Here is a 56,172-nt window from a genome sequence, read left to right as displayed (position 1 = left end):
CGAGGATCGCGAAGGGCACGCCGACGTAGAGGCACCAGCGCCAGCCGAGCCAGCTGGTGTCGGTGATCACGCCGCCGAGCAGCGGGCCGCCGACGGTCGCGACGGCGAAGGTGGCGCCGATGTAGCCGGAGTACCGGCCGCGCTCGCGCGGGGAGATCATCGCGGCCATGATGATCTGCGCCAGGGCGGACAGACCGCCGGCGCCCAGGCCCTGGATGGCCCGAGCGGTGATCAGCATGCCCGGGTTCTGCGCCAGACCGGCCACGACGGAGCCGATGACGAAGACGACCAGGGCCGCCTGGACCAGGAGCTTCTTGCTGGTGAGGTCGGCGAGCTTGCCCCACAGGGGGGTGGAGGCGGTCATCGTCAGCAGCGAGGCGGTGACGACCCAGGTGTAGGCGCTCTGGCCGCCGCCGAGGTCGCCCACGATCTCGGGCAGGGCGTTGGTGACGATGGTCGACGACAGGATGGCGCAGAACATGCCGAGCAGCAGCCCGGACAGCGCCTCCATGATCTGCCGATGGGTCATCGGAGCGTCTGCGGAGGAGCCTCCCCCGTGCTTGGCATGAGCCCGCACACCGTTCGGTGTGGTCGTTGCCATGGACTTCCTTCTCTTACGTGCTTGCGGGTGTACGGGTGGTCTGTTCGGGAACGGGAGGTGCCGGGCGGGGCGCCGCCCGGCAGTCGCCGAAGCTGTCCCTGAGCCGGGTCATCAGCTGGGTGAGCCGGCTGACCTCGTCGTCGGACCAGTCGTCCAGGCGCTCCGCGAGGAGCTGGGTGGACCGCCGGAACAGCTCGTCGAGCTGGGTCCGGCCAGCGGGGGTGAGGTGCAGGATGCGGGACCGTTTGTCGGCGGGGTCGGGGAAGCGTTCGATCCAGCCGCGCTCGGCCAGATGGGCGACGTGGCGGCTGGTGACCGACATGTCCACGGACAGCAGCTCGGCGAGCCTGCTCATGCGCATGTCGCCGTGGCGGCCGAGCAGCGCCAGCACGGCGGCGGAGCCGCTGGGGCAGCCGGTCGGCATGATCCGGTTCATCTCCCGCTTGACGGCGCCGAAGGCGCTGAACTGTCGGACCAGTTCCTCGTACTGCGCCTGCTCGGCCATGGCACCTCCCGTTTTGATTGCTTAGGGCAACGATACGAATGGATGGTTGCTGAAGGCAAATAAAAACGGGCCCTCCGGCTCAAAAACTTGGCAAAGGCAAGTGATCGCGAAAGTAAACCCGCAGGTCCGGGGGTGTCGGCACCGGCGAAACCGCCCGCCACCCCCTGCCGGGGCCACCCGTCACTCCTCACCGGCACCGCTCGCCGGCCCTTGCCGGCGCCCCCGCTTGGGCGCCTCACCGGGCATTCGCTAGGGTCTCGGGGCATGGCTAACACCCAGGGCCCGCAGGGCAACCACGACCCCGCCGGCAGCACCCAGATGTTCCGCGCGTTCGTCGACGAGGAACCCCAGGGCCGGCAGGCCGCCGCGACCGGCGGCGGTCCGCGGATCGGTCTGATCGTCGGTATCGTCGTCGCCGTGGCGGTCGTCGCCGCGGTGGCCTGGCTCGCGCTGAAGTAACTCACGCCGAAGCAGCTCGCGCCGGAGCGGCTCGTACCGAAACGGTTCGCGCCGGAGCGGCCGGAAACGCGGCGGCCGCCGTTGCGCCCGTGCTGGGCGCCCCGGCGGCCACGCATCCGTCTCCGCGTACGGAGCGCCCCGTCGGCGCCCCGCGCTGTGCCGTGCCTCAGTCCGAGATGAGGCCCTCCCGCAGCTGGGCGAGGGTCCGGGTGAGCAGCCGCGAGACGTGCATCTGGGAGATGCCGACCTCCTCGCCGATCTGCGACTGGGTCATGTTGGCGAAGAAGCGCAGCATGATGATCCGCCGCTCCCGGGGCGGCAGCTTGGCCAGCAGCGGCTTGAGCGACTCCCGGTACTCCACGCCCTCCAGCGCCGTGTCCTCGTAGCCGAGGCGGTCCGCGAGCGAGCCCTCACCGCCGTCGTCCTCGGGGGCGGGGGAGTCCAGCGAGGACGCCGTGTACGCGTTGCCGACCGCGAGGCCGTCGACGACGTCCTCCTCCGACACGCCCAGCACGGCGGCGAGTTCGGTGACCGTCGGGGAGCGGTCCAGCTTCTGGGAGAGCTCGTCGCTGGCCTTCGTCAGCGCCAGCCGCAGCTCCTGCAGCCGGCGCGGCACCCGCACCGACCACGACGTGTCGCGGAAGAACCGCTTGATCTCGCCGACCACCGTCGGCATCGCGAACGTCGGGAACTCCACGCCCCGTTCGCAGTCGAAGCGGTCGATCGCCTTGATCAGCCCGATGGTGCCGACCTGGACGATGTCCTCCATCGGCTCGTTGCGCGAGCGGAACCGCGCCGCCGCGTACCGCACCAGCGGCAGGTTGAGCTCGATCAGGGTGTCCCGGACGTAGGCGCGCTCCGGGCTGTCCTCGTCCAGTACGGCGAGCCGCAGGAACAGGGAGCGGGACAGGGTGCGGGTGTCGAGGGCCGTCGTGTCCGGGAGTTCCGGAGCGGGTACGGCCGCGAGGGCCGGTCCTTCGTCGATGGGACCGAGTGCGTCGAGAGCATGGGGAGCTGTCTCGCTCTCCGCGAGCGTGAGCACCTTCGAGCTGCCCTGTTCTGCGGACATGCCACCCCCTTTGGGTCGCGGGACGGTCGCGGCGGACGCTCCCCGGTCGAGGAACGCAGCCATCACCTGGAATACCGGCGCCGAGGCTCCGGCAAACGCACTTCCCGCAGAATGTCACATGTCGGCAACGCGCTGTAGTGACATGTCGACATCCGAGATGTGAATCAGCCCTGGAAACAAGGGGTCTGACAGCCTTTCGGGTCAGAGAACCGCAGAACAACCCTGTTGGGTGATTCGCTCTTCCCGGTTACGCCTCGATCCTGTTTGCGGATCGCAGCCGCTGGAAGCTACGCGCCAGTAGGCGGGACACGTGCATCTGCGAGACGCCGAGTTCCGCACTGATCTGCGACTGGGTGAGGTTGCTGTAGTAACGCAGCAGCAGGATGCGCTGCTCCCGCTCGGGCAGCTGGACGAGCAGGTGCCGGACGAGGTCGCGGTGCTCGACGCCGTCCAGGGCGGGATCCTCGTACCCCAGCCGGTCCAGCAGCCCGGGCATCCCGTCGCCCTCCTGCGCGGCCTCCAGCGAAGTGGCGTGGTACGACCGTCCGGCCTCGATGCAGGACAGCACCTCCTCCTCGCTGATGCGCAGCCGCTGGGCGATCTCGGCGGTCGACGGGGAGCGCCCGAAGGCGGTCGTCAGGTCCTCGGTCGCGCTGTTGACCTGCACCCACAGCTCGTGCAGTCGGCGCGGTACGTGGACGGTGCGGACGTTGTCCCGGAAGTACCGCTTGATCTCGCCGACCACCGTCGGCATCGCGAACGTCGGGAACTGCACGCCCCGGTCGGGGTCGAAGCGGTCGATGGCGTTGATCAGTCCGATGGTGCCGACCTGGACGACGTCCTCCATCGGCTCGTTGCGGGAGCGGAAGCGGGCGGCGGCGTAGCGCACCAGGGGCAGGTTGGCCTCGATGAGCGCGGCGCGCACGCGGGCGTGTTCCGGCATGCCCGGCTGCAGCTCCTTGAGCTGGGCGAAGAGCAGCTGTGTCAGGGCCCGGGTGTCGGCGCCGCGACGCCTGGCGGGGCTCACCGGCAGGTCGGCGGCCGCGGGCGGGTCGGCGACGGACGGGTCGGCCGCGGGCGGGTCGGTCACCGACCGGGCGGAGGCCGGGGCCTGGACCGCGTCGGGGGACACCTCGTCCTGGGGCGGCGCAGTACTGGCCGGCACGGTCAACGCCACCTCTTCATCGCTCACATCGTCCGTCGACTCATCCGTCAAAAGCGGTCATAGCATCACAAGACTGACTCATCGTGCGCAAGCACCTGATATCCCGTGTTGAGTGGCATACAAGGGTGCAAGGAACAGCAAAACCCCCCGCCGTCATGGCGGGGGGTTCCGAGTACCGGAGTGTCAGAACTCGTAGTCGGCGATCACCCACGTGGCGAACTCGCGCCACAGTCCGACACCCGCCTGGTGCTCCGGGTGCTCCACGTACCGGCGCAGCGCCTCCGCGTCCTCGAACGCCGAGTTGATGGCGAAGTCGTAGGCGATGGGGCGGTCGCTGATGTTCCAGGCGCACTCCCAGAAGCGGATCTCCGGGATCTTGCCGTCCAGCGAACGGAAGGCCTCCACGCCCTCCACGACCCTCGGGTCGTCGCGCTCGACGCCCTCGTTCAGCCTGAAGAGCACCAGGTGGCGGATCATCACTTTCCTCCGTTGGCCAGCCAGGTCATGAAGTCGCCGACGGCCTTCGCGGCGTCCGATATGCCCTCGAACCCTATCTGGACGTAGTCGGCCGCCTTGGCCGGGTCCGTGATGATCAGATACAGCACGAAGACCACAAGGACGTAGACAGCGATCTTTTTCGCGTTCACCGCCATCGCGGCCCCCCTGTCACTGGTGTCACATCAGCATCGAGCGGGCCCATGATCGCACGAAGGGCCCCGTCTGACGACGGGGCCCTTCACCAGCGGTAGCGGAGGGATTTGAACCCTCGGTGACTTGCGCCACACTCGCTTTCGAGGCGAGCTCCTTCGGCCGCTCGGACACGCTACCGAGGGAGACCCTACAGCAAGGTGGGGCGTGGTTTGAAATCGGTATTCACCGGTTCCGGAAGAACTCCGTGAGCAGCCGGGCGCAGTCGTCGGCGAGCACGCCCCCGATCACTTCGGGGCGGTGGTTGAGCCGCCGGTCGCGGACGAGGTCCCACAGGGAGCCGGCCGCGCCCGCCTTCTCGTCCCGGGCGCCGTAGACCACCCGGTCCACCCGTGACTGCTGGACCGCCCCCGCGCACATCGTGCACGGCTCCAGCGTCACCACCAGGGTGCAGCCGGACAGCCGCCACTCCCCGAGCCGCGCGGCGGCCCGCCGGACGGCGAGGACCTCCGCGTGGGCCGTGGGGTCGCCGGCGGCCTCGCGCTCGTTGTGGGCGGCGGCCAGCACGGTGGTGCCGTCCGGGGACAGTACGACCGCGCCGACGGGGACGTCCCCGCCCCGGACGGCCCGTCCCGCCTCGTCCAGGGCGAGCCGCATCGCGGGCCGCCAGGGATCGCGTACCGGATCCGGCGGTTCCGGTGTGTTCGGCACGGTCAGCGGACGGTCTCCAGGACCTCCGAGGCGCCCAGGGCCTCGGCGATCTCGGTGACGGCGTCCTCGGTCATCGCACGCAACTCCTTCTCGCTCACTCCCAGGTCCTCCAGGACCTGCGCGTCACCGACCGGCCCGTGCGGCACGGCTTCGGCGGAGCCGGCGGGCGCGGCGCCGTCGTCGGCGCCGGTGTCCTCGTCGTCCGTTTCACCGTCCTCCGTGCCGTCGAGGTCGAGGGCGTCCAGGTCGGCGCCTTCGTTGCCGGGTTCCCGGCCGAGCAGCTCGTCGGTGAGCAGGATCTCGCCGTAGCTGCTGCGGGAGGCGGCGGCGGCGTCGGAGACGTAGACCCGAGGATCCTCCTCGCCGTCCACGCGGACGACGCCGAACCAGCCGTCCTCCTGCTCGATCAGCACGAGCACCGTGTCCTCGTCGGGAGAGGCCTCCCGGGCGAGGTCGGCCAGATCCGACAGGGTTTCCACATCGTCGAGCTCCGTGTCGCTCGCTTCCCACCCGTCTTCGGTGCGCGCGAGCAGTGCGGCGAAGTACACCGTGACTCTCCCACTGGTCATAGGTGTGCCGGTTGGGGGTCCCCCCGGCGGAGGTGTTGCGGGCGGGGCGACGATGCTCCGAGCCCCACCCACTCGGAATCGTGGCAGAAACAAGGCCGTCAGGGGACGTCTTCGGCTCCCTGTGTCCGGCATTTTGATCGCAGTCCGCCGGCGCGCCCACGAAGGACTCACCAGCGCACTCCTTGTCGCCACGTGCGGATCGTACGCGGACTCACGGGCCTTCCCCGCACGGGCACTTCGGCAAACGCGTGCGCGTGGCGCGATCTTCCCGCGGCCGGGTGGGATTTTTCCGTGACCGGGCGGGGGCATTCCGTGGCCGGGTGGGTCCACTCGTGGCCGGGCGGGGGCTTTCCGCGGCTGGGTGGGGTCCACCCGCGCGGCCGGACGGAGGCTTTCCGCGGCCGGACGGGGTCTGTCTGCGGCCGGACGGAGTCTGTCCGCGGCCGGGTGGGGTCTTTCCCGGTGTCGCCTACCAGCGGAAGGTGCGCATGCGCATCGCGTGGCGCAGTCGGGCGGCCTTGGCGCGGCGCGGCCGGACCCGGTCGCGCAGTGCCCGGGCCTCGGCGAGTTCGCGCAGGAACCGGGCGCGGCGCCGCCGCCGCTCGGCCTCCGTCTCCGCGGGATCGGGTGCCCCGCGCGGTGACGGATCATCTCGGTCGTCCTGATCAGGCATCGGTTCACCACCCCAGTCCGTCCCTCCCACCTTCCCCCGGACGAGCGGTTTGACGCCAGCGAACGAGTGACGGGCGCACGGGGGGCTTGCCGCGTGCGGGGACGCCGGGCCGGTCGGGCCCGGTTAATGTTGACGCCATGCGTCTCCACGTCGTCGACCACCCCCTGGTCGCCCACAAGCTCACCACGCTGCGCGACCAGCGCACCGATTCCGCGACCTTCCGCCGTCTCGCCGACGAGCTGGTCACCCTGCTCGCCTACGAGGCCACGCGCGACGTGCGCACCGAACAGGTCGACATCCAGACGCCGGTCGAGCGGACCACGGGTGTCAAGCTCTCCCACCCGCGCCCGCTGGTGGTGCCGATCCTGCGGGCCGGTCTCGGCATGCTGGACGGCATGGTCCGGCTGCTGCCGACCGCCGAGGTGGGTTTCCTCGGCATGATCCGCAACGAGGAGACGCTGCAGGCCTCGACGTACGCCACCCGGATGCCGGAGGACCTCTCCGGGCGCCAGGTCTACGTCCTGGACCCGATGCTCGCCACCGGCGGCACGCTGGTCGCGGCGATCAAGGAGCTGATCGGGCGCGGCGCGGACGACGTGACCGCCGTGGTGCTGCTGGCCGCGCCCGAGGGCGTCGAGGTCATGGAGCGCGAGCTGGCCGGCACCCCGGTGACGGTGGTGACGGCGTCGGTCGACGAGCGGCTCAACGAGCACGGCTACATCGTGCCGGGCCTCGGCGACGCGGGGGACCGGATGTACGGGGCGGCGGAGTAGGACCCGCGGCCTCGCGGCCCGGCAGCCCCACGGCCCCGCAGCTCAAGGGCTGAGGGGTTCAGGGGCTCGAGGGGGCGGCGGTTCTTCTTCGTCTCAGCAGTTCTTCTTCGGGGCGGGCGCCGCCTTGGGCTCGGTCAGTGCGGCCAGGGCCCGGTCGGCGTCCGCCTTCTTCGTCAGGGACTCGAAGCCGTCGCCGATGATCAGGTCGACCTCGGCGCCCTTGCGGGCGGGGTCGGTGCGGCGTTCGGCGTCGGCGAGCTGGGCGCCGAGCACCGGCAGTGAGGTGTCGCCGGCGGTGGCGGGCCCGAGGAACACGCCGGTGCCCTTGACCTTCTTGTCGTACTCCTTGGTCGCGTTGCCGACCTCGCCGATCCTGAAGCCGCGCTTCTCCAGCTCGTCGGCGGTCTTCTGGGCGAGTCCGCCGCGGGTCGTGGCGTTGAGTACGTTGACCGTGATGGTCCCGGGCGCGGGCAGCGCCTTCGGCGCGGGCGTGCGGCTCACCGTGTCGGCGCAGGCCGCCTTGGTGCCGCTCGTGGAGGCGGCGGCGTCGTCGCCGGTGAACACGTCGATGAGCTGGAGCGTGCCCCAGCCGCCCACTCCGAGTACGGCTGCGGAGGCGACGGACAGGACGACGAGCCTGCCGCGCCGCCTGGGCCGGCGCATCCGCGGGTACCTGTCACCCGTGATCCGGTACTGGCCGCCCATGCCGGGTGGAGTGAGCATGCTCATGAGCGCAGCGTAGTGCGCTTGGACGACAATGCATACCGGATGATCATCCGACCGTGTGCAGGGCAACCCCAAAGGGTCAAACCGGGTCCCGGAGGGGACGCCCGCCGGGTGTCAGTCCAGTTCGAGGACGCGGGCGTGCAGCACCTGGCGCTGCTGGAGCGCGGCCCGCACCGCGCGGTGCAGTCCGTCCTCCAGGTACAGGTCGCCCTGCCACTTCACGACGTGCGCGAAGAGGTCGCCGTAGAAGGTCGAGTCCTCGGCGAGGAGCGTCTCGAGGTCGAGCTGCTGCTTGGTCGTCACGAGCTGATCGAGGCGGACCGGGCGCGGCGCGACGTCCGCCCACTGCCGGGTGCTTTCCCGGCCGTGGTCGGGGTACGGCCGGCCGTTTCCGATGCGCTTGAAGATCACACGGAAAGCCTACCGGCCAACGCGTTCCGGGCGCAGCCATGGCGACGCAGTGCGACGCCGGAAAAGACACCCGAATACGGGACGAAGCGGAATGGTGATCTGATGTGATGATCGGGAGATCGGGGTGCCGGCCGTCGCTTCCGAGGTGCTCGCCCGTTCTTCCGTCCTCACCGGGGAGGCCTCCGTCCGCGTCCCGGTTCAGCCCGCGCGCCAGTACCCCAGCGCGTGCACCCGCTGCTTGGGCACGCCCAGTTCCTTGCGCGCGAACGCCGACAGCGCGCGGGTGGTCGCGGTGTCGCAGGCGATCCACACGTACGGGTCGGTCTCGTCCTTCAGCAGGTCCGGCAGCTGGGACCGCACCTCGGTGACGAGGCGCGCGCCCGCGCCGCCGCGCGGCACGCGCCGTACGTCGTGCAGGCCCGGTTCGGCGCGCAGGGGCAGCCCGTCCGTGTCACCCTCCAGCCAGATCGTCGCCGGAGTGGTGCCGAACGAGCCGAGGAGGGAGTTGATCGCCGGCAGGGACGCCGGGTCGCCGACGGCGACGACGCGCGACGGTTCGGGGTCCGGCCGTTCGAAGCCCGTGCCCTGCACGGTCGCCTCGATGGTGTCGCCGGGCCTCGCCGCCCTGGCCCAGTCGCTGGCGCACCCCTCGTGCAGCGCGAACTCCAGGCCGAAGGTGCCGGCCGCCGGGTCCGGGTCGACCAGGGTGTACGCCCGCTGGTGCGGCTTGCCCGCGTCGGTGAACCACAGCCGCACCCACATCGTCGGGTGGACGCCCGTCGCCGCCAGCATCCCGCCGTCGGTGAGGCGCAGCCGCCGGTAGTCGGCGGTGACGTCCTCCGCGCCGGTCACGGTGAACGTGAAGTCCTTCGCGCGGAACAGTTTGAGGACCGCGCCCTCCCAACCCCGCCCCTGTCCCATCGCGCTTCACCCTTCGCGTACGATTTCGCCACGATTCACTTAGGAGAGCCTAACCTAATGGGGAATGAGGGCGTGGTGGGCGGCGAGATCTTCCGGGACCCCTGGGGCGTCCCCCATCTGCGCGCGGAGAGCGTGAACGGGCTCGCGTACGCCCAGGGCCGGGTCACCGCCCTCGACCGGGCCTGGCAGCTCGAGGTCGAACGGCACCGCGCGCAGGGCACCTCGGCCTCGTTCCTCGGCCCCGAGGCGCTCCCCTGGGACCGTTTCGCCCGCCGCGCCCGCCTGGCCGACACGGCCCGCCGCTGCTGGGCCGAACTGCGGCGGACGGACCCGGAGACGGCGGAGTGGGTACGGGCGTACGTGTCCGGCGTGAACGACGGCCTGGCATCCGCCGGGGGCCCGGACTCCGGCCTGTCCGCAGACGGCGGGGACCCGGCGTCCGGGGCCGACTCCGCGTCTGCTGCCCCTGCCGCTCCTGCTGGGAACGCGGGTTCCGGTTCGTCGGCCGTCGGTTCCGGATCCCGGGCCGGCGCGTCGGCCGACGGACTCGCCGTGGGCGCGGCCGGTTCGACGGACCACTCCGACGGGGCCCCGGCCGGGCAGACCGACGGCGGGGACCCGGCGTCCGGGGCCGCTCCCGAGTTCGCCCGCGCGGGCCTGCGCCCCGGCCGCTGGGAGCCCTGGACCCCGCTCGCGGTCTGGCTCTCCACCCACATCCTGTTCGCCGGCTTCCCCGCCAAGCTCTGGCGCACGCACATCACCGCCCGCCTCGGCGCGGACGCCGTCGGCCTGTTCGCCTCCGACGGCCCCGGCACCGCCGGCAGCAACGGCTGGCTGGTCGCCGGGGACCGCACGGTCACCGGGCACGCGCTCATCGCCGGGGACCCGCACCGCTTCATCGAGGACCCCGGCGTCTACCAGCAGATCCGCCTGTCCTGCCCGGAGTTCGACGTCGTCGGCATCGCCGTGCCCGGCGTCCCCGGCATCGCCCACTTCGGCCACACCGGCACGGTCGCCTGGGCCATCACCAACGCCATGGCCGACTACCAGGACCTCTACCGCGAGCGGCTGCGGCGCACCGGCGCCGGAGTGGAGGCGCTCGGCCCGGACGGGACGTGGCACCGTGCCGTCCGGCACACCGAGACCGTCGAGGTGGCGGGCGAGGAACCGGTCGAGGTCGAGATCGTCGAGACCGACCGCGGCCCCGTCGTCATCGGCGGCCCCGAGGGCCTCGACGACGGCGTGCCCGAGCCCGGCGAACCCCCGCTCGCCGTCGCCCTGCGCTACCCGCCCCGCGTCACCGGCGACCTCGGCTTCGGCGCCCTGCTGCCACTGCTGCGGGCCCGCCGGACCGCCGACGTGGACCGGGCCGTCGACCGGTGGGCCGAACCGGTCAACGTGGTCATGGCCGCCGACACCGAGGGCGGCACCCTGCACCGGGTGGCCGGCCGGGTCCCGGTCCGCTCCGAGGCCAACCGGACCCGCCTGGTGCCGGCGTGGGAACCGGGCCACGAGTGGCGGGGCTGGCACGAGCCACCGCGCGCCGGACTGACCGACGGTGTCGCGGTCATGGCGAACCAGCGCGGCCCGGCGGCCCCGCTGGGCGTCGAGTTCGCCCCGTCGCACCGCGCCGACCGCATCACCGCGCTGCTGGGGCGGCGGACCCGCTGGTCCGCCGCCGACATGTCCGCCCTCCACATGGACACCCACCTCGCCTCCGCCGCCCCCCTGCTGGAGCTCCTCGCCGCCCTCGACGACCCCGCCCCTGCCGCGGCCGACGGTCCGGGCGGCCCTGTCGCCGGGAGCGACGCCCCGGACGCGAGCGCCCCCGCCGCCGCGCTCGGCGACCCGGTGCCGAGTGATTCCCCCGCCGATCTGGGCGCTCCTGCCGGCCCGGGCGCTCCTGCCGGCCCGGACGCCCCCGCCAGCCCGGGCGCCCCCGCCGGCCCGCCCGGTGGCCCGGCCCCGAGTGGCCCCCTCTCCGCCCCCGCCGCCGCCCTGCGCGACCGTCTCCTCCGGTGGGACCGCCGGATGGACGCGGACAGCGCCGACGCGGCCGTCTTCGCGGCGGTGCGGAGTGCGGTCGTACGCCGGCTCGCCGCGCAGCCCGCCTTCGCCACGGCGGCCGCACCACCCCCGTACCCCGAGGTCTTCCGCCCCTGGCTCGCCCTCGTCCCGCGCGTCGGCCACGCCCTCGAACACCTCCTCTCCGCCGAGGAACTGTTCGGCGTCGACCGCCCGGCGGTGGTCCGCGCGGCCCTGGAGGAGGTGGCCGCCCGGCCGCCCGCCGGCACCTGGGGTGACACCCACCGCCTGGCCCCCTGGCGGGCGCTGCCGCCGACGACGCCGTACGACGAACCCGGCCTCTCCGGCGACCACGACTGCGTGCTGTGCACCTCCCCGGTGCCCGGCCTCACCGACCTCGCGGCGCGCGGCCCGGCCGCCCGCTACGTCTGGGACCTGGCCGACCGGGAGAACAGCCGCTGGGTGGTGCCGCTGGGCGCGTCCGGCGTCCCCGGCTCCCCCCACCACCGCGACCAGCAGCCCCTGTGGCTCGCCGGAGACCTGGCCCCGGTCATCACCGACTGGGCCCGGCTGAAGAAGGAGACCGATGTCTGACCCGTACGCCTCCCGCACGGCCGTCCACGAGCAGGAGGTCGACGGCTTCGGCACCGTACGCGTCCTGCCGCTGGACCCGGCCGCCGACGCGCCCCTCCTGCACCGCTGGGTGAGCGAGGAACGCGCCGTCTTCTGGGGCATGAACGGCCTCACCGTCCAGCGGGTCGCCGAGATCTACGCCCACCTGGACACCCTCGACACCCACCACGCGTACCTCGTCCTCAAGGACGGCGAACCCGCCGCGCTGCTCCAGACGTACGAACCGGAGGCCGACCGCGTGGGCGACTGTTATCCCGTCGAGCCCGGCGACATCGGCGTCCACCTGCTGCTCGCCCCCGCCGCCGGGACCGGCGGTCCGCGCCCCGGCTGGACCGCCGCCCTGACGGGCGTGCTGGCCGCGTACGTCCTGATCGGCCTCGGCCGCGAGCGCATCGTGGTCGACCCGGACGTGGCCAACGAGAAGGCCGTCGCCCGCTTCCTCCGGCAGGGTTTCACCGCCGGCCCCGCGGTCGTCCTCCCGGAGATCGACCTCCCGGACGTGTACCTGCCCGAGAAGAAGGCGCGACTCGCCTTCCTCACCCGCGAGGTAGCCTTCGGCGGGTGACCCCCGACGATCTCGTCGCCCACTACGGACTGGAGCCGATCCCCCGCGAGGGCGGCCGGTTCCGGCGGACCTGGGCCGGTCCCGCACGCCCCGACGGCCGCCCCGAGGGGACCGCCGTCGTCGTCCTGCTCACCGACGCCCCCGGCGACTTCTCCGCGATGCACCGCCTCCCCACCGACGAGATCTGGCACTTCCACCTCGGCGACCCGCTCGACCTGCTCCTCCTCGCCCCCGACGGCACCGCCCGCACCCCCGTGCTCGGCCCGGACGTCCTCGGCGGCCAGCACGTCCAGCTCACCGTCCCGGCCGGCACCTGGATGGGCGCGCGGGTGGCGGCCGGCGGCGCCTGGACGCTGTTCGGCTGCACGATGGCACCCGGCTTCACCTACGAGGGTTACGAGCACGGCGACGCGGCGGAGCTGACGGCGCGCTACCCGGACCGGGCGGCGCTCATCACGGAACTCTGCCGTCCATGAGCCGAGAAGGTCTGCTCGACGGCCAGGTCGCCCTGGTCACCGGCGCGGGCGGCGGCATCGGCCGGGGCATCGCATGGCGGTTCGCCGAGGAGGGCGCGGCCGTCGCGCTGCACTGCCGCACCTCGACGGCCTCCGCGCGGGAGACCGCCGACCGCATCCGCGCGGCGGGCGGCGAGGCCGTCGTCCTCCGCGCGGACCTCACCGACGAGGACGCCTGCCGCCGCGTGGTGGCCGAGGCGGCCGACCGGTTCGGCGGCCGGCTGACCGCGCTCGTCAACAACGCCGGCGTCCAGCCGGTCCGGGAACTCGCCGGAATGACGGCGGCCGAGTGGCGGACGGTCGTGGACACCAACCTCACCACCGTCTTCGCCTGCACCCAGGCGGCCGCGGAGCTGATGCGGGACACCGGAGGGACCATCACCCACATCGCCTCCGTCGAGGCCCGCCTCCCGGCGCCCGGCCACGCCCACTACACCGCCTCCAAGGCTGCGGTCGTCATGCACGCCCGCGCGGCGGCCCAGGAGTACGGGCCGTGGGGCGTGCGCGTCAACACCGTCTCGCCCGGCCTGATCGACCGGGAGGGCCTGGCCGACGCCTGGCCGGAGGGCGTACGCCGCTGGCGGCGGGCGTCCGCCGTGGGCCGGCTCGGCCGCCCGGAGGACGTCGGCGACGCCTGCGTGTTCCTCGCCTCCCGGCTCGCGTCCTGGGTGACGGGCCACGACCTGGTGGTGGACGGAGGGGTCTCGGCCCGGCCGACCTGGTGAGCCGGTGAGCGCGGGGGCCGCCCGCCCGGCCCGGTGAGCACACCGGGCCCGCCGTCCGTACGTAACCCCGGAGCCGGAACGGCCGGGAGGCGGGTACGACGTGGAGCGACGGCGGAACGGGGCGGCGGGCGATGACGGACGGGACGGAACCCCGGGTGGCCGCGGAACCCGGCGACTTCGAGGGCTGGTGCTGCTGGGCACCGTGCTGGTCCTGCTCCTCCTCGGCAGCGCGGCCCCGGCGAGCGCCCACGCCGCCCTCCGCGGCAGCGACCCCGGGGACGGAAGCGTCGTCAAGTCGGCGCCCCGCCACCTCACCCTGACCTTCACGGAGTCCGTCGGCCTGCTCGAGGACTCCTTCCGCGTCTACGGCCCCGACAACCGCCGGGTCCCCCTCGGCGAACCGCGGCACGCGGACGGCGCCTCCGACACCGCCCGCGCGGACCTGCCCGGCGGCCTGGCCGACGGCACGTACACGGTGGCCTGGCGGGTCGTCTCCGCCGACAGCCACCCGGTCTCCGGCGCCTTCACCTTCTCCGTCGGCGCGCCCTCGCCCACCGCACCGGCGGCGCCCGCGGACCACGCCGAGCACCCGGTCACCAAGAGCCTCTACGACACCGGCCGCTACCTCGCCTACATCGCCGCCGCGCTGCTCATCGGCACGGCGGCGTTCGCGGCGCTGTGCCGGCCGCCGGACCCGGCCCCGCTGCGGCTGCCGCTGCTCACCGGCTGGTGGACCCTGCTGACGGCCACGGCCGCCTTGCTCGTCCTGCGCGCCCCGTACGAGAACGGCACCTCACCGGCGACCGCCCTCGACCCCTCGGCGTTCACCGGCACCCTCACCGGCCGCCCGGGCCTCGCCCTGCTGACGCGCCTCGCCCTGCTGTCGGCGGCGGCGCTCCTCCTGCCGCTCGTCCGGCGCCGCTCCCCCCGGACCCGCCTGGCGGCCGGCGCGGTGTTCTCCCTAGCCCTGGCGCTGACCTGGGCGGCGGCCGAACACGCCTCCGTCGGCATCCTGGTCCCCCTCGCCATGACGTCGTCCGTGCTCCACCTGCTGGCGACGGCGTGCTGGCTCGGCGGCCTGACCGCCCTCCTCCTCACCCTCCACCGGGCGAAGACCCCGCCGTCGGCCGCCGTGGTCACGCGCTTCTCCCGCCTGGCCTTCACCTCGGTGACCGTCCTCGTCGTCACCGGCGTCCACCAGTCCTGGCGCGGCCTCGGCTCCTGGTCCGCCCTCACGGAGACGTCGTACGGCCGGACCCTGACGGTCAAGCTCGCCGTGACGGTCTTCCTGCTGCCGGCGGCGGCACTCTCCCGCCGCTGGACGACCCTCCTTGCGCGACCGGCGCAGGCACCGGCGGCGGTCCAGGAACGCGTACCGGAACTGGTGGGGGCGTCCGGACCCGCTCCGGCGCCGGGCCCGGTGACCCCACCGGCGGACGGACCGGATGTGGGGGACGGACCGGACGGGCGGAGCGAACCGGGCGACCAGGGCGGACCGGACGGGCCGGAGGACCGCCTCCGCCGCGCACTGCGCCGCTCCGTACTGGCCGAGGTCGTCGTGGCCGTGGTCGTCCTGCTGGTCACCACGGTGCTGACCGGCACCCTCCCCGCCCGCGCGGAGGCGGAGGCGGCCAGGGCGCCCGAGCCTCAGGTGGCCGGCCTCCCCGGGGCGGAGGCGTTCACGATCCCCTACGACGTGGGCACCTCCGGCGGACGGGGCACGGTGCAGCTCACGATGGACCCGGGCCGGGTGGGCGAGAACGGCCTCCAGGCGGTGGTCTTCGGCCCCCGGGGCGCCCTGGCCTTCGTCCCCGAACTCCGCCTCTCCTTCACCCTCGCGGCGAAGGACATCGGCCCCATCGACGCGAAGCTGACCGACCGGGGCGGCTACTGGGCCACCAACGACCTCAACCTCCCCCTCGAAGGCACCTGGACGATGAGGCTGACGATCAGGGTCTCCGAGGTGGACCAGGTGAGCGAGACCCGCCAGGTGGAGATCACCCGCTGAACACGCGGCAGGCCGGCGACGGGGCGTGACACGTAAGGATTCCGTCATCCGCCACGCCGTTCCGGACGGCCGGTCCGCCCCGTTGGATGGGAGCCGGGACAAGTGATCACCGGGAGGGCGGACGCCATGGGGCGGGTGCGGAGCGCGTTGTTCGGGCCGTGGGCGGCCGGAGTGCTGGTGGCGGTGGTCGCCGGGGTCGGCTTCGGGCTGTACTGGTTCCAGCCGTGGAAGCTGTGGCAGGACGAGACGGTGCGGGAGGCGCTGCCCGAGGCCACGGCGGCCGCCCCGGCACCGCCTGCCGCGGCACCGTCCGGGACGACGGCCACCCCGCCGCCGGCCGGACCGACGACCCTGGCGAGCGGCGAGCTGATCAGCCACGAGCACGCGACGTCCGGCACGGTGACGTTCGTACGGCTGGCCGACGGCCGCCACGTGGTGCGCCTGGAAGGGCTCGACACCAGCAACGGACCCGACCTGCACGTGTGGCTGACCGACGCGCCGGTGAAGGAGGGACGCGCCGGCTGGCGCGTCTTCGACGACGGCCGGTACGTCGACCTCGGCGAGCTCAAGGGCAACAAGGGCAGCCAGAACTACACCGTCCCCGAGGACGTCGACCCGTCCCGCTACACCAGCGTCACCATCTGGTGCGACCGCTTCGACGTCTCCTTCGGCGCGGCGGAACTCGCCCGCGCCTGAGGGGGGCACGGCGGCGCGTCACGCCGTCCCGCAGCGGCTGCGGAGGATCTCCACACCGTCGCCCTCGAGATCGTCGCAGTACGCCGCACGCCCGGTCATCGCCATGACCAGGGCCACGGTGCCGCCGGAGACGAGGGGCCCGGAACCGGCCGTGAACGGTCCGTCGTCCGCGACGAGCTCCAGGCCGCCGATGCGTCCCTTGGCGACGACCACGAGGTCCGAGCCCCGGTAGTACTCGGCCACCCGGGTGACGACGTCGACCGGGCGGTCACGGCGGATGCCCAGCGGGCGCCGGATGTCCTCCCCGTGCACGATCGTCTCGCCCAGCAGGGCGACGGCGGGCAGGGGAGGCTTGGTCGTGCTCGGGACGACGCGCCGGAAACGTTCGAGGGTCTCGCCCGGCGTCGCGCCGAGCTGCTCGGCCAGCCGTACGGCCACCTGCTTGTCGAAGTCGAACCGGCAGCGGATCACGCCCGTCAGCCAGCGCACGGCGTTGAGGCTCGCGCCCGCGGTCAGGTGCGCCAGCACCTCCCGCACCGTCAGTCCGGCGCAGAGCGAGGGGGTTTCCCACTGTTCGTCCCTCAGATCCGCGAGATCGGCCGCCAGCGCCGCCCGCTCGGCACGGATCAACGGCCAGAGCCCGGTCTCGCGGTCGCGGTTCGCTGCCAGTGCTGGATCAGTCATTCGGGCTGGACTCCTGTCAGGGGGCGTGGTCCGCGGTGTCCCTGGACCGGACGGCGGACGTCCGGCGAGGGCGGTCCTGAAGGAGACTCCCGCTCCGGAGCGAATTCATCGCCGGTGAGCGGTCCTTGTCCACGCGTGCGCCAGGTGCCGAGCAGTTCCCCGGGGCCGTACACCGCCTGAAGGCGGAACGGGTGACCCCACTGCGGGAGACCGCCACGAGCGGTACCGGTTCATCGGTGATCGGGGCCCGGTGCTTCCGCGGCACTGCCAGGTCGTGCCCGTCGAACGCGGAATCCTCCGGCCACTTGACCGAACCGAGGAAGAGCGATTCCTCGGCCACCGGCCGGCGGTCGGCGCCCACCAGGTCGATCTCGACGTCGTCGCCGCGGGTCCAGTACCCGCCGATCGCCGGGGCGACGGGCAGGGACCCGTCAGTCAGCAGGCGGGCGAGGGATCCCCTGACCAGGGGCTCGATCGCGCGGCCCCGCCGGCTCGTCCCACGGCATCCGTCAGATTTGGCCGTAAAGGGTTGCCAGGTCGGTCAGTCGAACGCTGGGATCCGCCTCGGCGATGGCGTGATGGGGCAACTCACCGCGTACGCCGGGGCCCCGGTGCTGGAATAGCTCCATGGCCGACACACCGTCCCGCACCGGTTCGCCCGCCACCCACGACACGGACGTGATCATCATCGGTGGCGGCCCGGCGGGCTGCGCCGCCGCCCGGATGGCCGCCAGCGTCGGTATGCGCTCGATCCTGATCGAGCCGGACGCGCTGTGCCGCAACCTCTATCGCGTTCCGGCCCTGAACAACGTCCTCGGTGGTTACACGAGCGGCCCCGAGCTCGCCGACTCCATCACCACAGAACTGAAGAACACGGAGCTGTGCCGCCTCGAACTCGGCCGGTACGTCACCGAACTCCGTGCCGGTGATGTCCACGTGACCGTCACGCTCGACACCGGCGCCCGTCTCACCGCCCCGTACGCCATCGTCGCCACGGGCGTCGGCCCCCTCCAGCCCCGCGACGTCGCCTGGATCACCGCCCCCGACGGCCTGACCCTGCCCCCGCTCTGGAAGGCCGAGGCGGACGACGCCCAGGGCCGTACTCTCCTCGTCCTCGGCGGCGACCGCCCGATCGGCACCTTCCTGCGCGCCCACCCGGCCACCGACACCCGCCTGCTCGTGGCGTACCCGGCGGCCGACGAGTACAAGATCGAGGAGATCCACGAGGACCCCCGAGTCACCCTCCTCCCCGTCGAGCACCTGACGCTGGGGTCCGCGGAAGGCACCACGGTGTCAGCGGAAGCGGTGGGCGGGGACGGCGCACGGCAGACGGTCACGGCGGATGCCGCCTACCTCAGCATCGGGAACGCGCCGACCGCCCCGCCCGGCGACCTGAACCGTGGCGCGGACGGCTACTGTCCGCCCACCGGCCAGCACCCCCGCGTCATCGTGGCCGGCGACCTCCGCTCCGCCCGCTTCCAACGGATCATGACCGCCCTGGGCTCCGGCAGCGAGGCCGCCCTGCACGCCTACTACGCGGCCAGGGAACTGCTCACCAAGGACTGACGGTGACGCCCCATGCCCGGGACCCCGGGAAGAGCCCGGACTGACCGTGGCGGCCGTGAAGCTGCTCGGCGAGCGCGCCCACCCGAAGACGGACCGGCTGAGGTCGTACACCGCCTGCGAGGCTGGGCGACAGGTCCACATCATGGACGGAGCCGGAGCTCAAGTCGGAATTCTTCCGCACGATGAGCGCACCGGTTGCCGAACGCTGACGGGGCACGCTCCCGGGGCCGGCAGCCGAAGCCGTCCGCCGGGCTGCGGCCGGCACGGTCGCTGTGAAGCGGACGGCGGATTCGCCGTAACGGGTTCAGCGCCGATCCGACCACGGCACCTGTGACCTCACACGTCGAAGGGCCCCCTGTTTCCAGGGGGCCCTTCGACAACGTGCCCGGTGAGGCACTGGCGGAGGATACGAGATTCGAACTCGTGAGGGGTTGCCCCCAACACGCTTTCCAAGCGTGCGCCCTAGGCCTCTAGGCGAATCCTCCGGTGGGAACATTACATGACCGAGAGGGGTGCTTGCGAACTCGTTCCTCGCCCGCGACATGGGGTAACCTCTGCCGTAGCCCCTCACGCGGCGCTATCTGACTGAACTCCCCCAGGGCCGGAAGGCAGCAAGGGTAGGTCGGCTCTGGCGGGTGCGTGGGGGGCGCTTGCGTTTCCGGCCTCGGCGCCGTGGCCGGGGCCCGTTGTCGGTGGGCGCCTATAACCTCGTATGCGTGTCGTCTCTCGCGCTCTACCGCCGTTACCGCCCGGAGTCCTTCGCCGAGGTCATCGGGCAGGAGCATGTCACCGACCCGTTGCAGCAGGCGCTGCGGAACAACCGGGTCAATCACGCGTACCTGTTCAGCGGCCCGCGCGGATGCGGCAAGACGACCAGCGCGCGGATCCTGGCGCGGTGCCTGAACTGTGAGCAGGGTCCGACCCCGACGCCGTGCGGTGAGTGCCAGTCCTGCCGGGACCTCGCGCGCAACGGGCCCGGCTCGATCGACGTCATCGAGATCGACGCCGCTTCCCACGGTGGTGTGGACGACGCCCGTGACCTGCGCGAGAAGGCCTTCTTCGGGCCCGCGAGCAGCCGGTACAAGATCTACATCATCGACGAGGCCCACATGGTCACGCCGGCCGGTTTCAACGCGCTGCTCAAGGTCGTCGAGGAGCCCCCGGAGCATCTGAAGTTCATCTTCGCCACCACCGAGCCCGAGAAGGTCATCGGGACCATCCGGTCGCGTACGCACCATTACCCGTTCCGGCTGGTGCCGCCCGGCACCCTGCGGGACTACCTCGGCGAGGTGTGCGGCAAGGAGGACATCCCCGTCGAGGAGGGGGTGCTGCCGCTCGTCGTGCGGGCCGGCGCCGGGTCCGTGCGTGACTCGATGTCCGTCATGGACCAGCTCCTCGCCGGTGCGGGTGAGGACGGTGTGACGTACGCCATGGCCACCTCCCTGTTGGGGTACACGGACAGCTCGCTGCTCGACTCCGTCGTCGAGGCCTTCGCGACCGGTGACGGGGCCGCCGCCTTCGAGGTCGTCGACCGGGTGATCGAGGGCGGCAACGACCCGCGGCGGTTCGTCGCCGATCTGCTGGAGCGGCTGCGGGACCTCGTCATCCTCGCCGCCGTGCCCGACGCCGCCGAGAAGGGGCTCATCGACGCCCCCGCCGACGTGATCGAGCGGATGCAGGCACAGGCCGGCACCTTTGGGGCCGCCGAGCTGAGCCGCGCCGCCGACCTCGTCAACGAGGGGCTCACCGAGATGCGCGGCGCCGGCTCGCCGCGCCTCCAGCTCGAGCTGATCTGCGCGCGCGTGCTGCTGCCCGCCGCCTACGGTGACGAGCGCTCGGTCATGGCCCGGCTGGACCGGATCGAGCGCGGGGTGAACTTCTCCGCGGGCGGCGCCGGTACCGGTGTGCCCGCCGTGGGATACGTACCCGGGCCGGAGGCCCACGCGGGAGCGCCGGCGGGCCAGGCGGCTCAGGTGCCGGTCGCGCCGGGTGGGGGTCCCGCGGCCGCCCGGGCGGCGGTCCGGGGGACCGGTCCGGGCCCCGCTCCGGCACCGCCCGCTCCCGCTCCCGCGCCTGTTCCTCCCGCTCCGCAGGCGCAGCCTCCGGCGGCCGCCCCGGCCCCGGCCCCCGCGGCCCCCGGTGCCTGGCCCACCGCCGCCTCCGCGGGCAGCGGTGGCCGTCGGCCCGGTGGCTGGCCCACGGCTGCGGCCGCGGGTGGGGGACAGCCCCCGGCCGCGGCCGGCGCACCCGCGCCGGTGTCCGCGCCCGCCCCCCAGGCGGCCCCGGCGCCCTCGGGCGGCGGCGGCGGTGGTCTCGACCCCCGCATGCTCTGGCCGAACATCCTGGAGACGGTCAAGAACCGTCGTCGCTTCACCTGGATCCTGCTCAGCCAGAACGCCCAGGTGACCGGTTTCGACGGCACGACGCTCCAGATCGGCTTCGTGAACGCCGGCGCGCGGGACAACTTCCTCAGCAGCGGCAGCGAGGACGTACTGCGCCAGGCGCTGGCCGAGCAGTTCAACGTGCAGTGGAGGATCGAGGCGATCGTCGACGCGTCCGGTGGCGGGGGCATGGCGGCGCCCGCCCCGGCCGCACCGCCCGGCGGCCGCAACGACGGCGGGTACGGCGGTGGGTACGGCGGTGGCGGCACCGGTGCCGGGGGCGGTCAGCGCCCGCCCGCTCCCCAGGCGAGCGCCCCGCCCGCGCCGCCGGCGAGCCCTGCCCCGGCGGCGCCCGCCCCGGCACCCCGCCCGTCCGCCCCGGAGCCGCCGCCCCCCGTCTCGCCCGAGGACGACGTCCCCGAGGACGACGACCCCGACCTGGACGAGTCCGCCCTCTCCGGGCAGGAGCTGCTCGTCCGCGAGCTGGGCGCGACGGTCGTCGAGGAGCTCACGAACGACTAGGGACCTGGAGGAACGTACGAACGGCCGCCTTCCACTCCTTCGGAAGCCCGCACAAAGCGAACCCGCCGTCTCCCGTTAGGCTGACCCCGTGAAGGTCCTCGTCATCGGCGGCGGCGCCCGCGAACACGCCCTGTGCCGTTCCCTGTCCCTCGACCCCGACGTCACCGCGCTGCACTGCGCCCCCGGCAACGCCGGCATCGCCGAGGTCGCCGAGCTGCACCAGGTCGACGCCCTCGACGGCGCGGCCGTGTCCGCGCTGGCCACCCGGCTCGGCGCGGACCTCGTGGTGGTCGGCCCGGAGGCGCCCCTCGTCGCCGGTGTCGCCGACGCCGTGCGCGACGCGGGCATCCCGGTCTTCGGCCCCTCCAAGGAGGCGGCGCGGCTCGAGGGCTCCAAGGCCTTCGCGAAGGACGTGATGGCGGGGGCCGACGTGCCCACCGCCCGCAGCTACGTCTGCACGACGCCTGAGGAGGTCGACGCGGCCCTCAGCGCGTTCGGCGCCCCGTACGTCGTCAAGGACGATGGGCTCGCGGCGGGCAAGGGCGTCGTCGTCACCGACGACGTCGAGGCGGCCCGCGCGCACGCCGGCGGCTGTGAGCGGGTGGTCATCGAGGAGTTCCTCGACGGCCCCGAGGTCTCCCTCTTCGCGATCACCGACGGCGAGACGGTCGTACCGCTCCAGCCCGCCCAGGACTTCAAGCGCGCGCTGGACGGGGACGAGGGCCCGAACACCGGCGGCATGGGGGCGTACTCCCCGCTGCCGTGGGCCGACCCCAAGCTGGTCGACGAGGTCGTGGAGACGGTCCTCCAGCCGACCGTGGACGAGATGCGGCGCCGTGGCACCCCGTTCTCCGGGCTGCTCTACGCCGGTCTGGCGATCACCTCGCGCGGTGTCCGCGTGATCGAGTTCAACGCCCGCTTCGGCGACCCCGAGACCCAGGTGGTCCTGGCCCGGCTGAAGACCCCGCTGGGCGGCCTGCTGATGGCCGCCGCCACCGGGAACCTCGCCCACCTGGAGCCGACGCGCTGGAGCGACGAGGCCGCGGTCACCGTGGTCGTCGCCTCGCACAACTATCCCGGCACCCCGCGCACCGGTGACCCCATCACCGGCCTGGACGAGGTCGCCGCCCAGGACGCCCCGCACGCGTACGTGCTGCACGCGGGGACGAAGCGGGACGGCGACGCGGTCGTCAGCGCGGGCGGGCGCGTGCTGTCCGTCACGGCGACCGGCAAGGACCTCACCGAGGCCCGTGACCGTGCCTACCGCGCGGTGTCCCGCATCGGCCTCGACGGCTCCCAGCACCGCACGGACATCGCGGCGAAGGCGGCGCGGGAGGCGTAGGCCGGGCACTCGGCGCGGATGAACCCCGCAGGCCCCGGATCCTGAGGCTCAGGATCCGGGGCCTGATCCTTGCCGTCCGTCATCCACCTTTCCCCAAAGCCATTCCATCGAGTGAGCGATGTGCCATCCGGCTGACGAGGGGCGAGGCCCCAACTATGGTGCCGCGCAAGCGTTCCGGCACTTGGCCCATCGGCATTGCGATGTCAGTGACGGGTGCCACAGTGGGGGAGTGGACAACGCCGGGACAGCAGCAGGACCGCCGGGAGGGGGTGAGGTCGGGTCATGAGCGGAAGCGGAAGCGGAAGCGTAACGGGAGCGGAGGCGGGCGCGCAGACCGCGAGGTCGCACGCGCTGGCCGTGCTGCGCGTCCGGAGCCGGGCGCTGGCCGTCGCGCTGCTGCCGGCCGCCGTCGCCGTGATCCTGCTCGTCGGCGGGTCCACCGGTCACCTGCCGGGCGGCGGCTGGGACCTCGCCCGCCGGCTCCTCACACCGGTCGCGGTGCTGGTCCTGCTCGTGGCCGCCGGTGTCGCCCTGGTCGTCGCGCGGGCCCGGCCCGCCATGACCCCCACGGTCCCGATCGCCGAGGACGCGGCCCCGGACCTGTACCGGATGGTGCGCGACCTCGCCGACCGGCTCGACGTTCCCGCCCCCTCCGCGATAGCGCTCACCCCGGACTGCGACAGCTGGCTGGAGGACCGCACCCACCCGGCGCACGGCCTCCCGCCCGCCGAGGAGCCCGGCGGCATGGCCGGTGCGGGGCGCTCCGCCCGGGCCGGGTCCGCCGGCGCGCCCGTGCTGGTGATCGGCTCCCCGTTCCTGTGGTGGATGCGCGTGGGCGAGCTGCGCGCGGTCCTGGCCCCGGTCGTCGCCGGTACGGGACCGTCGGCGCACCCGGACATAGCCGCCGCCCGGCGCTTCGTGCGGGGGCTGGACGCCGCGGTGGCCGTGGCCTCGGCGCCCCGCAGGGGGCCGGTGGTCCGCGGGGCGCTCGCGGCCGTCGGCCGGGTCACCCGCCTGCTGCTGCGCGGCTGCCGGGGACACGCCGCCGAGATGGAGCGCGGGGTCGCCGCAGCGGCGGCCGAGCGTGCGCAGACCGTGGACTACGGGCTGCGGATCGTCGCCCAGGAGCAGGTGGGCCTGGCGTACGCGGGCTGGGACCGGCTGCTCACCCGGGTCGCGCTGCCGGCCTGGCGGATGGGCCGCTGGCCCTCGCGGCTCAACGCCGGGGTGGTGGCGGCGCTGACCGAGCTGTCCCGCCGGGACCGGCTGGCGGAGGGCTTCGCCTCCCGCCTCGGCGAGCGTCCCGCCTGCGACCTGCTGGAAGAGCCCGGCGCGGTGGACGAGGCCGCCTCGCTCCTCGCCGCCCGCCTCTTCCACGGCGGGCCCGCGGAAACCGGCCCGGACTGGTCCCCGGTCCACTGGGGCGACTATCCGGAGGAGGTCGTCGACCGCAAGTGGCGCAGCGACGCCGCCCGCCTCCACCGCGTCCTGGACGCCCTGCACGTCCCGCCCACTCCCGGCGAACCCCCCACCTCCGACGCCCCCACCCTCTCCCGGGTCCTGGCCCACCTGGCCACCCCGCCCCTTCACGGGGAAGCCCCCGCGCCCGCGCAGACCGACCCGTCCGCGCAGACCGACCCGTCCACGGAGCCCGCCCGGCCCACGACTCCCGGCCTCCTCGCGGCACCCGCCTCACCCGCGGACCGCGGTACGCCCACGGAGCCCCCAACGGCACCCACCCCGCCGACGGGCCCGGGCTCGTCCACGGAACCCGTCCAGCTCACGGCTGCCGATCCGCCCACGGCTGCCGCCGGGTCCACGGAGGTTGCCCCGTCCGCAGGCCCTGCCTCGTCCGGGCCCCGTTCGTCCAGCGTCTCCGCGACCCCGCCCACAGGACCCTCCCCGGCTGCGGAACCGTCCCCGGCCACGGCTGCCGATCCGCCCACGACTGTCGCCGGGGCCACAGGGGCTGCCCCGTCCGCGCGCCCCGCCTCGTCCAGCGCCTCCGCGACCCCGCCCACGGCACCGGGTTCACCTGCTGAGCCCGTTCCGCCCACGGTTGCAGCCGGGTCCACGGAGGTTGCCCCGTCCGCAGGCCCTGCCTCGTCCGGGCCCTGTTCGTCCAGCGTCTCCGCGACCCCGCCCACAGAACCCTCCCCGGTCACGGAACCGTCCCCGCCCACGCCCTCCGCCCGGCCCGCCGAGCCCACCCCGCCCGCGGATCCCGCCCCGTCCACGGCGTCGGCCCCCGACGACGAGGACCTGGCCGCCGTCACCCCCCGCAGTGCCGCTCTCGCCGCCCGGCTCAGCGCTGAGCTGGCCCGGGAGGGGGCGGCGGCGGCACCTTTCGCTTCCGGTGCCGGCACGGACGGAGCCCCGGACCCCCTCCCCCTCCGGGACGACCAGGCGCTTCCCCTCTTCCCCCTCCAGCCCCCGCGCACCGGCCGGGAGCTGCTCGCCGATCACATCACGGCGATGGTCTGCTGCGCGGCGATGGACACCGCGGGCGCCACCCCCGGACTCGACTGGCTCGACGGACCCACGCTGCTCCTCGGCGGTGTGCGGGCCACGGATCCGTCCCCCCAGATCCTCACCCTCATCGAGGACGGCGACCCCGCGGCCCTCCGGCTGTGGCTGACCCGGCAGGGCATACGCCCGGAGAAGCCCGTACGGCTCGTCTGAGCCGACGACCCGCCTCCGCTCCCCCCACCCCCACTCCCCCGGAGCCCGCCCTTCCGTTTTCGGTCAATTCAAGACGAACGGTGACGGAGCTCGCGCGTAATGTGATGTGCTTGGACCGTTCGCGCCCGCTGGCAAGAGCGCGCGACATACGACAAACACATAACTGGCGGCAGGCATCATCCGCCAGACGACTGCCGGACAGCACCACGCACCGCACCGCGACGGGGGCACGAGGGAGGGGAGCGATCATGGGTTCGGAGCAGGTCCGCCGCTGGGAGTCGGGAGCACTGGCGCACGCCGTGAACGATCCCTTCGGACAGGGCCCCCTCCCGTGGCTGCGCGGCAGCGAGACGTACTTCGGCGACAGCGGCCAGGTCGTCCCCTGGTACGTGGACCCGGAACCGTACGCGTCCCCGGGACGGACCGCCGCCCGTGTCCCGAAGCAGGGCGGGCCCACCATCCCCGCCCCCCGCTCCTCCGACTCGGTCGGGCCCCGGGCCGCCGACGACGTGCGCCGCCAGATCAAGGGCTTCGCCTCCACCGGCGCGGTCGCCCCCGGCGAGTCCATCGACTTCCACATCACCGTCGACCCGCCCCAGCCGTTCGACGTCGACGTCTACCGCATCGGCCACTACGGCGGCCACGGCGCCACCAAGATCACCTCCAGTCCCCGGCTCTCCGGCATCGTGCAGCCGCCGCCGCTCACCGCCGACCGCACCATCTCCTGCCACCACTGGTGGCTCTCCTGGCGGTTACCGGTCCCGTCGTACTGGAGCGTCGGCGCGTACGTCGCCGTCCTCACCACCGCCGACGGCTACCGCTCGCACATCCCGTTCACCGTCCGCGACAGCCGTCCCGCCGACCTCCTCCTGGTCCTGCCCGACGTCACCTGGCAGGCGTACAACCTCTACCCGGAGGACGGCCGCACCGGCGCGAGCCTCTACCACGCCTGGGACGAACAGGGCCGGCTGCTCGGTGAGGCCGACGCCGCCACCACCGTCTCCTTCGACCGCCCGTACGCGGGCGCCGGCCTCCCGCTGCATGTCGGCCACGCCTACGACGTCATCCGCTGGGCCGAGCACTACGGCTACGACCTCGCCTACGCCGACGCCCGCGACCTGCACGCCGGCCGGATCGACCCCACCGGCTACCGGGGCCTGATCTTCCCCGGCCACGACGAGTACTGGTCGATGCCCATGCGGACCGCCGTGGAACGCGCCCTCGAGCACGGCACGTCCCTCGTCTTCCTCTCCGCCAACACCATGTACTGGCAGGTGGAGCTCGCCCCCTCCCCGTCCGGCCCCGACCGCCTGCTGACCTGCCGCAAGCGCCAGGGCCCGGGCAAACCCACGCTGTGGCGGGAACAGGACCGCGCCGAACAGCAGCTGCTCGGCATCCAGTACGCCGGCCCCGTCCCGGAACCGCACCCGCTGATCGTCCGCAACGCCGGCCACTGGATGTGGGAGGCGACCGGCGCGCACGAGGGCGACGGCATCGAGGGCATGGTCGCCGCCGAGGCCGACCGCTACTACCCGCGCACCCCGCTGCCCGCGCACGAGGAACGCGTCCTGCTCGCCCACTCCCCGTACACCGACCGCCAGGGGGCACGCCGCCACCAGGAGACGTCCCTCTACCGGGCCCCCTCCGGCGCCTGGGTCTTCGCCTCCGGCACCTTCGCCTGGTCACCGGCCCTGGACCGCCCGGGCCACACCGACGCCCGCATCCAGCGCGCCACCGCCAACCTCCTGGACCGCATCTGCAAACGCGACTGACCCGCGGCCGCGCCCGTTCGCCCCGTACGGGAGAATCGAGTCACTTGGAAAGAACCACAAGGAGAAACCGTGTCCGGATTCGTCGAAAAGCCCGAGCCGATCCAGGTTCCGGGCCTGGTGCACCTGCACACCGGCAAGGTGCGCGAGCTGTACCGGAACGAGGCGGGCGACCTCGTGATGATCGCCAGTGACCGCATCTCCGCCTACGACTGGGTGCTGCCGACCGAGATCCCCGACAAGGGCCGGATCCTCACCCAGCTCTCCCTGTGGTGGTTCGACCAGCTCGCCGACCTGCTCCCCCACCACGTCCTGAGCACCGACCTGCCGGCCGGTGCCCCCGACGACTGGGCGGGCCGCACCCTGGTCTGCAAGTCCCTGAACATGGTCCCGGTGGAGTGCGTGGCCCGCGGCTACCTCACCGGCTCCGGCCTGACCGAGTACGACGCGTCCCGCACGGTCTGCGGCCTCGCCCTCCCCGAGGGCCTGGTGGACGGCTCCGAGCTGCCCGCCCCGATCTTCACCCCGGCCACCAAGGCCGCCGTCGGCGAGCACGACGAGAACGTCTCCTACGAGGAGGTCGCCCGCCAGGTCGGCGCGGAGACCGCCGCCCAGCTGCGCCAGGCGACCCTCGCCGCCTACTCCCGCGCCCGGGACATCGCCCGCGACCGGGGCATCATCCTCGCGGACACCAAGTTCGAGTTCGGCTTCGACGGCGAGACCCTGGTCATCGCGGACGAGGTGCTCACCCCGGACTCCTCCCGCTTCTGGCCGGCCGAGCAGTGGGAGCCGGGCCGCGCGCAGCCGTCGTACGACAAGCAGTTCGTGCGGGACTGGCTGACCTCGGCCGAGTCCGGCTGGGACCGGAAGAGCGAGCAGCCCCCGCCGCCGCTGCCGGAGCGCGTCGTGGACGCGACCCGCGCCAAGTACGTGGAGGCGTACGAGCGTCTGACCGGCACCACCTGGAGCTGAGCGCACGACGAAGGCCCCGGTCGATGACCGGGGCCTTGATCTGGAGCGGACGACGAGGCTCGAACTCGCGACCTCAACCTTGGCAAGGTTGCGCTCTACCAACTGAGCTACGTCCGCGTTGCGCCGTGGCGCGAGAACAACTATACCCAACCCCGCTCGCGTGCGAGACGGACCGCGGCATGACGATTCTCCGCCCCGAGCTTCGAGACCGCCGAGGAGAGGTAGTTCCGCACGGTCCCCTGGGACAGTGCGGCCCGCTCCGCGATCTCCGCCACGGGCGCCCCGTCCGCCGCGAGCTCCAGCACCTCGGCCTCGCGCGCGGTCAGCGGGGAATCGCCGGCGGCGATCGCATCGGCCGCCAACTCGGGGTCGACGTACCGGTTTCCCGCGTGCACCGTGCGGATGATCTCCGCGAGCCGCTGGGCGCTGACGGTCTTGGGGACGAACCCGCGCACACCCGCAGCGAGCGCCCGCTTCAGATGCCCGGGCCGCCCGTGACCGGTCACGATCAGCACCCGGCAGCCGGGCAGCTCCGTCCGCAGGGATGTGGCGACCTTCACACCGTCCGCGCCGGGCATCTGCAGGTCCAGTACGGCGACGTCGGGGGCGTGCGCCCGCGCCATCGCCAGCGCCTCGGGACCGGAGGCCGCCTCGGCGACCACGAGGAGGTCGTCCTCCAGGGAGAGCAGGGCGGCCAGCGCGCCCCGGATCAGGTGCTCGTCGTCGGCGAGCAGCACCCGGACGACGTCCGTCACGACGCCACCTCCAGCGCGGCCCCGGCACTGCTCAGGGGCACCTCCGCGACCAGCCGGAACGTGCCCTTGCCGACGCCGCCGGCGGTCAGCGTGCCGCCCACCGCCGACAGCCGCTCCCGCAGCCCCGCCAGACCCGAGCCGCCCACGCCGGCCGGTCCGGTCCTGCCGGACGGAGCCGTGACCCCGTCGTTCTGCACCGTCAACACCACACGCCCCTCAGGCATCCGCACCGACACGGTGCACTTCTTCGCGTCCCCGTGCCGCAGCACGTTGGTGGTCGCCTCCCGCACGACCCAGCCGAGGGCGGACTGCACCTCACCGGGCAGCCCGCCCGTCTCGCCGCTCACCTCGCAGTCGATCCCGGCCGCCCTCAGGACTCCCCGCGCGCCGTTGAGTTCGGCCTCCAGGTCGATCTCCCGGTAGCCGCGCACCACGTCGCGCACCTCCCGCTGGGACTCCTGGGCGATGCGCTGCACCTCGATCATCTGCTCCACGGCCTCGGGCCGTTCGCGCCGCGCGAGCTGGACGGCCAGCTCGCTCTTGAGCGCGATCACGGCGAGGTTCCTCCCCATCACGTCGTGCAGGTCCCGTCCGAACCGCAGCCGCTCCTCGGCGACCGCGAGCCGGGCACGGGTCTCCCGCGCCTCGTCGAGCGCGTAGACGGCGTTGAGCAGCCAGACGGAGAAGACCGCGGTGAAGGCGATGAAGCCGGCTCCGGCCAGCACGATCGCGGACGTTCCCAGTGCGGTGAGGGCGGGCGCGCCCAGCAGCAGGAGCACGAGGCACGATCCGGCCGCGAACCCGCCGACGACGGCGAGGACGCGTCGCCGGTCGCGCACCCCGAGCGTGACGACGCCCGTGCCGAAGCAGACCACGCCCCCGAAGACCGAGCCCGCGGCGGCGTCGACGTCGTCCCCCGGCGGCCCGTGTTCCGCGACGGCGAGGGCGGCGACCGCGAGCGCCGCGGTCAGGGCGCCGAGCGCCCACAGCAGCCGCAGGGGCTGGGGACGCCGTCGGCGGGTCCAGTCCAGGGACCGGGAGACGACCACCATGCCCAGCACGGCGTGCGCCGTGACCAGCAGCGACAGGACGAGTGCGAGCCGCCCTCCCACCTGTCCGAAGGCCGACAGCCCGATCGCGGCGATCTCGGTGAGGCAGATGAAGTGGAACGACCACCGTGTGTACGTCTCGACCTTCGCCGGTGTGCTCTTCCGCCCCCACCAGCCGCCCGGCCCGCTCATGTCCCGTGTCTCCCCGCCCTCGTGTACGTCAGCGCCTCGGCTCCCAGCGGAACCACCGCCGTACAGCAAACACCGCCAGCAGGGTCCAGGCCACCGCCGTCGCGAGGGTGCCCAGGGCCTCGTAGGCCGACAGGTCGCCGGTCCAGCCGCCGCGCACCAGGGTGACGACGGGGGTCAGCGGCAGCAGTTCGCAGACCGAGGCGAGCTGGTCGGGGAGCAGTTCCAGGGGGACGAACATGCCGGAGCCGATCATCGAGACCATCAGCAGGGGCATCGGTGTGACCTGTGCGCTCTCGGCGGTCCGGGTGAGGCCCGCGGTGGCGGCCGCGAGGGCGGCGCACATCACGAGCCCCAACAGCAGGCCGAGGACGGCCAGGTGCGGCGCGGACGGCGCGGACATGTCCAGCAGCACCGCGCAGGCCGCGGTCAGCACCAGGCACTGCACCAGCCCGGTGAGGAGGGACGGCAGCGCGGATCCGCCGAGGATCTCGGCGTCCCGCAGCTCGCCCGTGCGCAGCCGCTTGAGGACGAGTTCCTCACGCCGGACGACGAAGACACCGACGAGGGCGGAGTAGACGGCGAACAGCAGGGAGAAGCCGACGGCGGCGGGCAGTACCACGGCGCCGGGGGTCAGTCCCGCCTCGGCGAGGTCCATCTCCTCGGCCGCCGACCGCACGCTCAGCGGCAGCACCAGCGGCACGAACAGCGCGGTGACGAGGGTGCCCTTGCTCCGCCCCAGCAGGGTCAGTTCGGCACGGGCGAGGGAGACCATCCGGCTCACCGGTGTGGTCGTGGTCCTGGCCGCGCTCGTGCTCGTGGTCGTGCTCATGCCGCGTACTCCTTCGGCGTCGTCGTCCCCGCCGACGCGTCCTTGGCGATCCCGAGGAACGCCTCCTCCAGCGATGCCGACCGCACGTCCAGCCGGCGCAGTTCCACTCCGGCGCCCTGCGCCCACATCAGCAGTCCGGTGGCCGCCCGCTGCAGTTCACGGGTGCGCAGCCGGACGGTCCGGCCGTCGACCGTGTGGTCGCTCACGCCCAGTTCGGCGAGGGGCGGCAGGTCGCCCACGAAGTACCCCTCGGGCAGTTCGAAGGTGATCCGGGACGGCTCGCTCGCGGTCACCTCGGCCGGGGTGCCGGTGGCGGCGATGCGTCCGTCGTGCATGATCGCGAGCCGGTCGGCGAGGTTCTCGGCCTCCTCCAGGTAGTGCGTGGTGAGCAGCACGGTCGTACCGCCGTCGCGCAGCGCGCCCACCAGCTCCCAGGTGTCCCGGCGGCCCTCGGCGTCGAGTCCGGTGGTGGGTTCGTCGAGGAAGAGCACCTCGGGGTCGCCGAGCAGTGCGAGCGCCAGGTCCAGGCGGCGCCGCTGGCCCCCGGAGAGCTGCTTCACCCGGACGCCGCTCTTCGACTCCAGTCCGACCGTCGCCAGCACCTCCCGTTCGGGGCGGGCCCCGCTGACGCACCCCGCCCACATCCGGGCGGTCTCGGCGACGGTCAACTCGGAGGGGAACCCGCCTTCCTGGAGCATCACGCCGGTGCGGGGCCGTACGGCGGCGCGTTCGGTGTACGGGTCGTGGCCGAGCACCCGGACCCGCCCGCCGGCCGGGGCGGCGAGTCCTTCCAGCAGTTCGACGGTGGAGGTCTTGCCGGCGCCGTTGGTTCCGAGCAGGGCGAAGACCTCTCCGCGCCGCACCGAGAAGTCGATCCCGCGGACCGCTTCGAACCCGCCCCCGTAGACACGTCGCAGGCCGGTGACCTCAATCACGTGTTCGTGTTCGTTCGCTTCCATGCTTCGAGCATCCCGGCGGCCGGGGCGGCACGGCAGTGCGCGCTGTCATCACCGGACATGACAAATGTCAGACGGACCCTCACGGGCCCCGGGAAATGCGTGGGGAACGCACGACGAAGGCCCCGGTCGATGACCGGGGCCTTGATCTGGAGCGGACGACGAGGCTCGAACTCGCGACCTCAACCTTGGCAAGGTTGCGCTCTACCAACTGAGCTACGTCCGCATTGCCTCCGACCGGCTCTCACCGATCGGCGCGGGCACCAGCCTACCTGATCCACAAGGATGCTCGGTACGGCGATGCAGAGCGGGTGACAGGAATTGCACACTGCGCCTTCCCCCTGGAAGGGGGATGTTCTGCTACTGAACTACACCCGCAAGTACTCCGTGAGTCGGGCCTTTCGGCCTTGCCCCTCGGCGTGCTCCAGACTCTAGCTGATCAGTGGGGGTGTCGCGCAAGTCGGTTGCCGCGAGGGACGGGTGACCGGCCGTCGAGGCGGGTCACCCGGCCGGCTCACTGCGCCGCGGCGAACGCCTCGTAGACCTTCTTGGGGATCCGCCCGCGCGCGGGGACGTCCATCCGGTTCGCCTGTGCCCAGGCGCGCACGGCGGCCGGGTCCGGGGCGACCTCCGTCTGCCGGTACGCCTTGCCGGAGCGCGACCGCTTGCGGCCGGCGTCCACGTAGGGCTCGAGGGCCGCACGCAGTTTCCTGGCATTGGTTTCATTCAGGTCGATCTCGTACGACGTGCCGTCCAGGCCGAAGGCGATCGTTTCCGCCGCTTCCGAGCCGTCGATGTCGTCAAAGAGCGTGACCACGACCTTCTGCGCCACGAATATCGGTCCCTTCGTGCGACACCTCTCGTCCGGACGTCCGTGATGACGTGCCGGGACATCGCGGAGATGTCGGCTGTCCGCCTGTAATCGGGCAAAGTATCTGCTAATGACAATTCATTTGTACAGTGCCCGGCAATGCAATGTGAAGCCCGACTAAATCTGTCCGCGTGTCCGGTGCGCAATAGGGGTGTGCGGACAAACGGAGATCTTTCCCGGATCTTTTCCCTGATGTCTCTCCGCGATGCCGAATCGTGATGACGGTCACGTAGATTCCTCCAACTCTACTCGCGTAGAAATTTTGTGCGGGTAGTCTGAAGGGACCTGCTCAGCACCACACACCGGGAGTGCCAGTGGCACGCGTCGTAGTCGACGTCATGCTCAAGCCGGAGATCCTCGACCCCCAGGGCCAGGCGGTGCAGCGCGCACTGCCGCGACTGGGTTTCGAAGGGATCTCGGACGTCCGTCAGGGAAAGCGATTCGAACTGGAAGTTGACGGGCCGGTCGACGAGGCCGCGCTCGCCCGTATCCACGATCTTGCGGAATCCTTCCTCGCCAACACCGTGATCGAGGACTTCACCGTACGGGTCGAGGAAGTCGCGGAGGCCGCGAAGTGACCGCTCGTATCGGCGTCGTCACTTTCCCGGGCAGCCTGGACGACCGGGACACCCAGCGCGCGATCCGCGTCGCCGGTGCCGAGCCGGTCGCCCTCTGGCACAAGGACAAGGACCTCAAGCAGGTCGACGCCGTGGTGCTCTGCGGCGGTTTCAGCTACGGCGACTACCTGCGGGCCGGCGCCATCGCGCGCTTCTCGCCGGTGATGGACACCGTCATCGACCAGGCCAAGGCGGGTCTGCCGGTGCTGGGCATCTGCAACGGCTTCCAGATCCTCACCGAGGCGCACCTGCTGCCCGGCGGCATGCTGGGCAACGACCACCTGCACTTCATCTGCCGCGACCAGAAGCTGCGGGTGGAGAACGCGGACACCGCCTGGACCACCGACTACACGGCCGGCCAGGAGATCCACATCCCGCTGAAGAACATGGACGGCCGCTACGTGGCCGACCGGCGGACGCTGGACGAGCTGGAGGCCGAGGGCCGCGTCGCCTTCCGCTACCTGGACGTCAACCCCAACGGCTCGCTCAACGACATCGCCGGCATCACCAACGCGGCGGGCAACGTCGTCGGCCTGATGCCGCACCCCGAGCACGCCGTCGAGCCGCTGATCGGCACCGGCCGCACCGACGGCCTCCCGTTCTTCACCTCGATCCTCAAGAAGCTGGTCAACGCATGAGCCGGACGCCTCTGGACACGGTCGAGCACGCGGCCGCGACCCCCGACGTCGAGCTGCCCTGGGCCGAGCTGGGCCTGAAGAAGGACGAGTACGAGCGGGTGGTGGAGATCCTCGGCCGCCGCCCGACCGGCGCCGAGCTCGCCATGTACTCCGTCATGTGGTCCGAGCACTGCTCGTACAAGTCCTCCAAGGTCCACCTCCGCCAGTTCGGCGAGAAGGCCCCCGAGTCCGACGCCCTCCTCGTCGGCATCGGCGAGAACGCCGGTGTCGTCGACGTCGGCCAGGGCTACGCGGTCACCTTCAAGGTCGAGTCGCACAACCACCCCTCGTACGTCGAGCCCTACCAGGGCGCGGCCACGGGTGTGGGCGGCATCGTCCGCGACATCATCGCGATGGGCGCCCGCCCGGTCGCGGTCGTGGACCCGCTGCGCTTCGGTGCCGCCGACCACCCCGACACCAAGCGCGTCCTGCCCGGCGTCGTCGCCGGCATCGGCGGCTACGGCAACTGCCTGGGCCTGCCCAACATCGGCGGCGAGGTCGTCTTCGACGCCTGCTACCAGGGCAACCCGCTGGTCAACGCCGGTGCCATCGGCGTCATGCGGCACGAGGACATCCACCTGGCGAAGGCGTCCGGCGCCGGCAACAAGGTCATCCTGTACGGGGCCCGCACCGGCGGTGACGGCATCGGCGGCGCCTCCATCCTGGCCTCCGAGACCTTCGACGACGCCAAGCCCTCCAAACGCCCCGCCGTGCAGGTCGGCGACCCCTTCCAGGAGAAGCTCCTCATCGAGTGCACCCTGGAGGCGTTCCAGGAGAAGCTGGTCGTCGGCATCCAGGACCTCGGCGCGGCCGGCCTGTCCTGCGCCACGTCCGAGCTGGCCTCCAACGGCTCCGGCGGCATGCGCGTCACCCTCGACGACGTGCCGCTGCGCGACTCCACGCTCTCCCCCGAGGAGATCCTCATGAGCGAGTCGCAGGAAAGGATGTGCGCGGTCGTCGAGCCCGACAAGGTCGACCGCTTCCTCGAGATCTGCGACAAGTGGGACGTCATCGCCACCGTCATCGGCGAGGTGACCGACGGCGACCGCCTGGAGATCTTCTGGCACGGCGGCAAGATCGTCGACGTCGACCCGCGCACCGTCGCCCACGAGGGCCCGACGTACGAGCGCCCGTACGCGCGCCCGTCCTGGCAGGACGAGCTCCAGGCGGACGACGCGAACAAGCTGCCCCGGCCGCAGACGTCCGAGGAGCTGAAGGACCAGGTCCTGAAGCTGGTCGGCTCGCCCAACCAGGCCTCCAAGCAGTGGATCACCCAGCAGTACGACCACTTCGTGCAGGGCAACACCGTCCTCGCCCAGCCCGAGGACTCCGGCATGATCCGCATCGACGAGGCGTCCGGCCTCGGCGTCGCGATCGCCACCGACGGCAACGGCCGCTACGCCAAGCTCGACCCGTACACGGGCGCCCAGCTCGCCCTCGCGGAGGCGTACCGCAACGTCGCCACGACCGGCGCCAAGCCCCTCGCGGTCTCCGACTGCCTGAACTTCGGCTCGCCCGAGGACCCGGCCGTCATGTGGCAGTTCGCGGAGGCCGTGCGCGGTCTCGCGGACGGTTGTCAGCAGCTCGGCACTCCGGTGACCGGCGGCAACGTCTCGCTCTACAACCAGACGGGCGAGGCCGCCATCCACCCGACCCCGGTGGTCGCCGTCCTCGGCGTCATCGACGACGTGGCCCGCCGCACGCCGGTCGCCTTCCAGGAGGACGGCCAGCTGCTGTACCTGCTGGGCGACACGCGTGAGGAGTTCGGCGGCTCGGCCTGGTCCCAGGTGATCCACGACCACCTCGGCGGCCTGCCCCCTAAGGTCGACCTGGAGCGCGAGCGCCTGCTCGGCGAGATCCTGATCTCCGCCTCCCGCGACGGCATGATCGACTCCGCGCACGACCTGTCCGACGGCGGCCTGATCCAGGCCGTGGTCGAGTCGGCGCTGCTCGGGGAGAAGGGCGCGCGTCTGGTCGTCCCCGACGGGCTCGACGCCTTCACCTTCCTGTTCTCCGAGTCGGCCGGCCGCGCGATCGTCGCCGTGCCGCGCTCGGAGGAGGTCCGCTTCAACGACATGTGCGGCGCGCGCGGCCTCCCGGCCACCCGCGTCGGCGTCGTCGACGGCGACACGGTGGAGGTGCAGGGCGAGTTCGCGCTCACCCTCGCCGAACTCCGCGAGGCGCACGAGGGCACCATCCCGGCGCTGCTGGCCTGACCCCTCCGCCCTTCCCGCACGGGAACGAAGCCCCCGCCCGGTCCGCCGGGCGGGGGCTTCGGCGTACCCCGGTCACCACCGAAAAGCTCTTGCGCGAGATTACGTAGTTACGTAATCTCGAAGATGTGGAACTCGAAGAGCGCATGACCGAACTCGAACGCCGGCTGGCGGCGCTGGAAGCGGCCGGCCGCACCGCGCCCTCCTTCGGCGAGGGCGACTTCTGGGCCCTGGAGGGTCTGAAGGCCCAGCTCGCCGAGTTGCGGGCGGCCGACGGAGGGGTGCTGTTCACCGGGGCGGTCCGGATGCCGACCGGCGAGCAGTACGAGTGGCAGCACGGCGCGCTCACCGAGGGGCTGCTGGCCTACGAATGGCCGGACGCCGCCGAGGCGCTCGCCGCACTCGGTCACCCGGTACGGCTCCGGCTGCTCCGCGAGATCGTCGGCGGCCGGCGCACCGCGGCCGAGCTGGCGGAACTGGAGGAGATCGGCACGACCGGCCAGATCTACCACCACCTGCGTCAGCTCACCGGCACCGGCTGGCTGCACACCACAGGCCGAGGCCGCTACGAAGTGCCGCCCGGCCGGGTCGTACCGCTGATGGTGACGCTGTCGGCGGCGCGTCCCTGACCACGACGACCGCCACCCGGCACGGAGCACGAGGGGGAAACATGTCCGCACGCAAACTCGCCATGACCGCCTTCCGCGGTCTGCAGCTCGGCTTCATCGGGCTGGTGACCGTCCACATCACCTTCGGCTGGGGCTACGCCTGGTGGTGGGACCTCCTGCCCCTGGTCCTGGCGTACGTCCTGGTCATCACGGTGAACAGATGGGGCGGCGCACCGGACGCGCCTCGCCCGGGCCGCGAGCCGGTCGAGGTCGACCCGCCCGTCACCGGACGCTGGTCCGCGCTGAACAGCCCGGCCGACCGCACCCCGAGCCACGGCGTCCACGCGTACGGGCAGACGTACGCCATCGACCTCGTCGCCGAGCCCGAGCCGGGTGCCCGCCCCGGGTTCTCCCTCATATGGCCGCTCGCCCGCCGCGGCCCCGGCTTCCCGGCGTACGGCGCCCCGCTGCACGCGGTAGCCGACGCCAGGGTCGTGCGTGCCGACGACCGGCAGCGCGACCACCGCAGCCGCACCTCGCTGCCCGCGCTGCTCTACCTGATGCTGATCGAGGGCTCGGTGCGCGAGATGTCCGGAGTCCGTCGGATCCTCGGCAACCACGTCGTGCTGGACCTCGGCGACGGCACCTACGCGGCCTACGCCCATCTGCGGCGCGGCTCGCTCACCGTCCGCGAGGGGGACCGGGTGCGCGCCGGGCAGACACTCGCCCAGGTGGGCAACTCCGGCAACTCCACCGAGCCGCACCTGCACTTCCAGCTGATGGACGGCCCCGACCCGGACACCGCGCGCGGCATCCCGTTCACCTGGCGCGACATGGGCGTCCCCCGCAACGGCGAGGTGTTCGACATACCCGGTCCGGCGCCGGCCGCCCCCGCATAAGCTGCCGTCATGCCCCCGGCCAAGAAGCGCGCCCGTTCCTACGACCCCGCCAAGACCCGCGCCGCCGTGCTGGCGCAGTTCGGGCACGTACGGGCGGCCGTGCGCACCCTCACCCCCGAGCAGCTCGCGCTGCCGACCCGGCTCGGCGACTGGACCGTGCGGGAGCTGGTCGCGCACGTGACCATGGCGGTGGAGACGGTCAGCCGCAACCTCGACCGCGAGGCACCGCCGATGGCCGAGCTGACCCTCCTCGACTGGCCCTCCGCCACCGCCGCCCGGGCGAGCGACATCGCCGACGACACGCGCGCGCTGGCCGACGCGCACACCGACCTCGACGCCCTCTGCGCCCGCACCGAGCAGCGCTTCACCGAGCGCCTCGCCGACGCACCGGACACCCGTCTCCTCGCCACCCGGACCGGCGCCATCACCCTCGCCGAGTACGTCGTCACCCGCACCGTCGAACTCGTCGTCCACACCGACGACCTGAACGCCGCCGTCCCCGGCCTCGACGTCCCGTACGACCGTCAGGCCCTCGCCGCCTGCACCCGGCTGCTGGCCGACGCGCTCGCCGCGAAGGCTCCCGGCGGCTCCACGGAGCTGCGGATCCCGCCGTACGCGGTCGTGCAGTGCGTGGAGGGGCCGAGGCACACCCGGGGCACCCCGCCGAACGTGGTGGAGACCGACCCGCTGACCTGGGCGAGGCTGGCCTCCGGCCGGACGGCCTGGCAGGACGCGGTGGCCGGCGCGAAGGTGAGCGCGAGCGGGGAACGGGCGGACCTCGGACCGTATCTGCCGTTGCTGGGATGAGAGGCACCTGAGGCGGAAGGGGAACCGTTCGCCCCCCGCCTTCGTCGGATCGGCATGGACGACAGGCAGAAGCACAAGCAGCGCATGACGATCCTGGCCGCCGCCGTGCTCCTCCCGTTCCTGGCGGCCTGCGGCAGCGAGAAGGCCGGAGCGGGCGGCGGTTCCGCCGAGGCGGCGCAGTCCCTCGCCGGGACCAGCTGGAACGTCGACAGTTTCACCGCCGACGGCACCACCCACCGCGCTTCCGACGGCGCGCACCTCACCTTCGACGACAGCGGCCGGGCGGAGGGCAGCTACGGGTGCAACCTGTTCAGGAGCCCGGTCTCCTTCGACGGCGACCGGATCAGGATCGGAGACGGCGACCGCGTGGAGAGCACCCTGATCGCCTGCTCCGAGGAGCTCATGGAACTCGAGACCGCCTTCGTCCGCAGCCTCGAGGAAGACGCCCTGAAGGCCGACGTGAACGACGACCGCCTCACCCTCACCACCGACACCGGTGACACCGTCCGCCTCAGCAGGGCGAAGGACACCCCGCTGTACGGCACCGAGTGGACCGTCGTCACCCCCGCCACCGACGGCCGCGCCCACCTCACCTTCGACGAGGAGGAGGGCACCGTCGCCGGCCGCCTCGGCTGCAACCACGTGAACGCCGAGGCCACCGTCCGCGACGGCCATATCACCCTCGGAAAGCCGTATCTGACCCGAATGATGTGCGAAGACTCACTCATGGACGTCGAGAAGGCGCTGACGAAGCTGTTCACCGGCACCGCAGACTACCGGATCGAGGGCCGAACCCTCACGCTGACCAGCGAAAACGGCACCCGTGTCCGGGCCGTCGCCCAGCCCTGATCCACGGCCGGGGGCACATCCCGCATTCGGACCAGTGGTCGATCTCGCCTACACTCGGTGGCGTGCCACGTGGTGACGGACGACTCAACCACGACCTGCTCCCCGGCGAGAAGGGCCCCCAGGACGCTTGTGGCGTCTTCGGTGTCTGGGCTCCGGGCGAAGAGGTCGCCAAGCTCACGTACTTCGGGCTCTACGCCCTCCAGCATCGGGGCCAGGAATCCGCGGGAATCGCGGTCAGCAACGGCTCCCAGATCCTCGTCTTCAAGGACATGGGCCTGGTCTCCCAGGTCTTCGACGAGACCTCTCTCGGTTCGCTCCAGGGTCATATCGCGGTCGGACACGCCCGCTACTCGACCACCGGTGCCTCCGTGTGGGAGAACGCCCAGCCGACGTTCCGCGCCACCGCGCACGGATCCATCGCGCTCGGCCACAACGGCAACCTGGTCAACACGGCGCAGCTCGCCGAGATGGTCGCCGAACTCCCCAAGGAGAACGGCCGCGCCCCCAAGGTGGCGGCCACCAACGACACCGACCTGATCACCGCCCTGCTGGCCGGCCAGCGCGCCGCCGACGGCGAGCCGGTGACCGTGGAGCAGGCCGCGCACGTGGTCCTGCCCAAGGTCAGGGGCGCCTTCAGCCTCGTCTTCATGGACGAGAACACCCTCTACGCGGCCCGCGACCCGCAGGGCATCCGCCCGCTGGTCCTCGGCCGCCTGGAGCGCGGCTGGGTCGTCGCCTCCGAATCCGCCGCCCTCGACATCTGCGGCGCGAGCTTCGTGCGCGAGATCGAGCCGGGCGAGTTCGTCGCCATCGACCAGAACGGGCTGCGCACCTCCCGGTTCGCGGAAGCGAAGCCCAAGGGCTGCGTCTTCGAGTACGTGTACCTGGCCCGCCCGGACACCGACATCGCCGGCCGGAACGTGTACCTCTCGCGCGTCGAGATGGGCCGCAAGCTGGCCAAGGAGGCCCCGGCCGAGGCCGACCTGGTCATAGCGACCCCGGAGTCCGGCACTCCGGCCGCCATCGGCTACGCGGAGGCGTCCGGCATCCCCTTCGGCGCCGGCCTGGTCAAGAACGCGTACGTCGGACGTACGTTCATCCAGCCCTCGCAGACCATCCGGCAGCTCGGCATCCGCCTGAAGCTGAACCCGCTCAAGGAAGTCATCAAGGGCAAGCGCCTGGTCGTCGTCGACGACTCGATCGTGCGCGGCAACACCCAGCGGGCCCTGGTCCGGATGCTCCGCGAGGCGGGCGCCGCCGAGGTCCACATCCGGATCTCCTCGCCGCCCGTGAAGTGGCCCTGCTTCTTCGGCATCGACTTCGCCACCCGCGCCGAGCTCATCGCCAACGGCATGACCGTCGACGAGATCGGCACCTCGCTGGGCGCCGACTCCCTGGCGTACATCTCCCTCGACGGCATGATCGAGGCGACCACCATCGCCAAGCCGAACCTGTGCCGCGCCTGCTTCGACGGCGAGTACCCGATGGAGCTGCCCGACCCCGAGCTCCTCGGCAAGCAGCTCCTGGAGACCGAGCTGGCCGCCGGCACCGCCGCCCCGGCCGCGGTCGACGCGATCCGCCGCCCGTAAGCCCTGACGGACGACACGAAAGCTCTCACAGTCATGTCCCAGAACACTGGTGCCAGCTACGCAGCGGCGGGCGTCGACATCGAGGCGGGCGACCGCGCCGTCGAGCTCATGAAGGAGTGGGTGAGGAAGACGCGCCGCCCCGAGGTCCTCGGCGGCCTCGGCGGCTTCGCCGGCCTCTTCGACGCCTCCGCCCTGAAGAACTACGAGCGGCCCCTGCTCGCCTCCGCCACGGACGGCGTCGGCACCAAGGTCGACATCGCGCGGCAGCTGGGCGTGTACGACACCATCGGCCACGACCTGGTCGCCATGGTCATGGACGACATCGTGGTGTGCGGCGCCGAGCCGCTCTTCATGACCGACTACATCTGTGTCGGCAAGGTCCACCCCGAGCGCGTCGCCGCCGTCGTGAAGGGCATCGCGGAAGGCTGTGTGCTGGCCGGATGCGCCCTGGTCGGCGGCGAGACGGCCGAACACCCCGGTCTGCTGGGTCCGGACGACTTCGACGTCGCCGGGGCCGGTACGGGCGTCGTGGAGGCCGACCGGCTGCTCGGCGCGGACCGCATCCGCACGGGTGACGCGGTGATCGCCATGGCGTCCTCCGGGCTCCACTCCAACGGCTACTCCCTCGTCCGCCACGTGCTGCTGGAGCGGGCCGGGCTGGCCCTGGACGGCCGGATCGACGAGCTGGGCCGCACCCTCGGCGAGGAACTCCTGGAGCCCACCAAGATCTACTCGCTGGACTGCCTGGCCCTGATCCGCACCACCGAGGTGCACGCCTTCAGCCACGTCACCGGCGGCGGACTCGCGGCCAACCTGGCCCGCGTCATCCCCGACGGACTGCACGCGACCGTGGACCGCTCCACCTGGACCCCCGCACCGGTGTTCGACCTGGTGGGCCGGACCGGTTCGGTCGAGCGGCTGGAGCTGGAGAAGACGCTGAACATGGGCGTCGGCATGATCGCGATCGTGCCGCAGGAGTCCGTCGACGTGGCGCTGGCGACGCTGGCCGACCGCGGGGTGGACGCCTGGGTGGCCGGTGAGATCACCGACCGCGGCGAGCACGCCACGGGCGCGGCCCTCGTCGGTGACTACGCGAAGTGAGCGACGGTGTGCTGTCCGAGCGGTGAACGCACGGACGGCACACCAAACCGTGAGGGCTGCCGAGGCAGCACTGAACCCGGTCGGTGACCGGGGTCACCGACCGGGTTCAGTGCAAGGTCAAGCGCCGCGACGTTGGTGTGAGGACGGGTTGTCCTCGTCCTCGTCGTCGTCCTCATAGAGGTCGGCGTACCGTGCGTACAGGTCGTCGTCTTGCTCATCGTCCTCGAAACGGCCACCGTTCGGTGGCTGGTTCGACGGCGATGCGCCCAGCTCCTCGGCCAGGCGTGAGAGGTCAGTCCCACCGCTGTTGTACTTCAGCTGGCGGGCGACCTTCGTCTGCTTGGCCTTGGCCCGGCCGCGCCCCATGGCTCGACCCCCTCAACGACGGGGCTCGACGGCCCCAGAGTCTTGACACGCGTTCATGGTCCAGAACGGACTCTCACCGGAGAGTCCGGTCCGTAGGGCTTCCACGGTACCTGAGCCCGCGCCCATACGGTACGTCGCCCGCATGACGTGCCCGCGCCCAGGACCTTCGAGGTACCCCGTCCTCGCAGGTCAATCGCGATTTTAACCACTTATCGAAGGTCGACCCGCCGGGAGAAGTGAGAGTTCTCTCCAAGTGCCCTCCGGCGGGTACCGCTCACATGTACGAATAACGTCCCGGGTCGGACCGCCCGCGTACGCGTCATCGCGCCGGGCGCGCCTCCGCCATCCGCTGCTCGGCGATCCGGTCGGCCGCGGCGGCCGGCGGAATCCCGTCCTCCTTCGCACGTGCGAATATGGCGAGCGTGGTGTCGAAGATCTTCGACGCCTTCGCCTTGCACCGGTCGAAGTCGAAGCCGTGCAGCTCGTCGGCGACCTGGATGACACCGCCGGCGTTCACCACGTAGTCCGGCGCGTAGAGGATCCCGCGGTCGGCGAGGTCCTTCTCCACGCCCGGGTGGGCGAGCTGGTTGTTGGCGGCGCCGCAGACGACCTTGGCGGTGAGCACCGGCACGCTGTCGTCGTTCAGCGCCCCGCCGAGCGCGCACGGGGCGTAGACGTCCAGGCCCTCGGTGCGGATCAGCGCCTCGGTGTCGGCGACGGCCGTCACGCCCTGGGGGTGCAGGTCGAGGACGCGCCGCACGGCGTCCTCGCGCACGTCGGTGATCACGACCTCGGCGCCCTCGGCGCGCAGGTGCTCCACCAGGTGGTGGCCGACCTTGCCGACGCCCGCGACGCCGACCTTGCGGTCGCGCAGCGAGGGGTCGCCCCACAGGTGCTGGGCGGCGGCCCGCATGCCCTGGTAGACGCCGTAGGAGGTGAGCACGGAGGAGTCGCCCGCGCCGCCGTTCTCGGGGGAGCGGCCGGTGGTCCAGCGGCACTCGCGGGCCACGACGTCCATGTCGGCGACGTAGGTGCCGACGTCACAGGCGGTGACGTACCGGCCGCCGAGCGAGGCCACGAACCGGCCGTAGGCCAGCAGCAGCTCCTCGGACTTGATCCGCTCCGGGTCGCCGATGATCACGGCCTTGCCGCCGCCGTGGTCGAGCCCGGCCATGGCGTTCTTGTACGACATTCCACGGGCGAGGTTCAGCGCGTCGGCGACGGCCTCCTCCTCGGAGGCGTACGGGTAGAAGCGCGTACCGCCGAGGGCCGGGCCCAGCGCGGTGGAGTGGATGGCGATGACGGCCTTGAGGCCGGTGGCGCGGTCCTGGCAGAGCACGACTTGCTCATGGCCCCCCTGGTCCGAGCGGAACAGGGTGTGCAGGACGCCGTCAGATACGTCGGTCACTGTGGTGACTCCTGAGTAAGTAGCGGCGGGTGGGGTCGGCCCCCGTAGAGGTGGCGGGAACCGTGGCACGAGATTAGATCCTCGTGCGCCCACCGGCGGCACCGTGTCCCGGATCACCTCCGTCCGGAGTACCGCCGTGCGCCGGTTTGCGCGGTTTCCCACCCGTCCGGGCGGGAGCCGGGCAGGTTTTCGCGACGGTCCTCGGGGGAGGGAGCAGGCGTGCCCAAGGTGTCTTCGGTGATCGTCCCCTACGCGACCTATCTGCGCGTGTACGAACCGCTGGCAGCCTTCCCGGAACCGGAACGCGACCACTGGGCCCGTTACGCCCGCCGCCCCGACCGCCCGTCCTACCAGGACGAACTCCGCCGGGCCCTGGCCGACCTCGCGCCCACCCCGCCGGTGCCGGTGCCGGTGCACGAGAGCGACGACGCGTTCGTGCTCGAGGCCGACGGCGTGGTCCGCGTCTGTCCCTGGCGCACCCGGTTGCGCGGCTGGCAGGCCCTGGGCGAGCTCGCCGAGGACTTCCCGCTGCCGGTCCTGGACGCCCTGCTGCCCCCGGTCGTACGCCACCAGGCGACCCGGGACTACGAGCGCTGGCTGGCCGACAACCCCGACGCCCGGCCGTGGATCCGCACCGCGACCTGGCAGGTTCCGATCAACTGGTTCGTGCTGTTCGCGGACGACGAGCGCGAGTACGGCAGGGGCTCCGCCGGCGAGGCGCCCGTCCTGCGCTACCGGACCCCGATGGTCCAGGCCCGTCGGCGGGTGGCGCGGGGGCTGCGGGCGCTGCGGGACGCGATGGACGAGAGCCTGCTGATCGACGGCCTCGTGGACGTCGGGCGCTGGCTGGAGGAGTTCCATCCGCGCTCGCTGGTCGAACTCGACTACGGCGGACTGGTGCACGCCCTGCCGGCCGGCACGCTCGAGGGCGACCACTCGGCGGCGGACGTGGCCGAGGGGATCGCCGCGCTGCGCCGGGGCGACGAGGAGGGCGCGGGGGAGGCCTACGGGCGTCTCGTGGAGCGCTGGCGTTCGGTTCGCGACCTGCGCTCGGCGAACTGACGTTTGACCAAACGCCGTTCTTGGGGTTTCGTCTTCGCTCTGGGGTGCCTGATGTCCCGTCAGCGTGGTCCCGGGAACGGACGTAGGAGTCGATCCGGGCGTATGTCCCAAGCGCGCCAAGCGTGACGGACCGCACTTACGTGGCCCTTGCGCCTCTTGCCCGCCCTCATGCCAAAATAGGACAAGGAGTCCGGCGAGGACTCCTCCGTCCTGAAGTGCTCGACTATGGGCGGAATCTCGGCGATGCACGCTTTAGGGGGTCTGGTGACTCCTGATCGCTGCTGTGACTGATCGTCACAGCGGCGTGACTGTCCGCTATGGCACGGTCCATCGGCTTCCGCGGCTGATGAACACCTGGGAGGGCAATTCCATCGGTTTGGCCGACGTGGCTGGACAGATGGTGTAGTTGTAGTGCCGAGGACAAGCCGTTCGTCCTATAACCGACTCGACTCGCGTCCGCCATTTCGGGCAACGCGGGTCAAGGTGCAGAATTTAGAGGAAAGAACCGAGAAGGTTCGGTTCTCCCGAGGAGGCCGCTCATGACCGCTCGCACCCCTGATGCCGAGCCGCTGCTGACCCCGGCTGAGGTCGCCACCATGTTCCGCGTCGACCCGAAGACGGTCACGCGCTGGGCGAAGGCAGGCAAGCTCACGTCGATCCGCACGCTCGGCGGGCACCGCCGCTACCGCGAAGCCGAGGTTCGCGCACTGCTCGCGGGCATTCCGCAGCAGCGCAGCGAGGCCTGAACAACCGCATGAACCGGGCACAACCGGCTGGTCCCCCACCGGCCGAGGCGCCCGGGAACCCTGGCTCCAAGCGACGCGGGGACTGCCCCAACAGGCCCCTCGCCCAAGCTGATCAGAGCTTTCCAGGCAACTGAACAAGGGTGCGTCGTCGATCGCGCTGGACTCCGCCGAGTCCAGCGCGGTCTTTTTTGTGCGCTCAGGGGGGCGGGGCCGGCGCGGGCCGGGAACGCCCTGTGCGTGGGCTTGTCGGCCTCTGGGAGCGGTCGGGGGGTCACCTGTGCGCCGGCCGACGGGTACCTCTCCGAGTAGTGCAATTGCACATATTAAATTGACCCTTTGTAGGAGAGGGGTAAGTACCGCACTTCCCAAAACTCATGCGGTGACACCCGTCACATACCAGTCGGCTTGTTGAGCCCCTGGCATATGCGCTAAAGAGAACGGGCGTTGGGACCGGGTTGTTCCCCGGCGGGCCGGGAGGCGTCCGAGGGCCGGGGCGCGGACTCCATCACCAGCCGCAGGAGGCGGTGGCAGACCGGACAGTGACGGGTGAGGTGCCGGTACGACGACGCGGCCGACAGATGCGCCCGGAGCAGCGCCCGGGTCTCGTGCCCCGCTGATGCCGCCATACGCCCCCTCCAGGTGGGCACACGGAGCGGTGCCCTGCTTCCTGGAGTACCGAGGGACGGCGGACCCGTCAAGACGGCAGGGGGCCGCACGGCGCCCCGCACGCGCAGGGGCCCGGGTGTGAAGACCCGGGCCCCTGCGCGCGCGAGACACCCCGCGGCTTACCCACGGTGGCGACCTCATGCGGAAGGCCCGCGTCCCTCACGGGATGCGGGCCTTCCGACAACTGCGGTCCTGACGGGATTTGAACCCGCGGCCTCCACCTTGACAGGGTGGCGAGCACTCCAAACTGCTCCACAGGACCAGGTTTCGCGGCGCTCAGGCGACGGGGTCTCCCGGGGGATTCCGCCTTCGTTGCGCTGCGAGAAGGACTGTACAGGAGGGGGAGCCCCCTGGTCGAACTCACCCTGTGTACGGGCCCCGTCACGGCACCGCCGCGTCGATCGCCTTCACGATCCGCTTGTCCGACACGGGGTACGCCGTACCGAGCGCGTGGGCGAAGTAGCTGACCCGCAGCTCCTCGATCATCCAGCGGATGTCCAGCACCTCCTGCGGCACCGGCCGTCCCTGCGGCAGCTGCTCCAGCAGCCACGCGTACTCGTCCCGCATCTCATGGACCTTCTCCATGCGCGTGGTGTCCCGCTGCGCGTTCGCCGGCATCTGCTGCAGGCGCCGGTCCACGGCCACCAGATAGCGCATCAGGTCCGGCAGCCGCCGCAGCCCGGCCCCGGTCACGAAACCGGGCCGCACGAGCCCGTCCAGCTGCCCCCGCACGTCCTGGAGGTTCGGCAGCAGCGCGGGGCTCCGTACGCCCTTCAGGCGGCGCTCACAGGCCTGCCACGCCGCCAGCACCTGCTGCACCTGGCCCACCGCGCGGACGGTCGTGTCGACGATCTCCGCGCGGACCTTGTCGTACAGCTTCCGGTAGGACTCCTCGTCCCACACCGGCCCGCCGAAGTCGGCGATCAGCTTGTCCGCCGCGGCCGTCGCGCAGTCGTCGAACAGCGCCTGCACCGAACCGTGCGGATTCGCCGACAGCGCCAGCTTCTGCGCGTTGGTCAGCTTCTCGGACGCGAACTTCGCGGGATTCACCGGGATCCCCAGCAGGATCAGCCGGCGCGTGCCCTTCCACATCGCCTCCGCCTGCTCGGCCTCCGTGTCGAACAGCCGGACCGACACCGTGTCGCCGTCGTCGACCAGCGCCGGGTACGCCTTCACCGGCTGACCGGCCCGACGGGTCTCGAACACGCGGGTGAGCGAGCCGATCGTCCAGTCCGTCAGCCCCTTGCGCTCCAGGGACTCGCCGCCCTGGCGCTGCGCCGTGGCGGCGGCCGCCTGGGACAGCGCCTTGCGGGCCTTCGGCCGTAGCTGGAGCTTGAGGGCCTCCAGGTCCTTGTCCTCGGCGATCTTGCGGCGCCGCTCGTCGACGATCCGGAACGTCACCTTCAAGTGGTCCGGAACGCGGGACCAGTCGAAGTCCTCCGCCTCGAAGGGCACTCCGACCATCCGCTTCAGCTCACGGGCCATCGTCACGGTCAGCGGCTCCTGCAGGGGCACCGCACGCTCCAGGAACGCCTTCGCGTAGTTCGGCGCCGGCACGTAGTTCCGCCGGATCGGCTTGGGGAGCGAACGGATCAGCTCCGTGACGACCTCCTCGCGCAGCCCCGGGATCTGCCAGTCGAACCCCTCGTCCGTCACCTGGTTCAGCACCTGGAGCGGAACGTGGACCGTCACACCGTCGGCGTCCGCACCCGGCTCGAACTGGTACGTCACCCGGAACTTCAGCGGGCCCTGCCGCCACGAGTCGGGGTAGTCCGCCTTGGTGACCGCCTCCGCCGACTCACGGATCAGCATCTCCCGCTCGAAGTCGAGGAAGTCCGGCTGCTCGCGCCGCTTGTGCTTCCACCACGAGTCGAAGTGCGCCCCCGACACCACGTGTTCGGGGATCCGCTGGTCGTAGAAGTCGAACAGCGTCTCGTCGTCGACCATGATGTCCCGGCGCCGCGCCCGGTGTTCCAGCTCCTCGACCTCGGTCAGCAGCTTCCGGTTGTCGGCGTAGAACTTGTGGTGCGTCCGCCAGTCGCCCTCGACCAGCGCGTTGCGGATGAACAGCTCCCGGGAGACCTCCGGGTCGATCCGGCCGTAGTTCACCTTGCGCTGCGCCACGATCGGCACGCCGTACAGCGTGACCTTCTCGTACGCCATCACGGCCGCCTGGTCCTTCTCCCAGTGCGGCTCGCTGTACGTGCGCTTGAGCAGGTGCTCGGCGAGCGGCTCCACCCACTCCGGCTCGATCTTCGCGTTGACCCGCGCCCACAGCCGCGACGTCTCCACCAGCTCGGCCGACATCACGAACCGCGGCGGCTTCTTGAACAGCGCCGAGCCCGGGAAGATCGCGAACTTGGCGTTCCGCGCGCCCAGGTACTCGTTGCGCCCGCCGTCCTTGCGGCCGGCGCCGGGACCGGAGTCCTTGGACTCCTTCACGTCCTTCATGCCGATGTGCGACAGCAGACCGGCCAGCAGGGAGACGTGGACGCGGTCGCCGGGGGCGTCCTCCTCGTTGAGGTGGATGCCCATCTGCTTGGCGACCGTGCGCAGCTGCGTGTAGATGTCCTGCCACTCGCGGATCCGCAGGAAGTTCAGGTACTCCTGCTTGCACATCCGGCGGAACGACGACGAGCCGCGCTCCTTCTGCTGCTCGCGGACGTACCGCCACAGGTTGAGGTAGGCGAGGAAGTCGCTGGACTCGTCCCGGAACCGGGCGTGCTGCTGGTCGGCCTGCGTCTGCTTGTCGGCCGGCCGCTCCCGCGGGTCCTGGATCGACAGGGCGGCCGCGATGACCATCACCTCGCGGACACAGCCGTTCTTGTCCGCCTCCAGCACCATGCGCGCCAGCCGCGGGTCCACCGGAAGCTGCGCCAGCTTCCGCCCGGTCTGCGTCAGCCGCTTGCGCGGGTCCTTCTGCGCCGCGTCGAGCGCGCCCAGCTCCTGGAGGAGCTGCACGCCGTCGCGGATGTTGCGGTGGTCCGGCGGGTCGATGAAGGGGAACTTCTCGATCTCGCCCAGGCCGGCCGCCGTCATCTGCAGGATGACCGAGGCGAGGTTGGTGCGCAGGATCTCCGCGTCCGTGAACTCCGGACGGGCCAGGAAGTCGTCCTCGCTGTACAGCCGGATGCAGATGCCGTCCGACGTACGGCCGCAGCGGCCCTTGCGCTGGTTGGCGCTGGCCTGCGACACCGGCTCGATCGGCAGCCGCTGCACCTTGGTGCGGTGGCTGTAGCGGGAGATGCGCGCGAAGCCCGGGTCGATGACGTACTTGATGCCCGGCACGGTCAGGGACGTCTCGGCCACGTTCGTCGCCAGCACGATCCGGCGGCCGCCGTGCTGCTGGAACACCCGGTGCTGCTCGGCGTGCGACAGCCGCGCGTACAGCGGCAGCACCTCGGTCGACCGGTACCGCTTCTTCGTCAGCGCGTCCGCCGTGTCCCGGATCTCCCGCTCACCGGAGAGGAACACCAGGATGTCGCCGGGCCCCTCGGCCATCAGCTCCTCGACGGCGTCCGTGATCGCGGTGATCTGATCGCGGTCGGCGTCCTCGGAGTCCTCCTCAAGGAGTGGCCGGTACCGCACCTCCACCGGATACGTGCGCCCGCTGACCTCGATGATCGGCGCGTCCCCGAAGTGCCGGGAGAACCGCTCCGGGTCGATGGTCGCGGACGTGATGACGACCTTGAGGTCCGGGCGCTTCGGCAGCAGCTGGGCGAGGTAGCCGAGCAGGAAGTCGATGTTGAGCGACCGCTCGTGCGCCTCGTCGATGATGATCGTGTCGTAGGCGCGCAGCTCGCGGTCGGTCTGGATCTCCGCGAGCAGGATGCCGTCCGTCATCAGCTTGATGAAGGTGGCGTCCGGGTTCACCTGGTCGGTGAAGCGGACCTTCCAGCCGACGGCCTCGCCCAGCGGCGTGTCCAGCTCCTCCGCCACCCGCTCCGCGACCGTACGCGCGGCGATCCGGCGGGGCTGCGTGTGCCCGATCATGCCCCGGACGCCCCGGCCCAGCTCCAGGCAGATCTTCGGGATCTGCGTGGTCTTGCCGGACCCGGTCTCACCCGCGACGATCACCACCTGGTGATCACGGATCGCCTCGGCGATCGCGTCCTTCTTCTGGCTGACGGGAAGCTGCTCGGGATACGTGACCGCGGGCACCCGGGCGCGCCGCCCCGCCATCCGTTCCTCGGACGCGGCGACCTCCGCCTCGATCTCGGTGAGCACGGCGGCGCGGGCCTCCGGCTTGCGGATCTTGCGTGCGCCCTCGAGCCTGCGCCCGAGCCGGTGCGTGTCGCGCAGCGACAGCTCGGTGAGGCGGGAGGCGAGGGAACCGAGAGCGGGGGCAGAGTGCGTAGACATACGGACTCCAGGGTCTCATCCCGCGAAAATTCGCGGCCAATGATTTTGCCGGGGTGCAGGTGCGTGACACAGGGGAGCCCGGGTGGGGCACGTGTGTGGGGCACACAACAAGGCCCCGATCGAGGATCGGGGCCTTTGTTGTGGCTGGGGCCGGGGTCGAACCGGCGACCTATCGCTTTTCAGGCGATCGCTCGTACCAACTGAGCTACCCAGCCGCGGTGTTTCACGTGAAACACCAGCGGTCCTGACGGGATTTGAACCCGCGGCCTCCACCTTGACAGGGTGGCGAGCACTCCAAACTGCTCCACAGGACCAAGCGTGTCGTACGACAGTGTCGCACAGGGTGGTGCGTGCCCCCAACGGGATTCGAACCCGTGCTACCGCCTTGAAAGGGCGGCGTCCTAGGCCGCTAGACGATGAGGGCTATCGGCCCGCCTGGGCGCTTCGCAGCGCGTCGGGGACGTGAGAAGCATATGGGATGGCGGGGGGGTTCGCCAAAACGGTTTACGGCGCGGTCGTCGAGGGGGTGGCCGAGGGGGTCCCGGAGGAGGGGGACGGGGAGGTGCCCGCACCCGGCTGGTTCTCCTCCGGGAGGTGGCGGCTGACCTCCGCCGTGGTCAGACCGAGGCCGCCCAGTTCGATGGAGTCCCAGGCCTGGAGGCGGCGGGTGTCGCGGTCGAAGTAGAGGATCGACGTCTCGATCGGGTCCGGGTACTTCCCCTCGACGGCGCGCAGGCCGCTGCCGCCGGTGGAGCCCTCGACGCGCAGCCGGGTGCCGTACCGCATGACCTCCGTCTCCTCGTGGTGGATGTGACCGGCCAGCACCAGCGGCACGGTGCCGTCGACCTCGCGCGCCGCCGACGGTTCGTGGACGACCGCCACGTCCACCGGGGTGCCGGCGGCCCGCTGGTCGCGCAGGGCGGAGGCGAGCCGGGCGCCCGCCAGCTCCTGGGACTGCTCGGCCCCGGTCCTCTGCGAGCGGTCGGGGGTGAACTGCGGGTCCCCGATCCCGGCGAAGCGCAGCCCGGCGATGGTCTTCGCCCTGCCGTCGTCGAGGACGTGGACGTTCTCCATGCCGTCGAGGTGGCGCTGGGTGACGAGCGAGTCGTGGTTGCCGCGGACCCAGACGTAAGGGGCGCCCAGGTCCTCGATGGGGTCGAGGAAGCCGTTCTCGGCGGCGGTGCCGTGGTCCATCGTGTCGCCCGAGTCGACGATCACGTCCACCCGGTACTGCTCCACCAGCGAGGCGATGATCTTCCAGCTGGCCGGGTTGAGGTGGATGTCGGAGACGTGCAGCACGCGCAGGGTGGTCGGGTCGGGCTGGTAGGCGGGGAGGGTGGAGGTGGCGTCGTAGAGCTTGGTCACGTTGGTGACCAGGCGCGCCAGCTCCTTCTGGTAGACGTCGAACTCCGTGACGATGCTGCGCGCGTCGCCGACCAGGGACGGGGCGGAGGAGAGCAGGCCGGAGAACTTCGGCTCCAGCACGGAGTCGGGGTTCCAGGTGGCGTACGCCGTGCCGCCGGACGCGGCCAGCAGGCCGAGGGCGAGGCCGCCGGCGGCGAGGGCGCGGCGGGGGCGGCGGTAGACGGCGAGACCGAGGGCGGTGGCGCCGGTGACCACGGCGACGCAGGAGCGTACGGCGAGGTCGGCGGTGCCGTGGACGATGTCCTCGGCCACCTCGTCCTGGAGGCCGGAGAGGCGCTCCGGGTGGTCGACGAGGGCCTGGGAGCGCTCGGGGTCGAGCTGGTCGACGTTGACGTCCAGGCGGACGGGGGCGGTGTGGCTGTCGAGCTGGAGGGCGCCCAGCGGGGAAAGGTTGATCTTCGTGCCGCCGGTGACGGAGGGGCGCAGGGTCATGGTGGTGTTCATGGGACCCACGGGGACCCGGACGTCGCCGACGACCAGCAGGCCGAGCCAGGCGCCGAGGACGACCACGGCGACGAGGCCGGCCGCGCGCCTCCAGGGCCGCGGCCGCGGGGCGAGGGCGGGCGCCGCGGCGGCGGGCCGGCCGGAGCGCCGGCGGCGGGTGAGGGCCCGCGGGGCCCGTGGAAGGCGGTGGAGGGCGTTCAGGACGGCGGAGGGGACGCGGGCCATTGGTCCCGTATGCCCAAGTCGGTGGCCGGATATGCGGGTGCCGCACGCAACTCGTACGGACGGCTCGTGCCCGACAATGGCTTCGTGCTGGAGATGACGCGCGAGATGTTCGAGGAGCTGGTCTCCGAGGCGCTGGACCGGATCCCGCCGGAGCTGACGCGGCTGATGGACAACGTCGCGGTGTTCGTCGAGGACGAGCCGCCGGCGGACGATCCGGAGCTGCTCGGGCTGTACGAGGGGACTCCGCTGACGGAACGGGGCGAGTGGTACGCGGGGGTGCTGCCGGACCGGATCACCATCTACCGGGGGCCGACGCTGCGGATGTGCGAGTCCCGCGAGGACGTCGTCGCGGAGACGGAGATCACGGTGGTGCACGAGATCGCGCACCACTTCGGCATCGACGACGCCAGGCTGCACGCGCTCGGTTACGGATAGGCCGTACACACGGCCGTGCGCGTGTCTTCTTGAGGGTGGTGGGAGTTGGGGTGGTTGACCCTGTACCCCAATCGGAGGTGGCCCCGTGCGCCGCTTGTACGTACCCGTCCGCCTGGCCGCCACGGTCGTCGCCGTCGCCGCCGCCGCCGGATGCATGAGCGTGGGTGAGGACGGTGCGGACGGGACCCCCGGGCCGTCGCGCTCCGCGGGGAGGCCGGGCGGTGAGGCCCCGGACGGGGGCGCCGCGGTGTCGGGCGCCGGCGCCGGCTACGGCGGCCCGTCGGCCGACGGACCGCGCGGCGACGGCAAGGGCGAGGACGAGGGGCGCAAGGGCAAGGGGAAGGGCAAGAAGCGCGGGGCGGGGAAGGCGGCGTCCGCCGAGGCCTCGCCGTCCACGGGGGCGAGCCGGTCCGCTCCGGCCGACGACGGGCCGGGCGGGCCCGCGGGACCGACCCCGGACGACCGCCCCGTCCCCCCGGAGCCCTCGCGGACGGCGGATCCGCAGCCCTCGCCGACGCCGCCCGAGCCGTCGGCCAGCCCGGAGCCGACGCAGGCGGAGCCGTCCTCGTCGGCGCACCAGCCGCCCGAGACGCAGCTGGAGCAGCGGGAGCCGGCCCCGGAGGCGGGGGAGCCGGTCTGAGCCCTTCCCCGGCGCTTCCCCGCCCGTCGGACCCCGCTCCCACCTGCCGATTTGCTTTCGGGGGTACCGGGTGCGTATGGTGGCAGATCGTTTGATCCTATTTGCCCGGCGCCACTGCAGAGCGCGCCGTGTGGCGCGTACTCTCTCCCTTGCCGTGGTGGACCGCATCGAGGCGGTCGTAATTGCGAACTGCGAATCACGGAGTTGACGGGCGCGTGCCGAAGAGACTCCGGAAGGTTTCGCATTCGTATGCCCATCGCCAGTACTGATCACGTCGTCGTGCCCGAGAACACCGAGGACACCGACATCACCCCCGCCCCCGAGGCGACCCCCGAGATCACCTTCGCCGACCTCGGCCTGCCCGAGGGCGTCGTGCGCAAGCTCGCGCAGAACGGCGTGACCACCCCCTTCCCGATCCAGGCCGCGACCGTTCCGGACGCCCTGGCCGGCAGGGACATCCTCGGCCGGGGCCGCACCGGCTCCGGCAAGACCCTCTCCTTCGGTCTGCCGACCCTGGCCACGCTGGCCGGCGGCCGCACCGAGAAGCACAAGCCGCGCGCCGTCATCCTGACGCCGACGCGCGAGCTGGCCATGCAGGTCGCCGACGCGCTCCAGCCGTACGGGGACGTCCTCGGCCTGAAGATGAAGGTCGTCTGCGGCGGCACGTCCATGGGCAACCAGATCTACGCCCTGGAACGCGGCGTCGACGTCCTGGTCGCCACCCCGGGCCGCCTGCGGGACATCATCAACCGCGGCGCCTGCTCGCTGGAGAACGTACAGATCACCGTCCTCGACGAGGCCGACCAGATGTCCGACCTGGGCTTCCTGCCCGAGGTCACCGAGCTGCTCGACCAGGTCCCGGCCGGCGGCCAGCGGATGCTGTTCTCCGCCACCATGGAGAACGAGATCAAGACCCTCGTCGACCGGTACCTCGACAACCCGGCGACGCACGAGGTCGACGCGGCGCAGGGCGCGGTGACGACCATGTCGCACCACATCCTCGTTGTGAAGCCCAAGGACAAGGCACCGGTCACCGCGGCCATCGCCTCCCGCAAGGGCCGCACCATCATCTTCGTCCGCACCCAGCTGGGCGCCGACCGCGTCGCCGAGCAGCTGCGCGACGCCGGGGTGAAGGCGGACGCGCTGCACGGCGGCATGACCCAGGGCGCGCGCACCCGCACCCTGGCCGACTTCAAGGACGGCTACGTCAACGTCCTGGTCGCCACCGACGTCGCCGCGCGCGGCATCCACGTCGACGGCATCGACCTGGTCCTCAACGTGGACCCGGCCGGCGACCACAAGGACTACCTGCACCGCGCGGGCCGCACGGCGCGCGCCGGCCGCACCGGCACCGTCGTCTCCCTGTCCCTGCCGCACCAGCGGCGCCAGATCTTCCGGCTGATGGAGGACGCGGGCGTCGACGCCACGCGCCACATCATCCAGGGCGGCGCGGCCTTCGAGCCGGAGGTCGCCGAGATCACCGGCGCCCGGTCGATGACCGAGGTGCAGGCCGAGTCGGCCGGCAACGCGGCGCAGCAGGCCGAGCGTGAGGTCGCCCAGCTCACCAAGGAGCTGGAGCGGGCCCAGCGCCGCGCCTCCGAGCTGCGCGAGGAGGCCGACCGGCTGCTGGCCCGGGTCGCGCGGGAGCGGGGCGAGGACGTCGAGACGGTGGTCGCCGAGGCGGCCGAGGCGGCCGAGGCCGAGGTCACGCTGCCGGAGCAGCCGACCGCGCGGGACGTCGAGCGGACCGAGCGCGTGGAGCGTACGGAGGCATCGGCGCCGTACGAGCGGCGTGAGCGCCGGGACGACCGCGGCGGGCGCTCCTTCGACCGTCGTGACGACCGTGGTGGGCGTTCCTTCGAGCGCCGTGACGACCGCGGTGGCTTCAACCGTGACCGCGGTGACCGTCGTGACGACCGTGGCGGCTTCCGCCGTGACGACCGCGGTGACCGTGGCGGCTTCCGCCGCGACGACCGTCGTGACGACCGTGGTGGGCGTTCCTTCGAGCGCCGTGACGACCGCGGTGGCTTCAACCGTGACCGCGGTGACCGTCGTGACGACCGTG

51 protein-coding genes, 9 tRNA genes, 1 other RNA gene and 2 pseudogenes (1 of these 63 only partly in view) are annotated in these 56,172 nt (G+C 72.1%); 30 read left to right on the top strand and 33 right to left on the bottom strand.

Going from position 1 to position 56,172, the window contains the following annotated elements; translation table 11 throughout:
* Together ACH5AO_RS22855 and ACH5AO_RS22850 are read right to left on the bottom strand one after the other, a co-directional pair.
* A protein-coding gene (locus ACH5AO_RS22855) for an MFS transporter (protein ID WP_398927423.1) crosses the window boundary here: on the bottom strand, positions 1–601 show its 5' end (the start). Its footprint begins 1,934 nt before the window's first position; 601 of the gene's 2,535 nt are visible here — the first part of the coding sequence; the start codon lies at positions 599–601; its stop codon lies beyond the left edge, outside the window.
* 13 nt (positions 602–614) lie between these two features.
* Positions 615–1,106 (bottom strand): MarR family winged helix-turn-helix transcriptional regulator, encoded by a 492-nt coding sequence (locus ACH5AO_RS22850; protein WP_398927421.1) that lies wholly within the window; start codon positions 1,104–1,106, stop codon positions 615–617.
* A 264-nt stretch (positions 1,107–1,370) separates the two neighbouring features.
* On the opposite strand from ACH5AO_RS22850, the gene ACH5AO_RS22845 reads away from it, so the two are divergent.
* Positions 1,371–1,565 (top strand): hypothetical protein, encoded by a 195-nt coding sequence (locus tag ACH5AO_RS22845; protein WP_217128810.1) that lies wholly within the window; start codon positions 1,371–1,373, stop codon positions 1,563–1,565.
* A gap of 166 nt (positions 1,566–1,731) precedes the next feature.
* Here the strand turns inward: ACH5AO_RS22845 and ACH5AO_RS22840 are convergent, their stop codons facing one another.
* From ACH5AO_RS22840 to ACH5AO_RS22805, 8 genes are all read right to left on the bottom strand, one after another.
* Positions 1,732–2,634, bottom strand: a complete 903-nt coding sequence (locus tag ACH5AO_RS22840) for an RNA polymerase sigma factor SigF (protein ID WP_398927419.1) — start codon at positions 2,632–2,634, stop codon at positions 1,732–1,734.
* A 247-nt stretch (positions 2,635–2,881) separates the two neighbouring features.
* A complete protein-coding gene (locus tag ACH5AO_RS22835; RefSeq protein ID WP_398927641.1) occupies positions 2,882–3,805 on the bottom strand; it encodes an RNA polymerase sigma factor SigF in 924 nt (307 codons plus the stop codon).
* 177 nt (positions 3,806–3,982) lie between these two features.
* On the bottom strand, positions 3,983–4,276 hold the full coding sequence (locus ACH5AO_RS22830) for a Dabb family protein (RefSeq protein WP_184818974.1): 294 nt from the start codon (positions 4,274–4,276) through the stop codon (positions 3,983–3,985).
* On the bottom strand, positions 4,276–4,446 hold the full coding sequence (locus ACH5AO_RS22825; RefSeq protein WP_398927646.1) for a hypothetical protein: 171 nt from the start codon (positions 4,444–4,446) through the stop codon (positions 4,276–4,278). Before ACH5AO_RS22825 ends, ACH5AO_RS22830 begins: the two co-directional genes overlap by 1 nt.
* 96 nt (positions 4,447–4,542) lie before the next feature.
* Positions 4,543–4,627 (bottom strand) — tRNA-Ser (locus ACH5AO_RS22820).
* Positions 4,628–4,672: 45 nt separating this feature from the next.
* Positions 4,673–5,104 carry a tRNA adenosine(34) deaminase TadA gene (tadA, locus tag ACH5AO_RS22815; RefSeq protein ID WP_398927639.1) on the bottom strand — a complete coding sequence of 144 codons (432 nt, stop codon included), beginning with the start codon at positions 5,102–5,104 and terminating at the stop codon, positions 4,673–4,675.
* 56 nt (positions 5,105–5,160) lie between these two features.
* Positions 5,161–5,706: a hypothetical protein gene (locus ACH5AO_RS22810; RefSeq protein WP_398927637.1), complete on the bottom strand. Its 546-nt coding sequence runs from the start codon at positions 5,704–5,706 to the stop codon at positions 5,161–5,163.
* A 490-nt stretch (positions 5,707–6,196) separates the two neighbouring features.
* Positions 6,197–6,400: a hypothetical protein gene (locus ACH5AO_RS22805; RefSeq protein ID WP_398927417.1), complete on the bottom strand. Its 204-nt coding sequence runs from the start codon at positions 6,398–6,400 to the stop codon at positions 6,197–6,199.
* A gap of 137 nt (positions 6,401–6,537) precedes the next feature.
* Between ACH5AO_RS22805 and upp the strand changes: the two genes are divergently transcribed.
* Positions 6,538–7,173, top strand: coding sequence for a uracil phosphoribosyltransferase (gene upp / locus ACH5AO_RS22800; protein WP_398927415.1), 636 nt, complete (start codon positions 6,538–6,540; stop codon positions 7,171–7,173).
* 93 nt (positions 7,174–7,266) lie between these two features.
* On the opposite strand, the gene ACH5AO_RS22795 is transcribed toward upp, so the two are convergent.
* From ACH5AO_RS22795 to ACH5AO_RS22785, 3 genes are all read right to left on the bottom strand, one after another.
* The gene (locus ACH5AO_RS22795) at positions 7,267–7,878 is read right to left on the bottom strand and encodes a LytR C-terminal domain-containing protein (RefSeq protein WP_398927635.1); all 612 of its coding nucleotides are present in this window, start codon (positions 7,876–7,878) and stop codon (positions 7,267–7,269) included.
* A 135-nt stretch (positions 7,879–8,013) separates the two neighbouring features.
* On the bottom strand, positions 8,014–8,310 hold the full coding sequence (locus ACH5AO_RS22790; protein WP_004943146.1) for a type II toxin-antitoxin system VapB family antitoxin: 297 nt from the start codon (positions 8,308–8,310) through the stop codon (positions 8,014–8,016).
* Between the two features lie 198 nt (positions 8,311–8,508).
* Positions 8,509–9,231, bottom strand: coding sequence for a siderophore-interacting protein (locus ACH5AO_RS22785; protein ID WP_398927412.1), 723 nt, complete (start codon positions 9,229–9,231; stop codon positions 8,509–8,511).
* 57 nt (positions 9,232–9,288) lie between these two features.
* Here ACH5AO_RS22785 and ACH5AO_RS22780 point away from each other — a divergent pair, with 57 nt between their 5' ends.
* The 6 genes from ACH5AO_RS22780 (at position 9,289) to ACH5AO_RS22755 (ending at position 16,398) form a co-directional block, all read left to right on the top strand.
* Positions 9,289–11,850: a penicillin acylase family protein gene (locus ACH5AO_RS22780; RefSeq protein ID WP_398927410.1), complete on the top strand. Its 2,562-nt coding sequence runs from the start codon at positions 9,289–9,291 to the stop codon at positions 11,848–11,850.
* Positions 11,843–12,454: a GNAT family N-acetyltransferase gene (locus ACH5AO_RS22775; protein WP_398927408.1), complete on the top strand. Its 612-nt coding sequence runs from the start codon at positions 11,843–11,845 to the stop codon at positions 12,452–12,454. The genes ACH5AO_RS22780 and ACH5AO_RS22775 overlap by 8 nt, the downstream gene beginning before the upstream one ends.
* Positions 12,451–12,930: a cupin domain-containing protein gene (locus ACH5AO_RS22770; RefSeq protein ID WP_398927406.1), complete on the top strand. Its 480-nt coding sequence runs from the start codon at positions 12,451–12,453 to the stop codon at positions 12,928–12,930. The genes ACH5AO_RS22775 and ACH5AO_RS22770 overlap by 4 nt, the downstream gene beginning before the upstream one ends.
* On the top strand, positions 12,927–13,694 hold the full coding sequence (locus ACH5AO_RS22765; RefSeq protein ID WP_398927404.1) for an SDR family NAD(P)-dependent oxidoreductase: 768 nt from the start codon (positions 12,927–12,929) through the stop codon (positions 13,692–13,694). Before ACH5AO_RS22770 ends, ACH5AO_RS22765 begins: the two co-directional genes overlap by 4 nt.
* A gap of 187 nt (positions 13,695–13,881) precedes the next feature.
* Positions 13,882–15,702, top strand: a complete 1,821-nt coding sequence (locus tag ACH5AO_RS22760) for a copper resistance CopC/CopD family protein (protein WP_398927401.1) — start codon at positions 13,882–13,884, stop codon at positions 15,700–15,702.
* Between the two features lie 126 nt (positions 15,703–15,828).
* Complete coding sequence (locus ACH5AO_RS22755; RefSeq protein WP_398927633.1) at positions 15,829–16,398, top strand: DM13 domain-containing protein; 570 nt, start codon at positions 15,829–15,831, stop codon at positions 16,396–16,398.
* An 18-nt stretch (positions 16,399–16,416) separates the two neighbouring features.
* Here the strand turns inward: ACH5AO_RS22755 and ACH5AO_RS22750 are convergent, their stop codons facing one another.
* Positions 16,417–17,082 (bottom strand): maleylpyruvate isomerase family mycothiol-dependent enzyme, encoded by a 666-nt coding sequence (locus tag ACH5AO_RS22750; RefSeq protein WP_398927399.1) that lies wholly within the window; start codon positions 17,080–17,082, stop codon positions 16,417–16,419.
* Positions 17,083–17,219: 137 nt separating this feature from the next.
* Positions 17,220–17,578: pseudogene (locus ACH5AO_RS22745) on the bottom strand (ATP-binding protein); the annotation flags it as partial.
* A gap of 131 nt (positions 17,579–17,709) precedes the next feature.
* Between ACH5AO_RS22745 and ACH5AO_RS22740 the strand changes: the two are divergent.
* Complete coding sequence (locus tag ACH5AO_RS22740; protein ID WP_398927397.1) at positions 17,710–18,648, top strand: FAD-dependent oxidoreductase; 939 nt, start codon at positions 17,710–17,712, stop codon at positions 18,646–18,648.
* 25 nt (positions 18,649–18,673) lie between these two features.
* Positions 18,674–18,796: pseudogene (locus ACH5AO_RS22735) on the top strand (NUDIX hydrolase); the annotation flags it as partial.
* Between the two features lie 249 nt (positions 18,797–19,045).
* Here ACH5AO_RS22735 and ACH5AO_RS22730 read toward each other — a convergent pair.
* Positions 19,046–19,133, bottom strand: a tRNA-Ser gene (locus tag ACH5AO_RS22730).
* A gap of 73 nt (positions 19,134–19,206) precedes the next feature.
* Between ACH5AO_RS22730 and ffs the strand changes: the two genes are divergently transcribed.
* The 6 genes from ffs to ACH5AO_RS22700 all read left to right on the top strand — a co-directional run bounded on the left by ffs (position 19,207) and on the right by ACH5AO_RS22700 (position 28,316).
* Positions 19,207–19,305: signal recognition particle sRNA small type (gene ffs, locus ACH5AO_RS22725), an RNA gene on the top strand.
* A gap of 59 nt (positions 19,306–19,364) precedes the next feature.
* Positions 19,365–21,551, top strand: a complete 2,187-nt coding sequence (locus ACH5AO_RS22720) for a DNA polymerase III subunit gamma and tau (RefSeq protein WP_398927395.1) — start codon at positions 19,365–19,367, stop codon at positions 21,549–21,551.
* Positions 21,552–21,639: 88 nt separating this feature from the next.
* On the top strand, positions 21,640–22,893 hold the full coding sequence (gene purD, locus ACH5AO_RS22715) for a phosphoribosylamine--glycine ligase (RefSeq protein ID WP_398927393.1): 1,254 nt from the start codon (positions 21,640–21,642) through the stop codon (positions 22,891–22,893).
* Between the two features lie 282 nt (positions 22,894–23,175).
* On the top strand, positions 23,176–25,575 hold the full coding sequence (locus ACH5AO_RS22710; protein WP_398927391.1) for a hypothetical protein: 2,400 nt from the start codon (positions 23,176–23,178) through the stop codon (positions 25,573–25,575).
* Positions 25,576–25,823: 248 nt separating this feature from the next.
* Positions 25,824–27,347 carry a N,N-dimethylformamidase beta subunit family domain-containing protein gene (locus ACH5AO_RS22705; RefSeq protein WP_398927389.1) on the top strand — a complete coding sequence of 508 codons (1,524 nt, stop codon included), beginning with the start codon at positions 25,824–25,826 and terminating at the stop codon, positions 27,345–27,347.
* Positions 27,348–27,416: 69 nt separating this feature from the next.
* A complete protein-coding gene (locus tag ACH5AO_RS22700; RefSeq protein WP_398927387.1) occupies positions 27,417–28,316 on the top strand; it encodes a phosphoribosylaminoimidazolesuccinocarboxamide synthase in 900 nt (299 codons plus the stop codon).
* Positions 28,317–28,357: 41 nt separating this feature from the next.
* Here ACH5AO_RS22700 and ACH5AO_RS22695 read toward each other — a convergent pair.
* The 8 genes from ACH5AO_RS22695 to ACH5AO_RS22660 all read right to left on the bottom strand — a co-directional run bounded on the left by ACH5AO_RS22695 (position 28,358) and on the right by ACH5AO_RS22660 (position 32,929).
* Positions 28,358–28,433, bottom strand: a tRNA-Gly gene (locus ACH5AO_RS22695).
* A 23-nt stretch (positions 28,434–28,456) separates the two neighbouring features.
* Entirely contained in the window at positions 28,457–29,071 is a 615-nt protein-coding gene (locus ACH5AO_RS22690; protein ID WP_398927385.1) for a response regulator, read from the bottom strand.
* A complete protein-coding gene (locus tag ACH5AO_RS22685; protein ID WP_398927383.1) occupies positions 29,068–30,312 on the bottom strand; it encodes a sensor histidine kinase in 1,245 nt (414 codons plus the stop codon). The genes ACH5AO_RS22690 and ACH5AO_RS22685 overlap by 4 nt, the downstream gene beginning before the upstream one ends.
* A gap of 28 nt (positions 30,313–30,340) precedes the next feature.
* Positions 30,341–31,141: an ABC transporter permease gene (locus tag ACH5AO_RS22680; RefSeq protein WP_398927381.1), complete on the bottom strand. Its 801-nt coding sequence runs from the start codon at positions 31,139–31,141 to the stop codon at positions 30,341–30,343.
* Positions 31,138–32,100 (bottom strand): ABC transporter ATP-binding protein, encoded by a 963-nt coding sequence (locus tag ACH5AO_RS22675; RefSeq protein ID WP_398927379.1) that lies wholly within the window; start codon positions 32,098–32,100, stop codon positions 31,138–31,140. Before ACH5AO_RS22675 ends, ACH5AO_RS22680 begins: the two co-directional genes overlap by 4 nt.
* A 147-nt stretch (positions 32,101–32,247) precedes the next feature.
* Positions 32,248–32,323, bottom strand: a tRNA-Gly gene (locus tag ACH5AO_RS22670).
* 80 nt (positions 32,324–32,403) lie between these two features.
* Positions 32,404–32,475: transfer RNA gene (locus ACH5AO_RS22665), tRNA-Gly, on the bottom strand.
* Positions 32,476–32,611: 136 nt separating this feature from the next.
* A complete protein-coding gene (locus ACH5AO_RS22660) occupies positions 32,612–32,929 on the bottom strand; it encodes an Lsr2 family protein (protein ID WP_398927377.1) in 318 nt (105 codons plus the stop codon).
* Between the two features lie 353 nt (positions 32,930–33,282).
* On the opposite strand from ACH5AO_RS22660, the gene purS reads away from it, so the two are divergent.
* The 9 genes from purS to purM all read left to right on the top strand — a co-directional run bounded on the left by purS (position 33,283) and on the right by purM (position 42,328).
* The gene (gene purS / locus ACH5AO_RS22655) at positions 33,283–33,546 is read left to right on the top strand and encodes a phosphoribosylformylglycinamidine synthase subunit PurS (protein ID WP_006133353.1); all 264 of its coding nucleotides are present in this window, start codon (positions 33,283–33,285) and stop codon (positions 33,544–33,546) included.
* Positions 33,543–34,223, top strand: a complete 681-nt coding sequence (purQ, locus tag ACH5AO_RS22650) for a phosphoribosylformylglycinamidine synthase subunit PurQ (protein ID WP_398927375.1) — start codon at positions 33,543–33,545, stop codon at positions 34,221–34,223. The genes purS and purQ overlap by 4 nt, the downstream gene beginning before the upstream one ends.
* Positions 34,220–36,478 carry a phosphoribosylformylglycinamidine synthase subunit PurL gene (gene purL, locus ACH5AO_RS22645; protein WP_398927373.1) on the top strand — a complete coding sequence of 753 codons (2,259 nt, stop codon included), beginning with the start codon at positions 34,220–34,222 and terminating at the stop codon, positions 36,476–36,478. The genes purQ and purL overlap by 4 nt, the downstream gene beginning before the upstream one ends.
* 143 nt (positions 36,479–36,621) lie before the next feature.
* On the top strand, positions 36,622–37,104 hold the full coding sequence (locus ACH5AO_RS22640; protein ID WP_398927631.1) for an ArsR/SmtB family transcription factor: 483 nt from the start codon (positions 36,622–36,624) through the stop codon (positions 37,102–37,104).
* Between the two features lie 41 nt (positions 37,105–37,145).
* Positions 37,146–37,982 carry a M23 family metallopeptidase gene (locus tag ACH5AO_RS22635; RefSeq protein ID WP_398927371.1) on the top strand — a complete coding sequence of 279 codons (837 nt, stop codon included), beginning with the start codon at positions 37,146–37,148 and terminating at the stop codon, positions 37,980–37,982.
* Positions 37,983–37,991: 9 nt separating this feature from the next.
* A complete protein-coding gene (locus tag ACH5AO_RS22630; protein WP_398927369.1) occupies positions 37,992–38,789 on the top strand; it encodes a sterol carrier family protein in 798 nt (265 codons plus the stop codon).
* A gap of 54 nt (positions 38,790–38,843) precedes the next feature.
* Complete coding sequence (locus ACH5AO_RS22625; protein WP_398927367.1) at positions 38,844–39,638, top strand: META domain-containing protein; 795 nt, start codon at positions 38,844–38,846, stop codon at positions 39,636–39,638.
* Positions 39,639–39,700: 62 nt separating this feature from the next.
* Positions 39,701–41,227 (top strand): amidophosphoribosyltransferase, encoded by a 1,527-nt coding sequence (purF, locus tag ACH5AO_RS22620; RefSeq protein ID WP_398927365.1) that lies wholly within the window; start codon positions 39,701–39,703, stop codon positions 41,225–41,227.
* Between the two features lie 33 nt (positions 41,228–41,260).
* Positions 41,261–42,328, top strand: a complete 1,068-nt coding sequence (gene purM, locus ACH5AO_RS22615; protein ID WP_398927363.1) for a phosphoribosylformylglycinamidine cyclo-ligase — start codon at positions 41,261–41,263, stop codon at positions 42,326–42,328.
* 117 nt (positions 42,329–42,445) lie between these two features.
* Here purM and ACH5AO_RS22610 read toward each other — a convergent pair whose 3' ends face one another.
* Entirely contained in the window at positions 42,446–42,694 is a 249-nt protein-coding gene (locus ACH5AO_RS22610) for a DUF3073 domain-containing protein (RefSeq protein ID WP_398927360.1), read from the bottom strand.
* A gap of 319 nt (positions 42,695–43,013) precedes the next feature.
* Complete coding sequence (locus tag ACH5AO_RS22605) at positions 43,014–44,102, bottom strand: Leu/Phe/Val dehydrogenase (protein WP_398927358.1); 1,089 nt, start codon at positions 44,100–44,102, stop codon at positions 43,014–43,016.
* A 219-nt stretch (positions 44,103–44,321) separates the two neighbouring features.
* Between ACH5AO_RS22605 and ACH5AO_RS22600 the strand changes: the two genes are divergently transcribed.
* Both ACH5AO_RS22600 and bldC read left to right on the top strand, forming a co-directional pair.
* Positions 44,322–45,164: a hypothetical protein gene (locus ACH5AO_RS22600; RefSeq protein ID WP_398927356.1), complete on the top strand. Its 843-nt coding sequence runs from the start codon at positions 44,322–44,324 to the stop codon at positions 45,162–45,164.
* Between the two features lie 539 nt (positions 45,165–45,703).
* Positions 45,704–45,910, top strand: a complete 207-nt coding sequence (bldC, locus tag ACH5AO_RS22595; RefSeq protein ID WP_003949541.1) for a developmental transcriptional regulator BldC — start codon at positions 45,704–45,706, stop codon at positions 45,908–45,910.
* Positions 45,911–46,338: 428 nt separating this feature from the next.
* On the opposite strand, the gene ACH5AO_RS22590 is transcribed toward bldC, so the two are convergent.
* The 7 genes from ACH5AO_RS22590 to ACH5AO_RS22560 form a co-directional block, all read right to left on the bottom strand.
* Positions 46,339–46,536 carry a DUF6274 family protein gene (locus ACH5AO_RS22590; protein ID WP_398927354.1) on the bottom strand — a complete coding sequence of 66 codons (198 nt, stop codon included), beginning with the start codon at positions 46,534–46,536 and terminating at the stop codon, positions 46,339–46,341.
* A gap of 227 nt (positions 46,537–46,763) precedes the next feature.
* Positions 46,764–46,838: transfer RNA gene (locus tag ACH5AO_RS22585), tRNA-Asp, on the bottom strand.
* 119 nt (positions 46,839–46,957) lie between these two features.
* Positions 46,958–50,938, bottom strand: coding sequence for an ATP-dependent RNA helicase HrpA (gene hrpA, locus ACH5AO_RS22580; RefSeq protein ID WP_398927352.1), 3,981 nt, complete (start codon positions 50,936–50,938; stop codon positions 46,958–46,960).
* A 141-nt stretch (positions 50,939–51,079) separates the two neighbouring features.
* Positions 51,080–51,153, bottom strand: a tRNA-Phe gene (locus ACH5AO_RS22575).
* Positions 51,154–51,177: 24 nt separating this feature from the next.
* A tRNA-Asp gene (locus ACH5AO_RS22570) sits at positions 51,178–51,252 on the bottom strand.
* A 37-nt stretch (positions 51,253–51,289) separates the two neighbouring features.
* A tRNA-Glu gene (locus tag ACH5AO_RS22565) sits at positions 51,290–51,362 on the bottom strand.
* 80 nt (positions 51,363–51,442) lie between these two features.
* Complete coding sequence (locus tag ACH5AO_RS22560) at positions 51,443–53,032, bottom strand: metallophosphoesterase (protein ID WP_398927350.1); 1,590 nt, start codon at positions 53,030–53,032, stop codon at positions 51,443–51,445.
* Between the two features lie 84 nt (positions 53,033–53,116).
* Here ACH5AO_RS22560 and ACH5AO_RS22555 point away from each other — a divergent pair, with 84 nt between their 5' ends.
* The 3 genes from ACH5AO_RS22555 to ACH5AO_RS22545 all read left to right on the top strand — a co-directional run.
* Positions 53,117–53,467: a metallopeptidase family protein gene (locus ACH5AO_RS22555; RefSeq protein ID WP_037940201.1), complete on the top strand. Its 351-nt coding sequence runs from the start codon at positions 53,117–53,119 to the stop codon at positions 53,465–53,467.
* A gap of 85 nt (positions 53,468–53,552) precedes the next feature.
* Positions 53,553–54,107 carry a hypothetical protein gene (locus ACH5AO_RS22550; RefSeq protein ID WP_398927348.1) on the top strand — a complete coding sequence of 185 codons (555 nt, stop codon included), beginning with the start codon at positions 53,553–53,555 and terminating at the stop codon, positions 54,105–54,107.
* 249 nt (positions 54,108–54,356) lie between these two features.
* Positions 54,357–56,172, top strand: a 1,816-nt coding sequence (locus ACH5AO_RS22545; RefSeq protein ID WP_398927346.1) for a DEAD/DEAH box helicase, incomplete at its 3' end; no start/stop codon positions are given.

It is taken from the genome of Streptomyces sp. NPDC018964, assembly GCF_044390325.1.
Classification (GTDB): Bacteria; Actinomycetota; Actinomycetes; order Streptomycetales; family Streptomycetaceae; genus Streptomyces.
This window is presented reverse-complemented; position numbering and strand designations above follow the sequence as displayed.

Excerpts from the sequence above, each read along its gene's own strand:
- ACH5AO_RS22630 (WP_398927369.1), top strand. The coding sequence starts at position 37,992 with ATGCCCCCGGCCAAGAAGCGCGCCCGTTCCTACGACCCCGCCAAGACC.
- ACH5AO_RS22710 (WP_398927391.1), top strand. The coding sequence starts at position 23,176 with ATGAGCGGAAGCGGAAGCGGAAGCGTAACGGGAGCGGAGGCGGGCGCG.
- ACH5AO_RS22625 (WP_398927367.1), top strand. The coding sequence starts at position 38,844 with ATGGACGACAGGCAGAAGCACAAGCAGCGCATGACGATCCTGGCCGCC.
- ACH5AO_RS22750 (WP_398927399.1), bottom strand. The coding sequence starts at position 17,082 with ATGACTGATCCAGCACTGGCAGCGAACCGCGACCGCGAGACCGGGCTC.
- ACH5AO_RS22740 (WP_398927397.1), top strand. The coding sequence starts at position 17,710 with ATGGCCGACACACCGTCCCGCACCGGTTCGCCCGCCACCCACGACACG.
- upp (WP_398927415.1), top strand. The coding sequence starts at position 6,538 with ATGCGTCTCCACGTCGTCGACCACCCCCTGGTCGCCCACAAGCTCACC.
- ACH5AO_RS22785 (WP_398927412.1), bottom strand. The coding sequence starts at position 9,231 with ATGGGACAGGGGCGGGGTTGGGAGGGCGCGGTCCTCAAACTGTTCCGC.
- ACH5AO_RS22675 (WP_398927379.1), bottom strand. The coding sequence starts at position 32,100 with ATGGAAGCGAACGAACACGAACACGTGATTGAGGTCACCGGCCTGCGA.
- ACH5AO_RS22780 (WP_398927410.1), top strand. The coding sequence starts at position 9,289 with ATGGGGAATGAGGGCGTGGTGGGCGGCGAGATCTTCCGGGACCCCTGG.
- ACH5AO_RS22845 (WP_217128810.1), top strand. The coding sequence starts at position 1,371 with ATGGCTAACACCCAGGGCCCGCAGGGCAACCACGACCCCGCCGGCAGC.
- ACH5AO_RS22680 (WP_398927381.1), bottom strand. The coding sequence starts at position 31,141 with ATGAGCACGACCACGAGCACGAGCGCGGCCAGGACCACGACCACACCG.
- ACH5AO_RS22765 (WP_398927404.1), top strand. The coding sequence starts at position 12,927 with ATGAGCCGAGAAGGTCTGCTCGACGGCCAGGTCGCCCTGGTCACCGGC.
- ACH5AO_RS22795 (WP_398927635.1), bottom strand. The coding sequence starts at position 7,878 with ATGGGCGGCCAGTACCGGATCACGGGTGACAGGTACCCGCGGATGCGC.
- ACH5AO_RS22705 (WP_398927389.1), top strand. The coding sequence starts at position 25,824 with ATGGGTTCGGAGCAGGTCCGCCGCTGGGAGTCGGGAGCACTGGCGCAC.
- ACH5AO_RS22685 (WP_398927383.1), bottom strand. The coding sequence starts at position 30,312 with ATGAGCGGGCCGGGCGGCTGGTGGGGGCGGAAGAGCACACCGGCGAAG.
- ACH5AO_RS22805 (WP_398927417.1), bottom strand. The coding sequence starts at position 6,400 with ATGCCTGATCAGGACGACCGAGATGATCCGTCACCGCGCGGGGCACCC.
- ACH5AO_RS22590 (WP_398927354.1), bottom strand. The coding sequence starts at position 46,536 with ATGGCGGCATCAGCGGGGCACGAGACCCGGGCGCTGCTCCGGGCGCAT.
- bldC (WP_003949541.1), top strand. The coding sequence starts at position 45,704 with ATGACCGCTCGCACCCCTGATGCCGAGCCGCTGCTGACCCCGGCTGAG.
- ACH5AO_RS22840 (WP_398927419.1), bottom strand. The coding sequence starts at position 2,634 with ATGTCCGCAGAACAGGGCAGCTCGAAGGTGCTCACGCTCGCGGAGAGC.
- purL (WP_398927373.1), top strand. The coding sequence starts at position 34,220 with ATGAGCCGGACGCCTCTGGACACGGTCGAGCACGCGGCCGCGACCCCC.
- ACH5AO_RS22610 (WP_398927360.1), bottom strand. The coding sequence starts at position 42,694 with ATGGGGCGCGGCCGGGCCAAGGCCAAGCAGACGAAGGTCGCCCGCCAG.
- ACH5AO_RS22635 (WP_398927371.1), top strand. The coding sequence starts at position 37,146 with ATGTCCGCACGCAAACTCGCCATGACCGCCTTCCGCGGTCTGCAGCTC.
- tadA (WP_398927639.1), bottom strand. The coding sequence starts at position 5,104 with ATGCGGCTCGCCCTGGACGAGGCGGGACGGGCCGTCCGGGGCGGGGAC.
- ACH5AO_RS22755 (WP_398927633.1), top strand. The coding sequence starts at position 15,829 with ATGGGGCGGGTGCGGAGCGCGTTGTTCGGGCCGTGGGCGGCCGGAGTG.
- ACH5AO_RS22775 (WP_398927408.1), top strand. The coding sequence starts at position 11,843 with ATGTCTGACCCGTACGCCTCCCGCACGGCCGTCCACGAGCAGGAGGTC.
- ACH5AO_RS22640 (WP_398927631.1), top strand. The coding sequence starts at position 36,622 with ATGACCGAACTCGAACGCCGGCTGGCGGCGCTGGAAGCGGCCGGCCGC.
- ACH5AO_RS22850 (WP_398927421.1), bottom strand. The coding sequence starts at position 1,106 with ATGGCCGAGCAGGCGCAGTACGAGGAACTGGTCCGACAGTTCAGCGCC.
- hrpA (WP_398927352.1), bottom strand. The coding sequence starts at position 50,938 with ATGTCTACGCACTCTGCCCCCGCTCTCGGTTCCCTCGCCTCCCGCCTC.
- ACH5AO_RS22560 (WP_398927350.1), bottom strand. The coding sequence starts at position 53,032 with ATGGCCCGCGTCCCCTCCGCCGTCCTGAACGCCCTCCACCGCCTTCCA.
- purM (WP_398927363.1), top strand. The coding sequence starts at position 41,261 with ATGTCCCAGAACACTGGTGCCAGCTACGCAGCGGCGGGCGTCGACATC.
- ACH5AO_RS22830 (WP_184818974.1), bottom strand. The coding sequence starts at position 4,276 with ATGATCCGCCACCTGGTGCTCTTCAGGCTGAACGAGGGCGTCGAGCGC.